Consider the following 57,671-nt stretch of genomic DNA (forward strand, 5'->3'; position numbering starts at 1 on the left):
TCAGGCGTGCGCGTCAGCCAGCGCCGCCGCTCCAGCTCCGCCACCGCGCGCGAAACCTTGGTCTTGTGCATCGCTGACTGCTCGCCGAGCTCGGTCGCGGTCATCGTGCCGCGCTGGCCGAGGCCTGAAAGCGTGCGCCATTCCGGTCGCGTCAGGCCGTGGCGGTCCCGGTAAATCCTGGAGAATTCGCGGCTGACGGCATCGGCGAGCCGGTAGAGGCGGTAGGGCAGGAAGCTTTCCAGCTCCAGAATGTCGGGTTCCATGACGCGCGCCGTGGCCATTGATAGTTACATTTTCGATGGTTACAAATGAAACCAATTTGGTCAATATCGCCGGCAGGCTAGCTTCGTGAAGCTTGTGGCCGGGGTCAGGGAGGATCGGATGGCCCATTCCTACATGCCGGGCTTCGGCAACGATTTTGAGACCGAAACCTTGCCCGGCTCGCTGCCGCAGGGCCGGAACTCGCCGCAGCGGCCGGCCTATGGCCTCTATGCCGAGCAGCTTTCGGGCTCGCCCTTCACCGCCCCGCGCGGCACCAATGAGCGCTCCTGGCTCTACCGCATCCGGCCAAGCGTGAAACACACCGGCCGCTTCAAGGCGGCCAGCTATCCCCTGTGGAAGACCGCGCCCAACGTCGGCGACCACGAACTGGCGCTTGGCCAGTATCGCTGGAACCCGGTGCCGATGCCGACGGAGCCAACCGACTTTATCCAGGGTATGCGAAGCATCACCACGGCCGGCGACGTGCTCGGGCAGACGGGTATGGCCGCACACGTCTATGTCGCCAACACATCGATGGTCGACGATCATTTCTTCAACGCCGACGGTGAGCTGCTGGTCGTGCCGCAGGTCGGCGCCCTGCGCCTGGTGACCGAGATGGGCGTCATCGAGCTTCGACCCGGCGAGATCGCCGTGCTGCCGCGCGGCCTCGTCTTCAAGGTCGAACTCGTCGATGCCGAAGTGCGTGGCTATGTCTGCGAAAACTACGGCGCCAAGCTGACCTTGCCCGATCGCGGCCCGATCGGCGCCAATTGCCTGGCCAATCCGCGCGACTTCAAGACGCCTTGCGCCTGGTTTGAGGAGAAGGAGACGCCGTGCCGGCTGATTGTGAAATGGTGCGGCAATTTCCACGTCACCGAGATTGGCCATTCACCGCTGGATGTTGTCGCATGGCATGGCAACTACGCGCCCTACAAATATGATCTGGCAACCTTTTCGCCGGTCGGCGCCATCCTGTTCGATCACCCCGATCCGTCGATCTTCACCGTGCTGACTGCCCCAAGCGGCGAGGAGGGCACCGCCAACATCGACTTCGTCATCTTCCCGCCGCGCTGGCTGGTGGCAGAAGATACGTTCCGGCCGCCCTGGTACCACCGCAACATTATGAGCGAGTTCATGGGGCTGATCCACGGCCAGTACGATGCCAAGGAAGAAGGGTTCGTGCCCGGCGGCATCAGCCTGCACAATCTGATGCTGGCCCATGGCCCGGATGCGCCTGGCTTCGAAAAGGCCTCGCGCGCTGATCTGAAACCGGTCAAGCTCGACAACACCATGGCCTTCATGTTCGAGACCCGTTTCCCGCAGATGCTGACCCGCTACGGCGCCGAACTGGAAACAAGGCAGGACAATTACATCGACTGCTGGGCCGACCTGAAGAAGCGTTTTAATGGTACGCCCGAGGGCGACTGGTCTTGAGCGGCAAGCCGATGCCGGATCGACTGGTGCTTCTCGGCTCGAAGGGTGGCCCGGCGCTGCGGCCAGGCGGGCCGTGGCCAAGTTCATCGCTGCTTGAGATCGGTGGGCGAACCATCGTCGTCGATTGCGGGCTCGGCGTGACGCGCGGCCTGGTCGATGCCGGCATCAGCCTCAAGGCGCTCGACCTGATCTTCATCACGCACCTGCATTCCGACCATGTGCTGGAACTGGGGCCGCTGATCCACACCGCCTGGACAGCGGGGCTGGCGACGCCGGCCAACGTGTTCGGGCCCGCCGGCATCGGTCACTACTGGCGGCGCTTCTGCCAGGCGATGGAATTCGACATCGAGATCCGCATCGTTGACGAGGGTCGGCCCGATATTCGCGAGTTGGTTTCGATCGACGAATTCGGCGAGGGGCAGGTGGTCGAGCAAGGCGGCCTGAAAGTGACGGCGCTTCGCGCCGATCATCCGCCGGTGACCGATTGCTTTGCTCTGCGCTTCGACCATGGCGGCCAAAGCGTGGTGTTTTCCGCCGACACGGCCTTCTTTCCACCGCTCGCCGATTTTGCCGAGGGTGCCGACATTCTTGTCCACGAAGCCATGCTGGAGGAAGGCATCGAGCGGCTGGTTGCCCGAACCGGCAACGGCGCTCGGCTTAAGGAACATCTGCTCGCCAGCCACAGCTTTGCCGAAGAAGCAGGGCGCATCGCCTGCAATGCCGGCGTGAAGAGACTGGTGCTCAACCACCTCATTCCCGCTGACGACCCCGACATCGGCGAGGCCGACTGGATCGCCGCTGCCAGGAAAACATGGGCCGGCGACTTGACGATCGCCCGCGACGGCCTTGTTGTGGAGTTTCGGGAGTGACGATGGCCGACGACGAGCCTTGGGACGAAGTGGATGAATCCGGGACGACGTCCTGGGCGCAGCTCTCTCCATTCCTCGATCAAGTGGAGGACTTGCCGTCCTTTGCCCGTTTCATCGATGCGCTGCGGAAGGACCGCGAGGACGCCGATCGCAAAGAGGCTGCGAGGCCGGGACCATCCGATCCCGGTTGGAATGGCTGGCGTAACGACTCGATCCGTGACTTTCTCGAATCGGCAGTCGCCTGGGCCGAAACCAAACCTGCGCATCTAGCTGACGAAAATCCCTGGAAAGCCGCGGCCAGAATTCTCTATGCCGGCAAATATTACGAATAATTATTGGGAGGACGCATGAAGCTTGCCACATTGAAGGACGGGACGCGTGACGGAAAACTCGTCGTCGTCTCGCGCGATCTGACGCAGTACACCGATGCCTCGTTCCTGGCGCGTACGCTGCAGGCGGCACTCGACGACTGGCAGCGAATTTCGCCGCATCTCGGCACAATCGCGGAATCGCTGGAGAACAATGCGGTGCCGTCGGCGCGCTTTCACGAGCACGACGCACTTTCGCCGCTGCCGCGCGCCTATCAATGGGCTGACGGGTCCGCCTATGTGAACCATGTCGAACTGGTCCGCAAAGCGCGCGGCGTCGAGATGCCGGCGAGTTTCTGGACCGACCCGCTGATCTATCAGGGCGGCTCGGACTCCTTCATTGCGCCGCGCGATCCGATCCGCATGGCCGACGAAGCCTTCGGCATCGATATGGAAACGGAAGTCGCGGTCATCGTCGACGATGTGCCGATGGGCGCAAGCCTCGATGATGCGCGCGCCGCCATCCGGCTGGTCATGCTGGTCAACGATGTGAGCGCTGCGCGCGCTCACCGGGCCGGAATTGGCCAAGGGTTTCGGCTTTTTCCAGTCGAAACCATCCTCGGCTTTTTCGCCGGTCGCGGTGACGCCGGATGAGCTCGGCGACGCCTGGGACGGCGGCAAGGTCAGCCTGCCGCTGCTTGCGGACCTCAACGGCAAGCCCTTCGGCCGCGCCAATGCCGGCGTCGACATGACCTTCGATTTTCCGGCGCTGATCGTCCATGCGGCCAGGACAAGGTCGCTGGCGGCAGGCACCATCATCGGCTCGGGCACGGTCTCCAACAAGCTCGACGGCGGCCCGGGCAAGCCGGTCTCGGCGGGCGGCGCCGGCTATTCCTGCATTGCCGAACTGCGCATGATCGAGACCATTGAGAGTGGCGAACCCAAGACCCCGTTCCTGCGCTTCGGTGACACGGTGCGCATCGAGATGAAGGACAAAACCGGGCATTCGATCTTCGGCGCCATAGAGCAGAAGGTCGAGAAATACGCGGGATAGGGGGACGAAATGACGGGCGAGGCTTTCTACCTGCTGGCCGGCGTCTGGGCGATCGCCATACTGGTCGTCTTCATCCTGGCGATCCGGCTGAGCTATCGCATCGAGGCGCGCTCACCGGACCTGACCAACCGCAGCGGCTACCCGCGCAAGGCGATGATGTTCCACACCATCACCAACATGAAAGTCGCGCGGGACGAGGAAACGCAGGCCATGCGCCAGCGCATGAACGGGTTGCTGCTGATCGTTCTTGCTGGATTCGCGATCATGGCGGCAGGCTTGCATCTGGTGCGGTCAGGAGGATGATCTCGTGACCTTGCTGGATCATCTGCGCCGCATGGCCGGAAACAATCTCTGGTCGAACGACCGGCTCTATCGTGCCGTGCTGGCGCTCAAGCCCGGAGAGTTCGAGGCTGAGCGCACCAGCTTCTTCCCGTCGATCAAGGCAACGCTCAACCACATTCTGGCGGTCGATCATCTCTATCTCGATTTTCTCGAAGAGGGCGGTGTCGGTGCGGCCGCCTACGATGACTTCGTGCCGTTCGATGCGCCACAGGCCCTGTTTGCCGCCCAGACCGCGGCGGATCGGCGTCTGATCGCTTTCTGCCATGGCCTGTCGGAGACCGATCTCGATCGCCGCGTGATTACCGACCGGCGCGAGGATGGCATGATCCCGGAAAAGATCGGCGACATCTGCACGACATCCATCACCGGGGCCAGGTACACGCGATGCTCTCTGGCAGTTCAGTCACGCCACCCCAACTCGACGAGTTCCTGCTCGACTATGATTTGAAGGTGAGGAAGGAAGAGGTCGAGCGGCTGGGGCTCTAGTTGTAGGTAATCGGCCCTTCCGAGACCGAGGCGGAGCCGATGCGTGGTTGAGGGCCAAGCTGAGCCGGCGGAGGCAAAAGACGCGCTACAGGCTTGCCGTGCCGGGTGATCACAATCTCTTCGCCGGCTTTCGCGCGCCTTACGAGTTCCGACAGTTTGGCTCTGGCTTCGGTTATGGAGACGTTCACGGCTCGACCTCTTGTGATCTGAGCTTAGATCAAAGCCGATCGAGCCGCAAACCAGTGTAGCTCAGGCCGCCTTGCCGTCCATCTTGATCACGCCACGCTTGATCTGGTCCTGCTCGATCGATTCGAACAGCGCGCGGAAATTGCCCTCGCCAAAGCCTTCGTCGCCCTTCCTCTGGATAAATTCGAAGAAGATCGGGCCGATCACGGTTTTGGAAAAAATCTGCAGCAGGATCTTGGTCATGCCGCCGTCGACCACGCCTTCGCCGTCGATCAGGATGCCGTGCTTCTTCATCCGCTCGATCGGCTCGTCATGGCCGTTCACACGGTCATAGGACATATCGTAATAGGTTTCCGGCGGGCCTGGCATGAACTTCAGCCCGTTGTCGGCAAGCTTGTCGGTGGCGGCATAGATTTCGTCGGTGCCGACAGCGATGTGCTGGATGCCTTCGCCATTGTACTTTTTCAAGTACTCGGCGATCTGGCTGGTCTCGTCCTTGGATTCGTTGAGCGGGATGCGGATCTTGCCGCAAGGCGAGGTGATGGCGCGGCTGACCAGGCCGGTGATCTTGCCGTCAATGTCGAAGAAATGGATCTGTTTGAAGCCGAACAACTCGCGGTAGAAATCCCACCATTTGTCCATCTGGCCGCGATAGACATTGTGGGTGAGGTGGTCGAGGAAATAGAAGCCGACGCCTTGCGGCCGCGGATCGCGCGCGCCGAGCCACTCGAATTGGGCGTCGTAGGCCGAGCCCTTCTTGCCGTAGGCGTCGATAAAATAGAGCAGCGAACCGCCGATGCCGACGATCGCCGGCACGTCGAGCGCCTTGTCGTCGTCTTCGTAGGGCGTCGCGCCCTTGGCAACGGCGTGGTCGAACGCATGCTTGGCATCGACAACGCGCCAGGCCATCGAGGCCGCGCACGGGCCGTGCTTGTCGGCGAACTTCATCGCATGCGAGCCCGGCTCGGCATTGACGACATAGTTGATGTCGCCCTGGCGCCAGACGGTGATGTCCTTGCTGCGGTGCTTGGCCACAGCCACATAGCCCATGCGAGTGAACAGTTCGGCCAACTTCTGCGGCTCCGGATGCGCGAACTCGACGAACTCGAAACCATCGGTGCCGGCAGGATTGTCTTTGCTGATCGTGGCGGGCGGGGCGTCGTGTGGGAAGGGACCCATGGTATTCCTCCAAAAGCTCGGGTGGCCTGAAAATGCCAGCTCACAGCATCATAGCGCGGAGCCGGCGCATGGTGCTTGCATTCAAACGCTTGAAATGATCATCTCATGCGTGAAACATGCACCGTGAGAGGCAAAACCATGGATGAGACGCGCATTGATCAGTTTGACCGCAAGATAATGGCGCTCCTGCAGGGCGATGCGCGGCTCACCAACAACGATCTCTCGGAGCGGGTGAACCTGTCGGCATCGCAGTGCTCGCGCCGCCGCCAGCGGCTCGAGGAAGACGGCTATATCAAGGGCTATCGGGCGGTGCTCGACCGCGACAAGCTCGGCTTCTCGCTGGTCAACGTCATCTCAGTGACCTTGGCCACCCACAACCGCGACAACGCAAGGCGCTTCGGCGAATTGGTGGCGCGGCTGCCCGAGGTGCAGGAGGCGCATGCGCTGACCGGCGAAATGGATTACATCCTGAAAGTGGTGACGCCCGATCTGAAGTCGCTGTCGGAGTTCGTCAACGGCGTGCTCCTGCCACACGAATCCGTGCAGCATGTGAAGACGGCGATCGTTCTCGAAACGCTGAAAGAAACCGGCGCGCTGCCGATTTAGCCCTTCGACTGCTGGATCAGCCCATAAAGATTCGTGCAGCGCGCACCCGAGCGGCAATAGGCAAACACCGGGCCTTCCAGGGCTTCCAGCGCCTCGGCCTGGTCCTCGACATTCTCGGCGGTGATCTGGCCGCTGATCACGGGGATGTAGCGGAAGGCGAGGCCGGCGGCTTCGACCGCCGAGCCGATGCTTTTGGCCGAAGGCTGGCCGGGTTGCTCATCGTCAGGCCGGTTGCAGATGACGCTCTTGAAGCCGGCTTCCTTGATGGCGGCGAGGTCTTCGGGCTGGATCTGGCCAGAGACCGAATAGTCGTCGCTGATTTCGCGGTATTCCATGGCAGCATCCTCGCAATCTGATTTGTCGGGGAGTCTTGCCATTCCCCGACGCGGCCGGCAATCCGCCGGCGGAAATCGTTCCGCAGAGATAGACGTTTCCGGTGAGGATTCCAACTCAGGCCGCCCAGGCGGGGAACGGATCGGGCAGGCCGCGCCACAGTTCGGGCTGAAAATCCTCGGCCAAAAAAGGCGGAGACTGGCTCCGCCTTTCCGGGCACGGCAGCTTCTCAGCTGCCGAGAATGGCGCCTTTGATCTGGCGGATGTTGTTGTGCATCATGTCGATATAGGTCGAGCCGGGGCCATCGGGCTGCGACAGCGCATCCGAATAGAGCGTGCCGCCCACCTTGATGCCGGTCTCGCTGGCGATCTGTTCGATCAGGCGCGGGTTGGTGATGTTCTCGACGAAGATCGCAGCCGCCTTGTCCTGCTTCACCTGCTCGACCAGCTTTGCGACATCGGCCGCCGACGGTTCGGAATCGGTCGAAATGCCTTGCGGGGCGAGGAAGGTCAGGCCGTATTCGTGCTCGAAATAGCCGAAGGCGTCATGCGAGGTGATGACGACGCGCTTCGCCTCGGGGATCGACTGGATCGCCGCCTTCACTTCGCCTTCCAGCGCGTCGAGCTTCTTGGTGTAGGCGGCGGCATTGGTCTGGTAGCTGACGCAGCCATCGCTGTCGGCCGCGCAGAAGGCTTCGGCGATGTTCTTCACATAGATTTTGGCATTGGCGATCGACTGGAAGGCGTGCGGATCGGTGACGGTCTTGCCGCCACCAGTGCCGGCACCTTCGGCCGCGTCGGCGTCGGCGAACTCAGGCTTGAAGTCGATCGGCGTCACGCCCTTGGTCAAGGTGACGATCGAGGCCTTGGTGGCGCTGGCGTCGACCAGCCGCTGCAGGAAACCTTCGAAATGCAGGCCGTTGACCAGAACGATATCGGCCTTGGCCATGGCGACCGCGTCGGCCGGGCTCGGCTCATAGACATGGGCGTCGCCATCCGGGCCGACGATGGTGGTGATGTCGACACGGTCGCCGCCGACATTTTTGGCGAAATCGGCAATGACCGTGAAGCTGGCGACGACTTTCAGCGGCGCCGCGAGAGCCGACGACGCGCCGAAGGCGGTTAATGTTATAACGCTCATCGCCAGGGCGGCACGGATGGATTTCAGCATAGACGAGGTCTCCTTTCGAGGGGCGGGGGATCAGGCCGTTCTGTGACGGTGATGGATGATGCGGGCGCGCAGAATGCCGCGCGTGCCGAACAGGATCGAGGCGAAATAGACGACGCCGGCCGACAGGATGATGGCCGGACCGGACGGCAGCGAGGCGTGATAGGACAAAAGCAGCCCGGCGATGCAGGAGGCAAAGCCGATCAACACGGCCAGCACGCACATCGGCTCGACGCGCACCGTCCAGAAGCGGGCGGCTGCCGCCGGCAGCATCATCAGCCCGACCGACAGAAGCGTGCCGAGCGCCTGGAAGCCGCCGACGAGGTTGAGCACGACCAGGCCGAGGAAGATGAAATGCACCGGGCTGCCCATCCGGCTAACTGAACGCAGGAACAGCGGATCGAGGCATTCGGCGACCAGCGCCCGCCAGAAGATGGCGAGGCTGACCAGCGTCACTGCGACGATGCCGCCGATCAGCGTCAGCGCCTCATTGTTGAGCGCCAGCACCGTGCCGAACAGCACATGCATGAGATCGACGCTGGAGCCGCGGATCGACACCATCAGCACGCCGATGGCGAGCGAAATCAGATAGAAGGCCGCCATCGAGGCATCCTCGCGCTGGATGGTGAAGCGCGAGACGGCGCCGGCGCCGAGCGCCACGATGATGCCGGCGATCAGGCCGCCAATGGTCATCGGCAGGATTTCCAGCCCGTAGAACAGGAAGCCGGCGGCCGCACCCGGCAGGATGGCATGCGCCATGGCGTCGCCCGACAGGCTCATGCGCCGCAGCATCAGGAAGACGCCGATCGGGCAGGCGCCGAGCGACAGCATCAGCGAGCCGAACAGCGCCCGCTGCATGAAACCGAAATCGGCGAAGGGTGCGATGAACAGACCGTAGAGCGCGTCCATCAGGCAGCCCTCGGGCCAGCGCCATGGTGATGGTCGTGATCGTGGCCGTGATGATCGTGATCGTGGCCATGGGCGTGCTCGTCCGGCTCGCACCAGGGCGCATTCTCTTCCCAAGCTTCGTGGAAGCGGCGGGCGCGCAACAGGTTCTCCGGCTTCAGCGTCTCGCGCGTTTCGCCCCAGGCGATCGGTTGGCGGGCGAGCAGTAAGGTCTCGGGGAAATTCTGCCGCACCAGATCGAGATCATGGACGACGACCATGATGGTGCGTTCCTCGCCGTGCCAGCGCTTGATCAAGGCGATGAGGTCGCCGACCGTCTTGGCATCGACGGCGTTGAACGGCTCGTCGAGCAGGATCAGGTCGGCGTCCTGCAGCAGCACCCGGGCAAACAGCGTGCGCTGCAGCTGACCGCCCGACAGTGTGTCGATCGGCCGCTTCTCGAAGCCGCCAAGGCCGACCGCCATCAGCGCCTGGCTGACGGAATCGCGATCTTCTTTGGTATAGCGGCCGAGCATGCCGCGCTTGGGCCACAGGCCGAGCGAGACCAGGTCGACCACGCGCGCCGGAAACGAGCGGTCGAGCTCCGATTGCTGCGGCAGATAGGCGGCGCGCACGCCTGGTGCGCGAACGACCTCGCCGGCCATCGGTTTCAGCACGCCGACAATGCCCTTCATCAGCGTCGATTTACCGGAACCATTGGCACCGACCACCGCCGTCAGGGAACCCTTGCGGATCGCGCCGTCGAGATGATGGATCGCCGGGTGGCTGTTATAGCCCAGCGTCAGGTCACGGAATGTCAGGCAGGTCTGGGTCATGTCGTTCCGTGGAGCAGCGAAACCCGGCTGCAGGCAGGGCTCGAGTGGATATGTGATGTTATTACATTAGTCAACAAGCCAATCGGGCGGAATTGCGACCGGCGGCTCAACTTGCCGTGAATCTCGCCACTCGCTGGTCCAAGGGGATTTGGCCCCGGCGGCCTTGCCCGAAGCCCAAGCCAACTCTAAACAGTCGCCACCCATAACAGGAAGGAACCTCCCATGAGCATTCGTCGCATCGATGTTGGTCCGCGCATGAGCCAAATCGTCATCCACGGCAACACCGTCTATCTGGCCGGCCAGGTCGGCGAGCCCGGCGGCAACGTCGCTTCGCAGACCCGCGATGTCTTGGCGGCCATCGACGAATTGCTGGCCAAGGCCGGCACCGACAAGACCAAGATCCTGCAGGCGATCATCTGGCTGGCCGACATGGGCACCTTCGCCGAGATGAATTCGGAATGGGACAAGTGGGTGCCGCAGGGCCACACCCCCGCCCGCGCCACCGGCGAAGCCAAGTTGGCTGGACCGGAATATCTGGTCGAGATTATTGTCACGGCGGCGATTTGAGCTTTTTACCCTCCCCCTTGTGGGGAGGGTCGCTGCAAAGCAGCGGGGTGGGGGTCGGCGCCGTCCCCCCACCCCGTCTCGCCAACCTTGCTTCGCAACGTCGGCTCGCCGACCCTCCCCACGAGGGGGAGGGTAAGAGGCGCTACCCCTGCGACGGAGTGAATCGCGCCACCAGCGTGTGGCTCTCGGCCGGATAGATAAACCGGACATGCGTCACGGGATGCTCGGCACTCCATGTCCGCCGCTCGACCACAAGGCAAGGCGCGCCGGGATCGATGTCGAGCGCATCGGCAACGGTCTCATCGGCGGCCATGGCGCGGATGCGGTGTTCGGCCTCGCTCCACGGCACGCGGCCGATCAGCCAGGGCCCGGCGGCGATTTCCCTGAACTCTTCGTCCCCGGCTTCCGGAACCGCCGAAAGATTGATCAGCCGCTGCTCCAGTGCGAATGGCCGTTCGCCGGCAAAATGCAAGCCTTCGATCCATAGCACCGACCCTGCGGCGGACAGCCCGAGCAGCGCTCTGTCCTCCGCGTTGCTGCGCCGCTTCAGGCGCTCCAGCCGCTCGTAACGATAGGGCAGGGCGAGCGCTTCGACCTCGATCCTGATGTCGTGAAGTTCCAGCACCGCGGCCTGCGACTGCGGTCGGCGCACGAAGCTGCCTGAACGGCGCCGCCGCTCGATCAACCCGGCCTTGGCCAGCTGCGACAAGGCCTTGTTCACCGTCATGCGGGAGCAATTGTACTCGGTCGTCAGCTCATGTTCGAACGGAATGCGATGGCCGGGCGCCCAGGCGCCGGACAGGATTTTTTCGCGGATGTCGGACAGGATGCGCTGATGCAGCGAGACCGTCTCGCCACCATCAATGTCATCTGTCTCGATCAGGCTCATCGGCTTCAGTTCTGCGACAGCGCGGTCATGACCTTGCGGAATCGCTCGGCGATAGCCGTGCCCTTCGCATGCCTGCCGCCACTGACCTGCTTCTTGCCATGCACCCAGACGCAGTCGACCTTGCTGCCATTGGCGAAGATCCAGGCGTCGAGGATCGCGTCGCCGGTCTTGCCGGCTAGTGAGGGGGTGTTGGCGTCGAGCGAGACGAGATCGGCGGCTGCGCCAACGGCGATCTGGGAAGCGCCGGCACCGAGCGCGACGCTGCCGCCGTCGAGTGCGGCGTCGAACAGCGCACGCCCGGTCGAGCCGCCGGCTACCGCCAGCACATTGCGGGCGCGGTGGGCGAGGCGTTGCGAATATTCCAGTTGGCGCAACTCGTCGGGCAGGCCAATCAGCACGTTGGAATCGGAGCCGACGCCAAAGCGGCCGCCATGCTCGGTGAACAGTGGTGCGGCAAACGTGCCGTCGCCGAGATTGGCCTCGGTGATCGGGCAAAGGCCGGCGATGGCGCCGCTCTTCGCCATACCGATGGTTTCGGTATCAGTCATATGGGTAGCATGGATCAGGCACCAGCGCTGGTCGACCTCGGCGTTGGCCAGCAGAAACTCCACCGGCCGCGCGCCGGACCAGGCAACGCAGTCCTCGACCTCCTTCACCTGCTCCGCGACGTGGATGTGGATCGGCCCATTCGGCGCCAAAGCAGCGACCTGGTTCAGTTCCTCTGGCGTCGCGGCGCGCAGACTGTGCGGCGCGACGCCGACGACGGCCTGATTCAACGCGCGAACCGATTCGCGGCTCTTCTCAACAAGCCGGGAGAACCGATTCACATCGTTGATAAATCGCCTTTGGCCCTCGTTCGGCGCGGCACCGCCGAAGGAGGAGTGCGCATAGAACACCGGCAGCAGTGTCAGCCCGATACCCGTTTCGCCCGCGGCGGCGGCGATGCGCTCGGCCATCTCGGCGAGATTGGCGTAGGGTTTCCCATCGCGGTCGTGGTGCAGATAGTGAAATTCGCCGACGCGCGAGAAACCGGCCTCAAGCATCTCGACATAGAGCTGTGCGGCAACCGCCTCGACCTGGTCGGGCGTCATCGACAGCGCGAAGCGGTACATCACCTCGCGCCAGCTCCAGAAACTGTCGGCGGAAGGGCCGCGAAGTTCGGCAAGCCCGGCCATGCCGCGCTGGAAGGCATGGCTGTGCAGATTGGGCATGCCGGGCACGAGAATGGCGTGGCGCTCGTCGCCGGCCTGCGGCGTTGCGTCTGCTTCGACGGTGGCGATGCGGCCACCATCGAGCGCGATCCTGACATTGCCTTGCCAGCCCTCGGGCAGCAGCGCCTGTTCCGCAAAGATCGCCGTCACGTCCGTCTCCAAATCTGCATGCCTGAGCGACGATACCACTTGCGTCGCGTTTCAATATGTATATACATAATCGCCATCCTTTCAAATGGAAAAGATGATGGGTGGAGCAAACAAGAAGAGCGGCCTTCGTGTCTGGCGCAATGCGCGCCTGGCGACCATGGCCGACGGTGTGGCTGGCCTCGGCATTGTCGAGAAAGGCGCGATCGCCGCGCGCGACGGTGTCATTGTATATGCCGGCGCAGAGGCCTCGATGCCGGCTTCGGCAGGGCAGGGCGCCGAGATCATCGATTGCGAGGGCCGATGGATCACGCCCGGCCTGATCGACTGCCACACGCATCTTGTCTATGCCGGCAACCGCGCCAACGAATTCGAGATGCGGCTGGCAGGTGCCACCTATGAAGAGGTCGCCAGGGCCGGCGGCGGCATCGTGTCCTCGGTCAAGTCACTGCGCGCCGCAAGCGAGGACGAGCTCGTCGCCCAGACGCTGCCGCGCCTCGATGCGCTGATGGCCGAAGGTGTCACATCAGTCGAAGTCAAATCGGGCTACGGCCTCGATCTCGACAATGAGAAGAAGTCGCTGCGTGCCGCCCGCCGGCTGGCCAATGAGCGCCCCGTCACCGTTCGCACGACGTGCCTCGCCGCACACGCCCTGCCGCCCGAAGCCAAGGGGGACAAGGACGCTTTTATCGATCTGGTCGCCAAGCAGATTGTTCCGGCGGTTGCCGCCGAAGGGCTGGCCGATGCGGTCGACGGTTTTTGCGAAGGCATAGCGTTCTCACCTGAGCAAATGGCGCGCATTTTCGATGCCGCCAAGGCCCTGGGCCTGCCGGTCAAACTTCACGCCGACCAGCTGTCCAACCTGCACGGCGCAGCACTTGCCGCCAGCTATGGCGCGCTGTCCGCCGACCATCTCGAATATACGGACGAGGCGGGCGCTGCCGCGATGGCGAAGGCCGGCACGGTGGCGACCATCCTGCCCGGCGCATACTACTTCATCCGCGAAACCAAGAAGCCGCCAATCGACCTGATCCGCCGCCATGGCGTGAAGATGGCGGTGGCGACGGACAGCAATCCCGGCACCTCGCCGCTCACCTCGCTGTTGCTCACCATGAATATGGCAGCGACGCTCTTTGGCTTGACCGTCGATGAGTGCCTCGCCGGCGTCACCCGCGAGGCCGCGCGCGCGCTTGGCCTTCTCGACAAAGCTGGCACGCTGGAGGCTGGCAAATCCGCCGACCTGGCGATCTGGGACATCGAGCGTCCCGCCGAACTCGTCTACCGCATGGGCTTCAATCCGCTCCATGCCCGCATCTGGAGAGGACAATGACCGAACTGACCTTGAAGCCCGGCAACGCGACGCTGGCCGACTGGCGCGCCATCTACCGTGGCGCCGTGCCGAAGCTGGACGATGCCTGCCGTCCGAAAATCAAGGCGAGCGCCGAGGCCGTCGCCAGGATCGTTGCCAAGGGCGAGCCGGTCTACGGCATCAATACCGGCTTCGGCAAACTGGCCAGCGTCCGCATCCCGGCCAGCGATCTCGAGACCTTGCAGCGCAACATCGTACTCTCGCACGCCGCCGGTGTCGGCGAGCCGATGCCGGTCGCAATTGCCCGCCTGATGATGGCCCTGAAGCTTGCCAGCCTGGCGCAGGGCGCCTCGGGTGTGCGCGCCGAAACCATCGAATTGCTGGAAGCGATGCTCGCCAACGACGTCATCCCGGTGGTGCCGGCGCAAGGCTCGGTCGGTGCTTCCGGCGATCTCGCGCCGCTGTCGCACATGACGGCCGTGATGATCGGCGTCGGCGAATGCTTTACCCCGCATGGCCGCTTCCCGGCCAAGGTCGCCTTCGTCTCGCACGGACTGGAGCCGGTGACATTGGGCGCCAAAGAAGGCCTGGCGCTGCTCAACGGCACGCAGTTCTCCACCGCCTATGCGCTGGCCGCTTTGTTCGAGGCTGAAGTGCTCTACCAGTCGGCGTTGGTTGCCGGCGCGCTGTCGACCGATGCCGCCAAGGGGTCCGACGCGCCGTTCGATCCGCGTATCCATGTGCTGAGGAAGCACCGTGGCCAGATCGAGACGGCGGAGGCGCTGCGCAATCTGATGGCCGGCAGCGCTATCAGGGAATCGCACCGTGTCGGCGACGAACGCGTCCAGGATCCCTATTGCCTGCGCTGCCAGCCGCAAGTGATGGGCGCGGCTTTAACAGTGCTGCGCCAGGCGGCCGACACGCTCGGCACTGAAGCCAATGGCGTCACTGACAATCCGCTGATCTTCGCCGAGGACGACACCGCGCTGTCCGGCGGCAACTTCCACGCCGAGCCGGTGGCCTTCGCCGCCGACATGATCGCGCTGGCCGTCTGCGAGATCGGCTCGCTCTCGGAACGCCGCATCGCCATGCTGGTCGATCCGGCGCTGTCCGGCATGCCAGCCTTCCTGACGCCCAAGCCCGGCCTCAACTCCGGCTTCATGATCCCGCAGGTGACGGCGGCGGCACTCGTTTCAGAAAACAAGCAGAAGGCCTATCCGGCCAGTGTCGATTCCATCCCGACCTCGGCCAACCAGGAAGACCACGTCTCGATGGCCGCGCACGGCGCGCGCCGGCTGATCGGCATGGTCGAGAACGCGACGGCGGTGATTGGCATCGAATTGCTGGCGGCCGCGCAAGGCTGCGATTTCCACCAGCCGCTGGCGTCGAGCAACGCGCTGGAAGCGGTACGCAAGCTGGTCCGGGCCGAAGTGCCGCATCTCGACAATGACCGGCATTTCCACCCCGACATGGAAAAGGCGATCGCCATGGTGCGCAGCGGTGCGACGATCAAGGCGGCCGGCGCGGTAACACTGCCTTCGATCTCGGGAGCCTGACATGACCGACTGGCTGACAGTGACGGAAGGCACGGCACCTCTGCTGGTGTCGATCCCGCATACCGGCACCGATCTCGCCGGAATCGACAACCGGCTGGTCTCGCCCTGGCTCGGCCGCCGCGATTGCGACTGGTGGATCGACAATCTCTACGATTTTGCCGCCGGCCTTGGCGCGACGGTGGTGCATACGTCGATCTCGCGCACGGTCATCGACGTCAACCGTGATCCTTCCGGCGCGTCGCTCTATCCGGGGCAGACGACGACGACGCTTTGCCCGACGGAGACTTTCGACGGCGATCCGCTTTACCTGCCCGGCGAAGAGCCGACGCCGGCGGAGATCGACCAGCGCCGTATATCCTATTTCGTGCCCTACCATGAAATGCTGGCGGCCCAGGCCGTCAGGCTGCGCGGCCTGCACGAAAAAATCGTCATCTACGATTGCCACTCGATCCGTTCGGTGCTGCCGCGCCTGTTCTACGGCACCCTGCCGGTGTTCAATCTCGGCACCAATGACGGCCAGACCGCCGACCCGACGCTGCAGGCATTGGTCGGCCAGATCATGGCTGAAAGCGGTGAAAGCTATGTGATCAACGGCCGCTTCAAGGGTGGCTGGATCACGCGCTACTTCGGCAATCCGCAAGGCGGCTACCATGCGTTGCAGATGGAACTCGCCGATCGCGGCTATCTGCGCGAGCCCGAGGCCAAGGGCGAGCCGGACAATTGGCCGGTTCCTTATGACGCCGAGTTTGCCGCGCCGATCCGCGCCACACTGACCAAAATCCTTCAAACCGCCATTGACTGGGCAGGGCGCTGACGCGCCGCCATCCGAAAGGGACAATGATGAACAATCCTCGCCACAACATTCGCGAAGTCCGTGCGCCGCGCGGCGACAAGCTCAACGCCCGCTATTGGACGACCGAAGCGCCGCTGCGCATGCTGATGAACAATCTCGACCCCGAGGTCGCGGAGAACCCCAACGAGCTGGTCGTCTATGGCGGCATCGGCCGGGCGGCGCGCACCTGGAACGATTTTGACAGCATCGTCGCCTCGCTGAAGACGCTTGGCGAGGACGAGACGCTGCTGGTGCAGTCGGGCAAGCCGGTCGGCGTGTTCCGCACCCACGCCGATGCGCCGCGCGTGCTGATCGCCAACTCCAATCTGGTGCCGCATTGGGCGACCTGGGATAAATTCAACGAGCTCGATAAAAAGGGCCTGATGATGTACGGCCAGATGACGGCCGGCTCGTGGATCTACATCGGCACGCAAGGCATCGTGCAGGGCACCTACGAGACCTTCGTCGAAGCCGGCCGCCAGCATTATGGCGGCAACCTCAAGGGCAAATGGATCCTGACCGGCGGCCTCGGCGGCATGGGCGGCGCCCAGCCGCTGGCGGCCGTCATGGCCGGCGCCTGCTGCCTCGCCATCGAATGCAATCCGGACTCGATCGATTTCCGCCTGCGCACCCGCTATGTCGACGAGAAGGCCGAGACGCTCGACGAAGCGATGGAGATGATCGAGCGCTGGACCAAGGCCGGAGAGGCGAAATCCGTCGGTCTGCTCGGCAACGCGGCCGAGATCGTGCCGGAAATGTTCAGGCGCGGCATCCGTCCCGACATGGTCACCGACCAGACCTCAGCCCACGATCCGATCAATGGTTATCTGCCGAAGGGCTGGACCATGGCCGAATGGCGCGAGAAGCGTGTCAGCGACCCGAAGGCTGTCGAGAAGGCGGCCCGTGCCTCCATGCGCGAACATGTCGAGGCGATGGTGGCGTTCTGGAACGCCGGCGTGCCGACGCTCGACTACGGCAACAACATCCGCCAGGTTGCCAAGGACGAAGGCTTTGAGAACGCTTTCGCTTTCCCCGGTTTCGTGCCGGCCTATATCCGCCCGCTGTTCTGCCGCGGCATCGGCCCATTCCGCTGGGCCGCGCTCTCCGGCGATCCGGAGGATATCTACAAGACCGACGCCAAGGTGCGCGAACTCACCCCCGGCAACACCCATCTGCACAACTGGCTCGACATGGCGCGCGAGCGCATTACCTTTCAGGGTCTGCCGGCCCGCATCTGCTGGGTCGGTCTCGGCGACCGCCACCGGCTGGGCCTTGCCTTTAACGAGATGGTGGCCAAGGGCGAACTCAAGGCGCCAGTCGTCATCGGCCGCGATCACCTCGATTCCGGCTCAGTCGCTTCGCCGAACCGCGAGACGGAAGCGATGAAGGACGGCTCGGACGCCGTGTCCGACTGGCCGCTGCTCAACGCGCTGCTCAACACCGCGTCGGGCGCCACCTGGGTGTCGCTGCATCATGGCGGCGGCGTCGGCATGGGTTTTTCCCAGCATGCAGGCATGGTCATCGTCGCCGACGGCACGCCGGACGCCGCCAGGCGCCTGGAGCGCGTGCTGTGGAACGACCCGGCGACCGGTGTCATGCGCCATGCCGATGCCGGCTACGACATCGCCATCGAGTGCGCAAAGGAGCACCAGCTCAATCTGCCCGGCATTCTCGGCTGACATCATGCGCATCCTTCGTGCCGCCGACTACCGCGTCATGCCGTGGAAGAACGGCGGCGGCACGACGACCGAGGTCGCCGTTTCGCCTGACAGCGCCGGTCTCGACGCGTTCGACTGGCGCGTCTCGATGGCGCGCGTCGAGGGCAGCGGGCCGTTCTCCAGCTTTACCGGCATCGACCGCACGCTGTCGGTGCTGGAAGGCGAGGGGATGGTGCTTGATGTCGCCGGCCAACCGGCGGCCCGGCTGACACCGGTTTCCCAGCCTTATGCCTTTCCAGCCGACCTGCCGACCAGTGCTGCGCTGATCGCCGGCCCGATCACCGACCTCAACGTCATGACGCGCCGTGGCCGCATGCTGCATTCGGTCGAGCGTCTGGCGGTTTCGCGGCCTGTGGACATCGCAACCCGCGCCGGTTCGACCCTCATCCTTTGTCACAAGGGCGAAGCTGTTTTCCCCGAAGCTCAGTCAATTCGCCTCGGCCCGCTCGACACGCTGCTGCTCGGGTCGGATGCTTCCGTCCTGCGGGTTGAGCCGGCTCGGGATACGACGCTGTTCGTGGTCCGGATAACCACCGCGGCCTGATGCTTTCGCGCCAACGGTTACCGCCTGTTTCCAAACATGATCGCAATGCCGGCGAAATATAGCGTAAGCTCTTGCCGGCATCACGAAAAAGCCCGAATCCTCCCCGTCGATCGATCCCGACGGGAGCGAGGGGCGCTCGTCTTTGAGTTTGGTCGAAAGATGACGCCCTGTCGTGGTGCGGAAACAAACTTTCGGCATAGGGGTTGATGCAACCAATTGCATTTGAACCGGTTTTAGGGCCATTGCCGTGGCGGTGACGCCGCTGAGTGCCCGCTTACGGAATTTTCAATGAATATTCAGACGAATCCTGCCCAGATCGAGAAGACAAGCGCGAGCTTTCCGGCCATCACGGAAGAGCCGATACGGTCGACATTCCTGCCCGAGGAGCGCCTGAGGCTGCTCGGCGAAAGCCTGGCAAAAGGCGATCTCACCGACCTGTTCGGCCTGATCCCGTTCGATTTCCAGGCCCGTATCCGCGACAGCGCCAAGAAGATCCTCGAAGTCTACCGGTCGACCAATGCGGCGCAGGCCAAGGGCGAAACCATCACCCCGGCCGCGCAATGGCTGCTCGACAACAACTATCTGGTCGAGGAGACCATTTTCCAGGTCAAGCGCGACCTGCCGCGCCGCTTCTATCGCCAGCTGCCGACGCTGAAATTGCCCGGTGGCGGCACCGTACCACGCGCTCTGGCGCTGGCCTGGACCTATGTAGCGCATTCGGACAGTTCCGTCTCGGCGACCATGTTCAAGTCCATCGTCCAGGGGTTTCAGTCGGTCGAGCCGCTGAAGATCGGTGAACTCTGGGCGCTGCCGTCGCTTCTGCGCTTCGTGCTGATCGAAAATCTCCGCCGGCTGGCCGTCAGGGTCAATCGCACCCGCCAGATGCGCCAGATATCCAACGATGTGGCTGACAAGGTTCTGGCGACCGACGACAGCGCCGACCGGCAGGCGATCCTGGCCAATTTCAGTGCGCATGCGCAGGACACCACCTTTGCCACGCAGCTTCTCTATCGCTTGCGCGATGGATCGCAGAATGCCGGCAAGGCCCTGGAATGGCTGGAAGGCGAGCTCGAAAAAGACCGGCTCCGATGCCGAGGAGATCATCATCTCCGAGCATCACACGCTGTCCAGCGGCAATGTGACGACCGGCAACATCATCCGCGGCCTGCGCCTCATCAACGACGTCGACTGGACCGTGTGGTTCGAAGGCGTCAGTCGCATCGATACCGTGCTGCGCGAGCGCACCGATTTCGCCGCGCTCGACTTCTTCTCGCGCGATCAATACCGCACCGCGATCGAGGAACTGGCGCGCCGCTCGAACCTGTCGGAATACCGCGTCGCCGAAAAGGCCATCGAACTGGCCGGCCAAGCCGCTAGTGAACACGCCGCCAGCGAACACGCATCGGCTGGTGATGGCGACGATTCCGCTCCGGCTCCGTCCGCGCATACCGATGTCGGCTTCTTCCTCGTCGGCCCGCGCCGGCTGGAACTGGAAAAAGCGATCGGCTATCGGCCCACCATCAGCCAGACGGTCAAGCGGACCTTCGCCAAGACCGGATGGCTGGGCATCGTCCTGCCGGTTTTCGCCCTGACGGCCCTGCTTCTTGTCCTCACTGGCAATGCGTTGGCCCATCTCGGCCTGTCGGTGACCTCGATCATCGTGATGCTGGCGCTGTTTGCCGTGCCGGCGAGCGAGGGCGCGCTGGCCTTCTTCAACACCGTGGTCTCGCTGTTCCTCAAACCGACACGCCTGATCGGCTATGACTATCGGCACGGCGTGCCACCCGAGGCGCGCACTCTGGTGGTTGTGCCGTCGCTGATCGGCTCGCGCGACGATGTCGAGGAAAACATCCGTAACCTCGAAGTGCACTACCTTGCCAATCTGGTGGACGAGATCCATTTCGCACTGCTGTCGGACTGGCCCGACAGCAAGATCGAGATCGATGCCGCGGACACCGAGATCCTCGAATATGCCCGCGCCGAGATCGCCCGTCTCAATGCCCGCTATCCCTCCGAAGGCGCGCCGCGCTTCTACATCCTGCACCGCCGCCGGCTCTTCAACGCGGCTCAAGGGGCCTGGATGGGCTGGGAGCGCAAGCGCGGCAAGCTGCATGAGCTTGACCTTTTGCTGCGTGGCGACAGCGACACCACTTTCCTGCCGCTCGAAGTGCCGCTGCCGGAAAAAGTCGTCCATGTGATGACGCTCGACGCCGACACGCGCACCACCCGCGACGCGGTGGCGAGCCTCGTCGGCAAGCTCTGCCATCCGCTCAACCGCCCGCATTTCGACGCCACCAAACGCGTTGTTACTGCCGGCTACACGATCCTGCAGCCGCGCATCACCGCGTCGCTGACATCAGGCGACGAGGCTTCGTTCTTCCAGCGTGTGTTCTCGGCCAATCGCGGTCTGGACCCCTACGTCTTCGCCGTCTCCGACCTTTATCAGGACGTCTTCAGCGATGGGTCTTTCACCGGCAAGGGCCTCTACCACGTCGATGCCTTCGAGGCCGCCCTGCAAGGCCGCATCGAGGAAAACACCGTCCTCAGCCACGATCTGCTCGAAGGCGCGCTGGCGCGCGCAGCACTTGTCACCGACGTCGAACTGGTCGAGGACTACCCGACCCGCTACTCGGTCGACGCCTCGCGCCACCACCGCTGGGCACGCGGCGACTGGCAGCTGCTGGGCTTCATCCTCGATCCGCGCTCCGGCGTTCCGGCCCTGTCGCGCTGGAAGATGGTCGATAATCTGCGCCGCTCGCTGACGCCGATCTTCTGGGTGATGGCGGCGATTGCCGGCTGGACCTTGCTGCCCTTCACGCAGGCCGCGCAATGGCAGGCATTGCTGATCCTCAGCCTGTTCATGGCGCCGACCTTCGACGTCGTCAACGCCATCCTGCCCAAGAGCGGCGACCAGACGCCGCGCGGCCATTTCTCGGCCCTTGCACGCGACGTCGCCTTCGGCACCGCCATGGTGGCGCTGAAGATCGTGCTGATGGCGCACAACGCCTGGATGATGGGCGACGCCATCGTGCGCACGCTCTACCGGCTGTTCGTCAGCCGCCAGAACCTCCTGGAATGGCGCACCGCCTCGCAGGCGCACAAGGCCGGCGACAATGATGTCGGCTCCTACTACGGCATGATGTACGGCGCCGTGATCATCGGCTTCGTCGGCCTCGCCATTCCGGTGCTGGCCGATTCCACCGGCGCCTTCGTCGCCTTCTTCTTCGCCCTGTTCTGGATCGGTTCGCCGGCGATCGCCAGCTGGATCAGCCGCTCGGCCGAAACCGAGGATCGCCTGCGCATATCGCAGGCCGACATCCATGCGCTGCGCACCGTGGCGCGGCGCACCTGGCACTATTTCGAGAGCTTCGTCACAGAAGAGCATCACAATCTGCCGCCGGACAATTTCCAGGAAAGCCCGGCACCCGTCGTGGCACCGCGCACGTCGCCGACCAATGTCGGCGTCTATCTTCTGTCGGTCGTTTCGGCGCGTGATTTCGGCTGGATCAGCCTGTCTGATGCCATCACCCGCATCGACGCCACCATGACGACCATCGAGAGCATGCCGCGCCACCGCGCCATCTCTTCAACTGGTACGACACCACGACGCTGAAGCCGCTCTACCCGCTCTATATTTCGGCCGTCGACAGCGGCAATCTCGCCGGCCACCTGGTGGCGGTGGCGGCTGCCTGTGCCGAGTGGGCGGAAGCGCCTTCCGTGCACCTCCAGGGCGATTTCGAAGGCATTCTCGACACGGTCACCATTCTGAGCGAAAGCCTCGATCAGTTGCCCGACGACCGCCGGCAGCTCCGACCGCTGCGCCAGCGTCTCGTCGACCGTCTGGACGGCATGCGGCGCGCCGTCGAAACGATCAAGGCGCAGCCGGAGATGGCCTCGATCCGCACCATCAACCTCGCCGTGCTGGCGGGCGAGATCCGCAAGCTGGCGACCGCTATCCACACCGAGGCGGCGTCGGCGCAGAGCGATGTCATCGTCGACTGGGCAGCGAGGCTCGAGGCTACCTGCGAGGCGCATGTTCACGACGCCCACAGCGACGACAACGCCGTCGAGGCGCTGCGCGCCAAGCTCCTGACCTTGCGCGAGCGTACGCGCCGTTTCGCCTTCGAGATGGAATTCGCCTTCCTGATGCGGCCGGAACGCAAGCTGCTGTCGATCGGCTACCGCGTCGAGGAGCACCAGCTCGACGAAAGCTGCTACGACCTTCTCGCCTCCGAGGCGCGGCTGACCAGCCTGTTCGCCATCGCCAAGGGCGACCTGCCGACCGAGCACTGGTTCCGGCTCGGCCGCCCGATCGTCGAGATCGGGTTCCAGGGCGCGCTGATGTCCTGGTCGGGCTCGATGTTCGAGTATCTGATGCCGCCGCTGGTGATGAAGGAGCCGCAAGGCTCGATCCTCAACCAGACCAGCAAGCTGATCATCAAGCGCCAGATGCAGTACGGCCGGCAGAAAAACGTGCCGTGGGGCATTTCGGAAGCCGCCTACAACGCCCGCGACCGGGAACTGACCTATCAGTACACCAATTTCGGCGTGCCCGGGCTTGGCCTGAAGCGCGGCCTTGGCCAGAACACGGTGATCGCGCCTTACGCCACAATACTGGCGGCGCAGTTCAACCCGCGTGAAGCCGTGCACAATCTTGAGCGTCTGCGCGAGATCGGTGCGCTTGGCCCGCATGGCTATTACGATGCTGTCGATTTCACGCCGCAGCGCGTGCCTGAAGGCACCAACCACGCGGTCGTTCTGAACTACTATGCGCACCATTCGGGCATGTCGATCGCGGCGGTCGCCGACGCGATCTTCGAGGGCCGCCTGCGCGACCGTTTCCACAGCGATCCAGTCATTGAATCGGCCGAACTCTTGCTGCAGGAGAGGGCGCCGCGCGACATCCCGACCGCGACCGTCAGGACCGAAGCGGACGAGCGCGCGAAAGACGAGACCGAGACCGAGAGCCCCGACACCCGCATTGTACTCGATCCCCTGCGGGCATTGCGTTCGACCAATGTGATGTCGAACGGCCGCTATTCGGTGATGGTGACCGCGACAGGCTCCGGCTACAGCCGCTGGGGCGATCTGTCAGTGACCCGCTGGCAGCCGGACCCGGTCGAGGACCGTCTGGGTTCCTATATCTTCCTGCGTGACGTCAGCACGGGTGACTGGTGGTCGGCGACGGCGGAGCCAAAGCGCGCGCCTGAGGAGAAGGCGCAGACCCTGTTCTCCGACGACAAGGCGAGCTTCGTCAAATCGGTCGGCACGTTGCGCTCCGAGGTTGAATGCATCGTCGTTTCCGAAGGCAATGGCGAAGGCCGTCGCATCACGCTCTACAATGAAAGCACATCCGACCGTCACATCGAGGTGACGTCCTTTGCCGAGCTGGTGCTGGGTTCGGAGGCTTCCGACAACGCGCATCCGGCCTTCTCGAAGATGTTCGTGGAGACCGAAATCGCCGCCAACAACGGCGCGATCTTCGCCACGCGCCGCAAGCGTGAAACCAGCGAGCCCGACATCACCCTGGCGCATTTCGTCACCGATCCGTCCGGACCGGCGCGCGATGCCGAGGCCGAGACCGACAGGCGCGCCTTCATCGGCCGTGGCCGCTCCATCGTCGATGCCGCCGCCTTCGATCCGGGCGCCAGGCTCGGCGGCCATTCCGGCTTCACGCTCGATCCTATCGCCTCGCTGCGTCGCCAGGTGCGTGTGCCCGCCAACAAGAAGATATCGCTGACCTTCTGGACCGTAGTCGGAGCCAACCGCCCCGAGCTGGAAGAGGCGATAAACCGCCTCGACCATCAGGAGAGCTTTGCCCGCCAGGCCATGCTTGCCTGGACGCGCAGCCAGGTACAGACCCGCCATATGGGCCTCAGCCTGACCGACGCCGCCAATGTGCAGAAACTGGCGCGTTATCTGATCTATCCCGACGCGTTCCTGCGCCTGCCGGCCGAATCCATCGCTTCGGGACTGGGCAAGCAGTCGAGCCTGTGGCCGACCAGCATTTCGGGCGATTTCCCGATCTTCCTGGTCAGGATCGGCGACGTCGCCGATCTGGAGATCGTTGCCCAGGCGCTGCGCTTCCAGGAATATATGCGCACCCGCGGCATGATGATCGACTTCGTCGTCGTCAACGAACAGGCTTCGTCCTACGTCCAGGACCTGCAGCGTGCGGTCGAGACGCTGTGCGAAAACAGCCGTCTGCGCGGCAAGGAACTTGGCCCCCGCCAGCACATTTTCGCGGTGCGCCGCGACCTGATGGAAGAGACCACCTACAAGACGCTGCTCGCCGTCGCCCGGGTGGTGCTGCATACACGCAACGGCACCATCTTCGATCAGATCGAGCGGGCCGAAGCGGCTGCTTTGCAGGCGCGCGACACTCTGCTGCCCACCGGATTGCCGACGCTGCGTGAAATTCCAGCGCCGGCGTACACGGTGCATGCATTCGCCTCGCAGGCCGTGGCGGATGTCAGTGCCGATGGCACCGGCCTCAGCCAATGGAACGGCTTTGGCGGTTTCGACGGCGACGGACGGCACTATGTGGTCCGTCTGGCCGGCCGGCGCACCACGCCGCAGCCCTGGATCAACGTCGTGTCCAACGCCTCGTTCGGCTTCCATACGTCCGCCGAGGGCGCCGCCTTCACCTGGAGCCGCAACAGCCGCGACTACCAGCTGACGCCGTGGTCGAACGATCCGGTCTCCAACCGGCCGGGCGAGGGCGTCTATATCTACGATCAGGCCAGTGGCAGGGCGTTCTCGCCGATCGCCGCGGTGGTGCGCGATCCCTCGATGACCTACGAAGCCTGGCATGGTCAGGGCTTCTCCACCTTCCGCTCGAAGCGTGGGCCTTTGTCGATGGACCTGACCCATGTGGTTGACCCCGTCGATCCGGTGAAGATCACGCGGCTGCGCATTCAGAATTCCGGCTCGGTGCCGGCGCGGCTGCGCGTCTATGCATATGCCGAATGGGTGCTTGGCGGGCATCGCTCGCGCACGGCGGCAACCATTGTCCCGTCGCGCGACGGGGTGACCGGCGCGCTGCTGGCGAAAAACCCCCTACGGGCTCGATTTCAGCGAGCGGGTGGCCTTCCTCGCCGCCGATGCCGCTGTTCATTCGGTGACGACGGATCGCTCCGAATTCCTCGGCCGGCATGGGTCCAGCGAACTGCCGCAGGCGGTGCTGACCGGCGCGGCGCTGTCGGGCCGTGTCGAGGCCGGGGACGATCCCTGCGCGGCGATCGCCCGCGATGTCGAGATCCCGGCCGGCGGCGACGTCACGCTGCTCTGGCTGCTCGGTGATGCCGACACCCCTGCGCAGGCGAGCGCACTGGTGCAGACGCACCGGGGCAAGGATTTCGACCAGCGCCTGGCCGACAACGAGCGCGAGTGGCGCGCGTTCCTCGATACCATTCAGGTCGAGACGCCGGATAAGACGCTCGATGCCATGGTCAATCACTGGCTGCCCTATCAGAGCCTTGCCTGCCGCATCCGCGCCCGCTCGGCCTTCTATCAGGCAAGCGGCGCCTTTGGCTTCCGCGACCAGTTGCAGGACACGCTGGCGCTGCTGGCGCATGATCCGACGTTGGCGCGCGACCAGATCCTCAACGCCGCGCGGCGGCAGTTCCCGGAGGGCGACGTGCAGCACTGGTGGCTGCCGCGCACCGGAGCCGGCGTGCGCACCATGATTTCCGACGACGTGGTCTGGCTGGCCCACGCCACGGCGCGCTATCTCAGTGTGACCGGCGACGCCGCCATCCTGAAGGAGCAGTTGCCCTTCATCGATGGACAGGCGCTGGGCGAGGGCGAGCATGATGCCTTCTTCACCCCGGAAATCTTGAAGAAGACGGTGTCGCTCTACGACCATTGCGCGCGTGCGCTCGACCTTGCCATCAAGCGCAGCAGCCCCGCCGGCCTGCCGCTGATCCTTGGCGGCGACTGGAACGACGGCATGAACCGTGTCGGCGAGCACGGCAAGGGCGAGAGCGTATGGCTGGGCTGGTTCCTGCTGAAGACGCTTGGCGACTTCGCCGCCGTCGCCAAGAGCGAAGGCGACAGCAAGCGCGCGCAGGCCTGGGCAAAGCATGCCGAGGCGCTGAAGCGGGCGCTTGAGAGCACGGCATGGGACGGCGAATGGTACAGGCGCGGCAGTTTTGACGACGGCACGGCTTTGGGGTCGCGTACATCCGAAGAGTGCAGGATCGACTCCATAGCCCAGTCCTGGAGCGTGCTTTCGGGCGAGGGCGACCCGGCGCGGTCGACGACGGCGATGCAGCAGGCGACCAGCCTGCTCGTCGACGACAAGCTCAAGATCGTCAAGCTGTTCACGCCACCCTTCTCGAAGACGCAGAAGGACCCCGGCTATATCAAGAGCTATCCGCCGGGCGTGCGGGAGAATGGCGGCCAGTACACCCATGCGGCGACGTGGTTCGTCATTGCGCTGGCCGAGATGGGGCAGACCGATGAAGCCTATCGCTGCTTCTCGATGCTCAATCCGGTCAACCACGCATCCGATGAGGCTTCGGCCGAGCAATACCGTGTCGAACCCTATGTGGTCGCCGCCGATATCTATGCCGGAGACGACAAGGGCGGGCGCGGCGGCTGGACCTGGTACACCGGCTCGGCGGGCTGGCTCTACCGTGCGGCGGTCGAAGGCATCCTTGGCATCGAACGGCGCGGCAAGCAGATCACGTTCCGGCCCAAACTGCCCAGCCACTGGGATGGCTACCACGCCACGCTCAAGATGCTGGGTGCAGAGATCAAGGTTCACGTCGTTCGCGACAAAAAGACCAAGACGATCTCGCTAGAAGTCGATGGTTCGAAAACAAAGTCCGCTTCATTCGAACCCAAAGCCGGCACAAAGACCGAGATCGTGGTCAAGATACCGGGGTAAAATCAACAGCTTGGGTTGCTTGTTCGCGCGTCCTTCGGGACGCGCGACCCTGCGTCTCGTTACTTGCGCGCGATCCGCCACTGCGCCGGCAAGATGCCTCCCGATTAAGCCTTGCAATACGGTCGTGATTAAAAATGTGGCAGTGCTCGGCTGCTGCCATGATTTTGCCGCAAGGCTGGCATTTCACCTTTTATCTCAAACCGTTAGGTGATCACGTCAGATTTCGCATCGTCGTCATGTTTTGTTCGCTAAATGGGAACGGAAGCGATAGACGGGCATTGTTTTGCGACGCATCAACCGTTACGTGTCAAGGAATGGTGCAGTGCACAATATTGGTATTGGGCACAATAGAGAGTTGGCGGAGTAGCTGAAGTGTCACTTCTGCAGATCTATTGGAGAGCGCTGGGGTATCTGGCCGCCGACAAGAAGCGCGTCGCGCTGATTTGCGGCGCCAATGTCGCGCTGGCCATGGTTGCCATCCTCGAGCCGATCATGTTCGGCCGGGTTATCGACGCTATCTCCGATCACGGTTCGGTGTTTTCGACGCTCGCCGTCTGGGCCGGCCTCGGCGCGTTCAATGTCTTGGCCGTCGTTCTGGTCTCGCGCGGCGCCGACCGTTTCGCGCATGCCTGCCGCAGCGAAGTGCTCTGCGAGTCCTTCGAGCGCGTGATCACAATGCCGCTCGCCTGGCACCACCAGCGCGGCACCTCCAACGCCCTGCACACGCTGTTGCGCGCGGTCGAGACGCTGTTCAGCCTGTGGCTCGAATTCATGCGCCAGCATCTGTCGACGGCGGTGGCGCTGGTTCTGCTGGTGCCGACGGCTCTCGCCATGGACGTGCGCATGTCGATGGTGCTGCTCGTGCTCGGTGTGCTCTATGTCTGCATCGGCCGGCTGGTGATGAAGCGAACCAAGGCAGGCCAGGCGGCCGTTGAGCGCCACTATCACAAGGTGTTCGCGCATGTGACGGACTCCGTCAGCAACGTTGCCGTTCTCCAGAGCTACAACCGCCTTGGTCATGAGGCCGAGACGCTGCGCCGGTACGTCAAGAATCTGCTGGATGCGCAAAACCCGGTGCTCGACTGGTGGGCTATCGCCAATGCGCTCAACCGTCTGTCGTCGACGATCTCGATGATGGTGGTGCTTCTGATCGGCGCTTATCTGGTGACCCATGGCCAGTTGCGCATCGGCGATGTCATCGCCTTCACCGGCTTTGCCACGCTGCTGATCTCGCGGCTCGACCAGATGTCGGCTTTCGCCAACCAGATTTCGGAAGCCCGCGCCAAGCTTGAGGAGTTCTACAAGCTCGAGGACTCGGCCGCCGATACCGCCGAGCCGGATGGCCTGCGCGATCTCACCAACGTCACCGGCCATGTCCGTTTCGAGGATGTCGGCTTCGAATTCGCCAATTCGGGGCAGGGCGTCAGCGACGTGTCCTTCGAGGTCCAGGCTGGTCAGACTGTCGCCATCGTCGGACCGACGGGTGCCGGCAAGACCACGCTGATCAACCTGCTGCAGCGCGTCTTCTCGCCGTCCAGCGGCCGTATCCTGATCGACGGCATCGACACCCGCACCGTGAGCCGCAAGTCGCTGCGCCATTCGATCGCCACCGTGTTCCAGGATGCCGGGCTTCTCAACCGCTCGATCGAGGACAACATCCGTGTCGGCCGCGCCGAAGCCAGCAATGACGAGATCCATGCCGCGGCAATCGCGGCTGCCGCGCAGGACTTCATTCTGGCCAAGAGCAATGGCTACGACACGGTGGTCGGCGAACGTGGCGGCCAGCTGTCGGGTGGCGAGCGTCAGCGCATCGCCATTGCCCGCGCCGTGCTCAAGGACGCCCCGATCCTGGTGCTCGACGAGGCGACCAGCGCGCTCGACGTCGAGACCGAGGACCGCGTCAAGGAAGCGATCGACGAACTGAGGCGCGACCGCACCACCTTCATCATCGCCCACCGCCTGACCACCGTTCGCGACGCCGATCTGGTCGTGTTCATGGACAAGGGCAGGGTGGTCGAAATGGGCGGCTTCGCCGAACTGTCGCTGCGCAACGGCCGCTTCGCCAGCCTGCTGCGCGCCGGCGGCCTGCTCAACGACGAAGAAGTCCGCCGTCTCAGCCGCTCCGTGCAGGGCGAGGCCGCGTAAGCATAGTCCTTTTACCTCCCCCTTGTGGGGAGGTCGGACCGAAGGTCCGGGTGGGGGGCAGCGCCGCACGCACCCTGCGACACCGCCGCTCGATTGCCCCGATGGCGCCGGCGGTCTATGTAAAGTCGCATGAGCGACACGACTTCACGCCTGACCGGCTGGATGGACCTTGCCAACCCGACACGCTTCGTCGCGCTGGCCGACAAGGTCGTGCCATGGCTGGCGGCGATCGCCGCTCTTGTCCTCGCCATCGGGCTCTATATGAGCTTCGCGGCGCCTGAGGATTTCCAGCAAGGCATCACCGTGCGCATCATGTACATCCACGTGCCTTTCGCCTGGCTCGCCATGATGTGCTACACGCTGATGGCGGTTTCAGCCCTTGGCACACTGGTCTGGCGCCATCCGCTGGCCGATGTCGCGCTGAAATCGGCGGCTCCCATCGGTGCGGTCTTCACCGCACTTGCGCTGATCACCGGTTCGATCTGGGGCAAGCCGATGTGGGGCACCTGGTGGGTGTGGGATGCGCGCCTGACTTCGGTCTTCGTGCTGTTTTTGATGTATCTCGGCATCATCGCGCTGACCCGTGCGCTCGACGATGCCAGCCGCGCCGCCTGGGCCGCCGCCATCATCACGCTGGTCGGCTTCATCAACATCCCGATCATCAAATTCTCGGTCGACTGGTGGAACACGCTGCACCAGCCGGCCTCGGTGTTCCGCCTCGGCGGCCCGACCATCGATCCTAGCCTGCTATGGCCGCTATTGGTCATGGCTGTCGGCTTCACGATGCTGTTCTTCGCCCTGCACCTGATGGCGATGCGCACCGAAATCCGCCGCCGCCGGGTCATCGCCATGCGGCGTGTGGCAGCGCGGCAGGCCGAGCGCGCGATTTGACGGCTCACTGATGTCGTTTACTGGCTGAACCGCGGCGGCAGGCGCGCGTGCCGGAAATTAATTAGCAAATGCTGCAATGTTGCAAGGCGGCAACAGGCGCCCTTGAAAATTCCACAAGAACATGCCTGTTTTATTGACATCTCAACCGCAGAAATTCACCGTCAACCGGTGATTGGGCGAGAGGGATTCCGTAATGAAGCTGCGTTTTCTGACGGGCGTCTCCGCAATTGCGCTGGCGCTTGGCTGGAGTTCCGCACACGCCGCCGACGCGGTCGTTGACATCCCGGCGGCGCAGGATCTTTGGTATATTACGCTCTTCGGCGGCGCCAGTTTCCCCAACAATGTGAAGAGTCACTACTATTCCTATGACGTTTCGGTCGATGCCAAGACCGGATTCGTGTTGGGCGGCGTTGTCGGTCGGCGCATCAACGACACGTTCCGAGTCGAGGGTGAAGTGTCCTATGCACGCTATAAGGCAGGTGGGTACAGCTACAGCAACGGCCTGAGGTCGGGCTCTGGTCCTGCTTCCGGCAATATCTCGGCCACCTATCTTCTCGCCAACGTCTGGGCCGATGTCGCGCATTATGGCGATGCCAAGCTCTATGTCGGCGGTGGTCTCGGTGCCGCTTATGTTACCGCTGACGCGCCTTTTGGGGACACGTTTGGATACGGGCATGGCGGTTGGGGGTTTGCCGGTCAGGTGGGTGCGGGTGTCACCTACGCTGTGACACAGAATATCGACCTCGATTTCGGCTATCGCTTCAAGGCCACTTCCGGCGTTGACCTTGACGACAGGGTAGGCGACTCCGACGTATTCAAGGACGCCAAGTTGTATTCCCACAACGTGCAGCTTGGCGTCACGTTCAAGTTCTGATTTGGTGAGTGTGTCGCAAGTCGCGACCGGAATTTGACGCATGCCACTCCTGCCGCGCCGGCAACCTCTGGGGCTGCCGGCACTGACCCCGATATCGCTTCCGTCCGCCGGTGAGCCGGCGGAGCGCACATTGCAGCGCGGCATCGATCAGCAGAGACGCAAGCTGTTTCGCGAAGCCGAGTACTGCTACCAGACGGTGCTTCGCTCGCAGCCCAAGAATGCCATGGCGCTCAATCTGATGGGCACTCTGGCCATTGAGGCCGGGCACAATGCAACTGCGCTCGACTATATGGAAAAGGCGGTCAAGCTGGAGCCCGACAACGCCATCTTCCGCAACAATCTCGGCAATGCCTACAACCTCGCCGGCAATGTCGAGCGTGCGCGCAAGCATCTGAGGAAAGCGATCGAGCTTGACGGCCGGCTTGTCGAGGCGATGTGCAATCTCGGCCGATCCTACCGCAATGAGCTCGAGGGCGACATCGCCGAGGGTTTCTATCGCCGGGCGCTTGCGGTCGACGGCCGGTCGTTGACAGCGCTTGTCGGTCTCGGCGATCTGCTCACCGATATGGGCCGGCAGGCCGAGGCGGTCGAATGCTTCAGCAGCGCTCTCGCCATCGACCAGGCGAATGTCGAGGCCTTGGCCGGGCTGGCGCTGGCGCGCCGGGCGGTCAAGGACGATCCAGCCCTGGCCTTGGTGCGGGCTCGCCTGGAATTGCCGATGACGACCGAGCGCGAGCGGGTAGTCCTACATCATGCCGCTGGCAAGATGCTCAACGACCAGCGCGAATACCGCTTGGCCATCCGTCATTTCGCTGACGCCAAGGCGATCTCGGGCAATGATTTCGACATTGCCCGGCACACACAGCTATACGACAGTTTCATCGATAATTTCGATGCCGGCTTCTTCGAAGCGCGGCTGAAATTTGGAAATCCATCGCGGCGCCCCGTCTTCATCGTCGGCATGCCGCGTTCGGGCACGACGCTGACAGAGCAGATATGCGCCAGTCATCGCGATATCCACGGTGTCGGTGAATTGCCTTACATTCGCGCCTTGGCCAGTGAACTCGGGTTCGACCGACTCGACCCGGCGATTTTCACCAAGGCCATGGCAACGCTCACGCCGGCCAAAGCGAGCCAGCTTGGCTCGAAATATCTGGACGATCTCAACAGGCGCGACCGCAAGGCGCGACTTGTCGTCGACAAAATGCCGCATAATTTCGAGCTCCTGGCCTTTGTCAGCCTGATTTTGCCAAATGCCCGCATCATCCATTGCCGCCGCGATCCGATGGACAATTGCACCTCCTGCTTCATGCATAATTTTTCCGAAGCGCATGGCTACAATGCCGATCTGACCAAGCTTGGGCAGTATTACCGGCAATATGAACGCTTGATGCGCCATTGGGCAAAGGTCATTCCGCTTGCTATCCATGACATGCCCTATGAAGAAACGGTGGCGGATTTCGAAAACCGCGCACGTGGGTTGATCCGATTCCTCGGGGTCGAGTGGGACGATGCCTGTCTGCGTTTCCACGAAACCGAGCGTACAGTGCGAACGCCGAGCCGCTGGCAGGTGCGCCAGCCAATCTATTCATCCTCGGTCGAGCGCTGGAAGCTGTACGGTGACGCCCTCGATCCGTTGAAGGTCGCGCTGGGGCCGGTGCTTCAGTCCTGATCCCAGCCGCGATTCGGCCTGAACAACATCATGCTCACCCCATCCGCCCACGCGCTGCCACTGGCAGTGTCTCCAGCACGTTGTCGCCGTCGATCAGGTTGACCTCATTGAACAAATTGGTGACGACGCAGCAATGGTCTGGCACCACGCGCACGCGCTCACCGATGCGCAACTGCGTGTCACCGGAAAGCGTGACGGTGCCATGTTCTTCGCTAAGCCCGGTGACCCTTGCGTCGGGAGCGCCGAGCAGCTCGCCAAAATCCTTTAGCCCGAGCGTGTCGGAGGACAGCGCCTTGCTGCCGGCATCGAGAATGGCGCGGCTCGCCGCCGGGTGGCTTACCACCGTCGACAGCACCGTCAGCGCGCAATCATCCAGAGTGCCGACGCCTTTGGCGACCTGATAGCGGTCGAGATAGATGTAGGTGCCGGGGCGATATTCGGTGACGACGGAGGCATCGGCGGAGCGCCACATGTCCGGCGTGCCGCCGCTGGAGATACGCTCGCAGGCGAGACCCGAAGCGGCCAGCGCCTGCTTGGCGCCGGCAAGCCAGGCCTCGGCCTCGACCGCGCGGCCGGCCGCCGGATAGGTCATCAGCCCGCCGAAGGTGAGACCACCAGCCCTGTCGATCAGCCTCGCCAACGCAAGAGCTTCATCAGCCGTCTGCACACCGCAGCGGCCCATGCCGGTGTCGCATTCGACCAGCACCGGCAGGGGGTGGCCGGCATCGGTGAAAATCGCTGCGAGTCCTTCCAGCGTCTCCGTGCTGTCCGCGGTCACCGACAGGGTGACGCGGCCGTGCAGCGCCTTCAGCCGTTCCAGTTTGGCGCGGCCAAGAATGTTGTAGGGAAGAAAAATGTCGGACAGCCCGGCATCGGCCATCACCTCGGCCTCGCCGATCTTCTGGCAGGTGATGCCGACGGCACCGGCCGCGACCTGCTTCTTCGCCCAGTAAGGCAGCTTGTGCGTCTTGATGTGCGGCCTGAGTTTTAGCCCGTTTCTGTCGGCATGGGCCTGCGCACGGGCAATATTGGCTTCGGCGCGCGCGGCGTCGATCAGGATCGACGGCGTATCGAGGTCGTGGACGGTGGGCATCTTCTATTCCTGTGAGAATTCGCAGGGTTTATGAGCTTGAAAGCGCGTGATGTCACGCAGCCAGCGGACCGGATCGGTGGGCCATCCGTGCGCTGCCAAGGGCGAGGCAGGCGGCAAGATGGATCGACACCGCAGCGGCGTTCGGCTATGCGATTTGTCGAAAAAGTCGACACGAAGGACTATCATCATGAAACGCTCCGCCATCAACGACATCATCCGCGAAGCCGACGCTTTCATCCGCTCGTTCGGCTACGTCATGCCGCCCTTCGCCTACTGGTCGCCGGAGGAAATGAAGGCGCGCCAGGTCGATTCTTCGGCGATCTTCACCTCGCGTCTCGGCTGGGACATCACCGATTACGGTCAGGAGAAGTTCAACGAACTCGGCCTGTTCCTGTTCACTGTGCGCAACGGCCGCTACGAGGACATGAAGAAGGGCATGGGCATGCTCTATGCCGAGAAGATCATGATCTCGCGCAAGGACCAGCTGTCGCCGATGCACCGCCACAACATCAAGGCCGAGGACATCATCAACCGTGGTGGCGGCAAGCTGGTGCTGGAACTGTTCATGCACGATCGCGACGGCGGCATCGACCCCAAGGCGGAGGTGTCGGTGCCGGTCGACGGAACCATCCACCGGCTGCCGGCGGGCGGTCTGCTGAAGCTCGACCCCGGCCAGAGCGTCACGCTGCTGCCCGGCGTCTGGCATGCCTTCTGGGCCGAGGGTAAGGACGTGCTGATCGGCGAGGTGTCGACCGTCAACGACGATCTCACCGACAATGTTTTCCGTGAGCCGATCGGCCGGTTCTCCAACATCGATGAGGATGTCGCCCCGGTGCACCTTTTGGTGGCCGACTATGAGAAGTGGCTGGGGTGAGGCAGGTCAAATTGGCCACGCGCTACCGCGCGTACTTGTCCGCCTTGCGGTTTCCAAGCAGCAGCTTGCGCTCGAGATGCGCCCTCAGCTCACCGTAATAGGCGGTCAGAAACGCCTTTGAATCGACCGGCTCGATCTTCGCGCCGATCTTGCCGCCGATGGTCTCGGCAACGGCCTTCATCGCGAAATAGTCGTCGCGGCGCAGCACTTCCTCCAGCTTGTGCAGCTCGGCGATGCCATAGGCGTCGAGCTGCGCCGGGCTGAAATGGAAGCGCTTGGCAATCGGGTCTTGGCGCTGCGAAAGGTCCTCGACCAGCTTGAATTTGGGCGTTTCTACCACCCAGGTGCCGGCTAGCAGGTCGCCGATGCGCAAGCGATCGCGGTTGAACAGCAGGAACAACGAAAACAGCAGCGCCCACACCAGGCCGAAAATCGTCGACAGCGTGTCGGCGACGCCAGCGCTGCCGCGTGCGGCGATGATCGACAGCGGCAGGAAAACCTCGATCTCGCGCATCAGGTTGCGCGCGATGACCTGATCGATGGTGAGACCCGCGCCGCTGCGCGAGGCGACCCGCACGCCGACGATCCGCTTGCCGGGCGTCGCGGCCCGCCGACCCGCCTCGAAGGCGATGAAATAGACGTTGCGCAGCAGGAAGATGAAGATCATCCAGACGATGAAGAGCGGCTCCGCCTCCTTCACGCCAAGGCCGCCGAGGCCAAAGATGACGACGAGGGTAACCACAACGGCGGCGGCGACGATGATCACCACATCGAGCAGGAAGGCCGCAGCCCGTGTGCCGGCGTCGGCCAGCTTGATCCTGAGATCGACACCCTCCGGCGTGACCAGGGGCCGTATCAGCGCGGCAGGGTTTCTAGCCGTTGCCATGCCGCACCATCCGGAACAGATAGAAATAGGCGATCCATAACGCCAGCATGCCGCCGCCTATGGCGTAGCGCGTCGCATCGCTGGTGATCGTCTGCCGGCCGATGCCTTCGAGCAGGCCGGCAAACAGAAGCATTATCATGACGCCGACCATGGCGGTCGCCGCCACCCGCCCGGCCTGGGCCGCGGCTGCCATCCGGGTCAGTTCCCCGGGGAAGGCGATGCGCGTGCCGATCCGCATGCCTGCCGCACCAGCCAGCGCGATGGCGAACAATTCCGTCGTGCCGTGGATCGACAGCCAGCCGCCGAGCTCGAAGCCCAACCCCTTGGCCGCGTAGACCTGGAACAGCGCGCCTAGCATGCATCCGTTCATCAGGATCAGCAGCACGCTGGGCACCGCGAAAGCGAAGCCCAGTGCAAAAGCCAGGATCGCCACCTGCGTGTTGTGGGTGAAGAGATAGGCGGCGAAGCCGGACAGGAAATGGTCGCCACCGCTGTCATAAAGCACACTGCGCAGCGTCTCGGCCGAAGAGTCCGGATTGCGCCCGCCGGCGAGGCTGGGTGCAATGATGGCGTCGTACCAGCGGCTGTCGGAGGCCACCAGCCAGTAGGCGGCAATCGCGCCGATCACCGTCAGCCCGACCGACACCGAGGTCTCGCGCCACAGATCGCGGATTGCCGCCGGCCAGTCGCGCAGGAAGAAATCGCCGACACGCTGCCTCAGGCCGCGCCGTGCGCCATAGAGATAGAAATAGCCGCGCAGGCTGAGCGCCTCGAGATAGGCGATCAGCGCGCTGTCGAGCGACGTCGCACGGGCCACCGAAAGCGAGGACAGCGCTGAGCGATAAAGCAGCGGCAGCGACAGCAGCTCGTCCTCCGAAAGTGTACGTGGCGCGCGTTTCTCGACGCGCGCAAGCAGCGCCTCGAACGCCTTCCAGTCGGCCTCGCGCTCCTGGCGGAAGCTTGCCAGCGACTGGCGTATCGCATCGGTGCCGGCGGGCAGCGTCATAAGAGGTTCTCCTCCTTGAGCTGGATATAGCGCTCGACCAACGCCGGGCCGAGCCGCTGATGGTCGGCCTCGATCACATGCGCGCCAAGCAGCCGCAGCCGCCCGATCACCACTTGCCGCTCCCGAAGCAGGCCGCCGGCGGTGACTGCGCGGGCCACATCCTCGGGCTTTGTAGGTTGCATGTCGGCCAGCGTCTCCAGTTCGACATCCTTCATCAGCATGAACAGAACCAGATGCCGCTCGCTCAGCCGGCCGACGGTGCGCAGCATCAGTTCCGCGCTGATCGGGTCGACGAAATCGGTGAAGACGATGACCAGCGAGCGCCTGTCGAGCTTGGCCGCCAATGTCGTGAGCGCCAGGGTGAAATTGGTCTCTTCGCTGGAATAGTCGATCTCGGCCGCACGCTTCTGGATCATCATGAAACTCGCCGAGCCACGCACCGCGCCGCTCGAGACGCGCGGCCTGGCATCGAAGGAGAACAGGCTGACGAGGTCGCCGCCCTTGAGCGCAATGAAGGCCGACAACAGCGCTGCCGTTACTGCCCGGTCGACTTTCGGCACACCGTCGACCGGCTCGCACATCAGTCGCCCGCTGTCGATCGCCAGCACGATGTTGTTGTTCTCCTCGACCCTGAACTCGCGCGCCAGAAGCTTGCCGTGGCGCGCGCTGCGCTTCCAGTCGATCATCCGCCGGCCCATGCCTGGCTGATAGTCCTTCAGCGCCTCGAACTCGCGGCCCTGGCCGGCCCGCCTTTGCGCGTGGCCGTCGGCGAGCGCGGAGCGCTGCAGCAAGGTGATCGCCTCATCGCGCGCGCTGCTGACGTCGGGCAGTATCGCCACCTTGCGGTCCATCGGCAGGGCGACCTGGTTCCAGATCAGCCCGAATGGGCCGCGCCAGCGCAGCCACAGCCGGTCGAAACTGGCAATGCCGCGCCTGCGTGCCGTGAATTCGAGGTCGAGCGTGCCGCCGTTCGCCGGCAACGCGCCGCCTGTGCGGGTGACTGGCTCCACACGCTGATCGTGCCCGACACGCGCTTGCAACATACGCGCCCGCTGGCCGAGGCTGGCCGCGACATGCACGGTAAAACGCCCGCCGACGCCGACCTGCGGCGGTGCCGAAAGACTGGCGCTGAGCGAGGCGCGTCCGCGCCCGGCCGCCGCGTCGACCGCTAGGAAGGCGAGCAGAATGCAGATCCACAACAGGCCGAGATACCAGAAGGAGGGCAGTGCAAGCGCGATCAGGAAGGCGGGGATGGCACCCGCCGCGGCTGCCCAAACTGCTTTGCCGCTTGGGTAGATCAACGGGGCGCTGCCGTTTGGTCGACAAGGTCCGAGACGATCTGCTCCACCAGCCGCCCATCGATCTGCGCCGCCGGCGACAGGATGACGCGATGGCGCAGTGCCGGCACCGCCAGCGCCTTGACGTCGTCGGGGATGACATAGGCACGGCCGTCGAGCGCTGCCCTGGCACGGGCGGCACGCGCCAGCATGGCACCGGCGCGAGGGCTGGCGCCAACCTCCAGATCCGGGCTTTCGCGCGTGCCGCGCACAAGGGCCGCGATGTAGCCAACGACATCGTCGACCAGCGTGACATCGCCGACGGTGGCAAGTGCGGCCTCCAGCGTCTTGCGGTCGGTCTGCGCTTTGATGCCGTATTGCTTGATATCGTGCGAGGCGGAACCGCCGCCGTGATGCACGATGATGGCACGTTCCTCCTGCGCATCGGGATAGCTTACCCGGTGCTTGAACAGGAAACGGTCGAGCTGGGCTTCGGGCAGGGGATAGACGCCCTGATGCTCGATTGGGTTCTGCGTCGCCACCACCATGAAGTTCTGGCTGAGCGCATGCGTGGTGCCGTCGAAGGTGACGGCATGTTCCTGCATGGCTTCCAAGAGCGCCGCCTGCGTCTTCGGCGGCGTGCGGTTGATTTCGTCGGCAAGCAAGAGATCGCAGAAGATCGGCCCGCGCGTCAGCGTGAACTGCCCGCTCTGGAAATTGTAGATATTGGAGCCGACGATATCGCCAGGCATCAGGTCGGGCGTGAACTGGATGCGGCCATAGGCAACGCCGAGTGCTTGTGCGAAGCATCGCGCGGTCATGGTCTTGGCGGTTCCCGGCGGGCCTTCCAGCAAAATGTGTCCGCCGGCGAACAATGCCGTCAGCATCAGATCGACCGTGTCGTGCTGCCCGGTGATCGCTTTCGCCACTTCTTCCCTGATCGCGGTCGCCAGGGCCTTCACATCATCGACGTTCACCGAGCCTCCTTGTCGTCCAGTCATGCAGCGCCTGCGCTGCTTCATGCATTTGAGCCAGGGTCCTGGCTTCGTTCGCGGTCTTGAAGCGGCGGCTGAAACCCTGAATTTCGCCGCGGTCGCGGGAATCGAGCCAGCGGTCGAGCGCTTCGCCAGGCAAGCCTTGCGGCGCGCCGAGCAATGCGCCGGCACGCGCACGCATCAGCGCCGCATAACGGTCGCCGAGCTCCTCGATCCGCCCGGCGCGCTTCAAGAGCATCGCTGTGGTATCGACCAGCGCCTGTTTGCCGAAGGCAATCGCCCGGGCCTCGGTGCGCGGCGGTCCGAACCGGCCGAGCCCATGCAGGAAGGCAAGCGCGGCGGCCGCCAGCACCGACAGCGTCAGCGCCAGGAAGGGCGGCTCGACCAGGAGTTTCGCCAGATCGTATTTCTGCCCGATGCCATGCAGTGTCAGGTCGAACATCACCGCGCCCTTGCCCGGCTCCAGCATGGCGATCATGTCGAGTGCCGCCGCCGCCTTTTGCGGATCGTTCAGCGCCGCATTGTTGATGAGATCCGGGTCGGTCAGGATGTAGAACGGCTCTTTGTCGAGCTCGGTGAGAACGGCTTTTCCCGTACCCGCAGCGATCAAGGGGTGATCGTCGGCCACCCACTGCAACTCGTCGGGCACGGCGACCGTGCGGCCTTCGACATCAAGTTGTTTTATGGTGCTGTTGCCTTCACCGAGCTTTGCCTTGGTGATGCGGCCGAGCCAGTCGTTGACGACCGTATCGGGCAACCGCGCGAGCTTCATTTCCCACCCTTCGTGCGCCTGCTGCGGCAAGGTGATCCATTTGGGCAACACGAACAACGTGGCCTTGCCCGAGCGAAGCTTGATGATTCTTGCCAACGCAGCCGGATCGCTGTTCGGCGCGATGGTAACGATCAGCAGGAAACGCGATGCCAAGCCGGAACTTAGAGCCTCCTCGCTGCGGGCCATGGGCGCCGACTGCCCATTGGCAAGTTTCAGCCATTCCACAAGGCCCGCATAACCGGTGCCGCCCTTGGAGAGCGGCGTGGCGCCGCCTTCCGGCTGGCGGAAGTCCGGCGCGTAGGTCGACAGCAGGAAAAAGCCCGCCGCCGCGAGCAGGCTGGCAAAAATGCCCCAGAACAGTGTCCTGCGGTTGAAGGGTTCCTGCGCTGCCTCCGCCGCCGGCGCGCTCATGCCCAGGCGTCCCGGAAGGCGAAGCGTTCATAGGCGCCGCGCGCCTGCTGCCAGCCCTCGGCGCCGACCGGCCGGCGGGCAAACAGGGCGGCCTCGACGATGCGTGCGATCTCGCTGAATGCCTGGCGCGCCCGCGACGGTAGCGATGGGGCCGTGGCGATGTCGCGGGACGTCAGCGACGGACGCAGGAAGTCGGGCAGCCGTCCCGCAATGTCGGCAACGCTGCGGCGAAGCAGAAGATGCACCGCCTCGTCATAGTCGCCGCGCGCGGCGAGCGCGTCGGCCTCGGACAGCAGGATCTGCGCCGCCGCGGCGTCCGGGCGCCACGCCTCTTCAGCCTCGGTTTCCTTGCGCGCGCGTCGCCACGGCAGCCGCCACGCCACCCCCTTCGCTTCGAGGGCGACGAGAAGCACGATGACCGCGATGCCGATGATCACCGCGCCCCAGAACAGATAGATCATGTAAGGGCCGATCTTCGCCAATGCGTCCAGGAAAGGCCTCAGCCATGCCGGCGGCATGGGCTGCACCAGCGTCGGCAGGCCAAACTGGATCGAATCGTCCGCAAGCAGCTGCTTGTGCACCTTGGCCAGCCATTCGGCGTCTACCGGCTGTGCAACTCTCACCCGCTCGCTCCCCTGCAACCTGCGGTTCGGCCTCGACACTGGCAATACGCCTGCACAATTGCAAGTCCACTGGACGAAGCCTTCTAATCTTGGCAGATTTACTTTCTATGGCGGCCGTTTGGATGCGGCGGTGACCGGGGGAAACACCATGACCACTGCGACACTGGGACAACCCAGCCGGTTCGAGATCGGCAGGGTGTTCAACAACACCTTTGCCGTCATCGGCCGCAACGTCGGGCTTTGCCTTGGCCTTGCCGCGCTGTTCGCGGGCGTGCCGACGCTGCTTGTCAGAATGTGGACCCAGCCGCAGATCGACGCGATGTTGCATGGCGATCCAGCCGCGATGGCGGATCCGCACGCGATGTTTCGCAATTCCTACCTCAGCCTTGTCGCCGGGCTGGTTTCCTTCGTTCTCACGCTGCTGCTTCAGTCATCGCTGGTCCGGGCGACCATCGAGGACTTGAACGGCAGGCGGCCGTCCTTCGGCGATTGCATTCAGATTGCGGTCCGCTTCCTGCTGCCGACGCTGGCGATTGGCTTCCTCGTCGCCCTTGGCGCCGGCCTTGCCATGCTGGCCCTGATCGTGCCCGGCATCATCTTGTGGCTCGGATGGTCGATGTCGGTGCCGGTCCTGATCCAGGAGCGGCGGGGCGTATTCGGTTCGATGTCGCGCAGCCGCGCCCTGACAAAGGGCAACCGCTGGTCGCTGTTTGGCCTGTTTCTCATACTGATGATCATCGCGATGGTCATCCAGTGGGGGATATTGCTGGTTTTCGTCCTGTTTGGCGGGATTCTGGCTCAGCTGGGCGCCGCCCTGGTGCAGACCGTGGTCTCCATGGTGCTGTCGATCGCCGCCGCGGTCAGCTATGTCGAACTGCGCCAGGTCAAGGAAGGCGCAAGCATCGACGAACTGGCGAAGATATTCTCGTAGCGGATGGCGCCATTCGCCCGAGAGGCGATAGCCCACGCTCTGCACAGGCATGACGAACTGGATCAGGGGCGACGAGGCTTGAGGGTTTGAGGATAGACCAAGTCCGACGCCAATTTGCGGCAGCTTCATCAAAATGGATGGCGACTCTCGTTCGCGCCTGTGGTGGCATCCAGCCCAGGTGGAGTGCGGCCCCCGGAGCAACAGGTGGTTCTATCCTTCCGGTGAGTGGCCCAACTCCCTCATTGAGCGGGCCTATTTATAGGCCGACCGAGGAGAGTCGATATGCAAGACCCCGCCGAGCGGAACAAAAGACCGCCTCGTGCCCAACCAGCCGAAGATGAGCGCCTGGCGCGGCTCGAGAAAACAGCCAGGCTCAAGCGGCTTCGGTGTTACGCATCCTGGCTTGCGCCTGACGCATGCGCCCAATTTCATGATGAGATCGACTGCTCTGCGTTAATTGAGGAAAGCCGTCCATTGAGCCTGGCATGATCGGCTGATGCCGTTTCCTTCGCCTGATCGAGAAATGCGTGCAGGCTGCGCACTTCAGCGATCAAGCGAGGACTGCCCACACTGCGGCCATAAAATCCTGACGGCTCGGGCATCCATCTCCTGAAGGTCGGGTTCGGATAGAAACATCCTCAGATCGGAATCTCAATGACAGCAGCCGCGCTGCACGCTCGTCCGGCACAGGCATGACGAACTGATCGCCACATCCGCCTTGGCCAGCGCTGTGGCGAGCTTGGCCTGCAGCACCGGCAGCTCTTCGCTCTCGCCGCGCCGCCTCAAACATTCCACCAGCCCGTGCAGCGCCCAGACATTGTCCGGATGCTGGGCGCAGCGCTGCACCTTGCCGCTGAGGCCGAGATCGTCGCGATAGACCTGCTCGGCTTCCTCGGCATGGCCCTGGTCGAGAAGCAGCGCGGCCAGCGCATGGCGGGGAGGGTGCATCCACGCCCATGGCTCGGTGTAGGAGAGGTTGTCGTCCAGTTCGACCGCTTGCCGCAAATGGGCGTAGGCCTCCTCATGCCGGCCCTGGTGGTAGGCAAGCTCGCCGTCGAGCAAGGCGGCACCGACGGCAAGCGAAGCGCGGGTCGGATTGCTGAGGAAACGCCTCTCGGCCGGAATGTTCGCCACATGCCGATGGAACCGCTCACGCGCGCGCTCGGCTTCAGCGAATTGCCGCAGCGTCGCATGCGCGACGCCTTTGGCGTAGTGCTGCATGGCTGCCGTCAGCACATAGAGGCCAGGCTCGTCGACCGCCGGTTCGTCGATGATCTCGTGCCAGCGGCCGAAGCGTACCTGCACATGCGATTTCATCGCATGATAGCCTTCCACTGTTTGCGTGAGCTTAGGCCGGTCCTGGATGGCGACCACGTCGCGCGTGACCAGGCTGCGCACCTTATCGGCGGCCCATAGCGCCGGCCGATACTGGCCAAGGAACATGCAGGTGAACATCATCAGATGCAGGTCGTGGCAGCAGCCGAGCAGGTAATAGGTCGGCTCATCGGCATAGGCGAGATAGAGGTCATTGGCGCGGACCGCCTTTTCGCTGGCGATCTTCGCCTTCTCATAGTCGCCACACAGCACGTGGATATGCCCCGGCATATGGTTCATGTGCCCGGCATCGGGGCACATTTCGCCAAGCCGATCGGCCGAGCGCAAGCCGCGTTCCGGCATGGTGGACATTTCCAGCAAATGGATGTGCAGATGCAGGATCGCTGGATGTTGTGCGGCACCGGCCTCGTCGGCGAGCCGGATCGACCGTTCGCAGACGTCCAGAGCTTCGAGCACGTCCGAATTCGGCGCCGGCGCGCCGGTCTTGAGGTTCCACAGTCGCCGCACCGTGCGCATCATTAGCGCCTCGACCAGCAGCGCCATCACATCATGGTCGTCGGGAAAATCCTGGTACACCTGCCGCATCGCGGCGGCATAGGCATCATCCCACTGCTCGAATTCCTGCGGGCTCACTCTGTGCGGTTTCTGGAAACGGTGGGCCAGCGCCTCGATCAATTGGCGTTCGACATCGCTGGCGCCAGCCGCATTGGCCCGTGCCAGCTGGACATGCTCGAAGCAGCGCTTGGTCGCGCTGTTGGCCTCGGCCTCGCCATGTTCCTTCCAGGTCAGGTTATAGAAAGGCCCGGCGGCATAGGCGATGCCCCAATGCACGAAAGCGCAGCCGGGATCCGTCTCCAGCGCCTTCTCGAAGCACTTGATGCCTTCCTCATGGTTGAAGCCGTAGCACCAGTTGAGCCCGATATCGAACCAGCGCTGGGTCTCAGTGGAGCGCGTGGAGATGGGGCGGCGATAGGTGCCGAGATTGAAGCGGTCCATGTCTTCCATTCAAAGTCTTGTCGGCCGCGAGCCAAGCCGTGGTCAGATTCCCTAGCCATGGAATGTGTGCCGAAATCTGGAGGCATGGCAAACGTCTTGAGTGGCACCGCCGGCGCACCAGCCGCCTTAGTTGGTCCCATCGTTTTGCCAGCCGGCTAGCTCTGGCAGGTCGTCAAGCCAACTTTTCTCGCTCATCAAAGCATCGCTGGCCTGCGGTGCAGCCTCCGTGGAGTTTTGAATGAGCCAGTCCATCCACTTCCGATAAGCAGCCGGATCCATCTGGGGCGGCAGTACCTTGGCCTTGAGCAGCATCCGCTTGCGGAAACTGGTCTGCCGGCGGAGTTTGGTCGTCGTGAACTTGATGACCTTGCCTTGGTAGTCAACCGTCCAGCGGTCGCCGCCAAGACTGACAAGGCCGTCGATGGCGAAACCGGCATCGACCGGTCTATCCCGCCAGGGAAGCTCGATGGCATTCCGCCTCAGATCGAGAGCCCATCGCCTGTAGTCGGCCCCGAGGCGCTGCGGCGGCAGCACACCGGCCTGTTCGAGCATCTTCCTGCGGAAGGTCGGCTGCTTCTTCAGCTGACCGCTTGTGAACTCGACGCGATGCCCACGAAACTCGACATGCCACCGGATCCTTCCGTTGCCGACATACTTCACCAGCCTGTCGATGACGAATTCGCCATCGGAGAGTGTCACGCAGCCTTGGCTGATGCTTTCGAGAATGAACTGGCTATCGGTGACCATTACGCGGCCTCGTACAGGAAACTTGTGCGGAGCTTAGCCAGTGGAGCGCACCAGTGGCCACGAATCTTTCTCGGCCGCGCAGTCGTCATCCCCTGTTCGAATTTCGACGGGCTCACCCGATACTGCTTCTGGAAGCGAGAGCCTAGTGCCTCGATCAACCGCCGTTCGATCTGGTCGGCGCCAGCCGCATTGGCGCGCACCAACTCGACCTGCTCGAAGCAACGCTCCTTCGTTCGTGTCCTGGAACGTGATGTAGTTCGGCGGTAGCAAGGTCGCTCGCGAGCGCTGTAGCGAGCGAGCAGCTGGATTTATCAACAAAATTGACTGCTTGTTATCTGTGAGCGACTCGACAAATCTCATATATCATCCATGGAGATAGGCTAAAACGGGCTGCGCTGCCAAGAAATTCTTGATCGTCAATTGCGGAACTGTAAGCTCTAGGCGCTCGTTAAAAGATGGTTTTACCGCGAATGAAATTCGGGTTCGAAGAGACGCAAGCAAAATTTAAAAGTGCATCACAACAAGCCAGAATTTGGACCGAGCAGTGGGCTTCACAATGGATTTATTGCCCTAACTGCGGAAACTCGAGCTTAGAAAAATTCCCCGCTAATTTGCCTGTTGCCGATTTTTTCTGTCGCACGTGCAATGATCAATTCGAACTGAAAAGCCAAAAGAAGCCATTTGGCGCGAAGGTTGCTGACGGAGCCTATTTTACCAAGATCGACAGATTGGCATCAGCTACCAATCCCAATTTGATATTGCTGAATTATGATTTGAGGCAACAAGCGGTAAGGCATGTTTGCGTTGTCCCAAAGCATTTCTTCGTACCAGACATCATCGAGAAGAGGAGCCCACTCGCGTCGACAGCGAGAAGAGCGGGTTGGGTCGGTTCCAATATTTTGCTGAACCGCATCCCGGATGCGGGCCGAATATTTGTGGTTAGGAACAGCATCCCGATCCCTAAAGACGACGTCGTCGCTAAATGGCAGCACACCCTTTTTTGCGTGAGGAAAGGGCAGATGCTCGTGGTTGGCTAATTGAAATAATGAGATGTGTCGATATGATCGGCTCGACTGATTTCGATATCGAGCAAATCTACGCGTTCGAAAGGAAGCTGAGCGCTCTGTATCCGAACAACAGAAATGTGAGACCGAAGATTCGTCAGCAATTGCAATTGCTTAGAGACAACGGATATCTCGAGTTTTTGGCCCGCGGGCGATATCGCGTGAGGAAAGAGAACTGTTGAAGGCCGAGCGGAGGGACATGCCTAAATGTCTTGGTACGCAAATCATTATGAATGCTATAGGTGCGGCGAACATTGGGTAGACGAATGGTCATGCATGTGCGATGACGACTGTCCGAATTGCGGCGCTCGTCATGCTGCGCCAGTTGAAAGTCAAGACCTCACGTGTCTCATTATACCGGATGCGGCAGCTTTTGTAGTCTTAAGATCTCCAGATAGTGCAGAAGACCGCCCCGATTACGAGGAAATCGGACGCTTCGCCAGCAACGCGCTAGCGACGCAATTTCTTGAGGCTGTATCGAATTAGGCGCCATTCGAGAATGACTGCGTCGGCGATGAGGTCGCCCGGTTGACGCCCATGAAGCGTTTCAGACTGCCCGAAATCCATCCCCGTTCGTTCAAAAATATTCTGAGGAAAGGGCGAAAAGCCTATGGGATCAACTGGCTGGGGAACCTGGATTCGAACCAGGACTAACGGAGTCAGAGTCCGTGGGTCTACCGTTAACCTATTCCCCAGCAGGCGCGATCATGGATCGCGCGGGCCGAACGGCTGAGCCGCTTGAGCGCTGCCTTGTAGCCGCCAGCGGAAAATAGTCAAGCCTGCTCTGCGGTTCAAAATGGCCAATCGGAAAAGTTTGCGTGGCCCCTGATCCGCCTGCCGGCGTTCGTCGTTCGAAAAGCCAAGCAGTTGGCTTTTCGTCCGCTGTGCGGACCACTCCTCGACTCCCCGTGAACGGGGAGAAGCCGCCGGGTGCGCCTCAGCTCTCCGTCCGGCTGAACTGCGAGCGTTCGAAGAACAGCACCACGCCCAGTCCGAGAATCAGCGGGATGATGAGATAAAACAGCCGGAACACCAGCAGCGCCGCCAGCACGCCGACCGGCTCCATGTCGGAAAGGCCGGCCAGGAACACCACCTCGAACACACCAAGCCCGCCCGGCGCATGCGAGAGCTGGGCGACCGAGAAGGAGACGAGGAAGACGCCGAGCACGACGAAATAGCCGGGATTGTGCAGTTCGGGCAGGGCAAAGAAGATGATCGCCGCGGCGGCAATCAATTCGATCGGGCCGATCAGCAATTGCCTGGCGACGATCGGCAGTGCCGGATAGTGCAGCTGAAAGCTGGCGATCTTCAGCGGGCGCAGATGCAGCGCGCTGCCGAAGATGTAGGCGCTGATGAGAATCAGCATGGCAAGGCCGGCGGCGATCGCCAGCCCGTGATGCGGGGCGCCTGAGAAGCGGTCGACGATTTGCGGCTCCAGCACCAGCACCAGACCGCCGGCCAGAAGACTAGACAGCACGAAGGTGATCCAGCAGATCGCCACCAGCACGCCGACATCCTGGCCAGTCAGGCCCCTGGTGCCATAGGCGCGGTAGCGGATGACGGCGCCGGAAAACACCGAGCCGCCAATATTGTGCGACAGCGCGTAGGTGGTGAAGGAGCAGAGCGTCACGAACAGCCACGACACACGCTTGCCGATATGCAGCAGCGCGATGTGGTCGTAGCCGGCGAGCGCGGCATAGGCGATGACGGAACTCAGCGCCGCCAGCACCCAGCCGCGGGTTGGAATGGCGGCAAGCCCGTCCCAGACATCGTCGAGCGAAATACCGCGCAGCTCGTGCCAGAGCAGCAGCAGCGAGAAGATCACTGCGGCGATGCCGACGACCGGCCAGAAATAGCGTCTCCAGTTCATTGCCTGACTGCCATGCGTTGCGTGTCCGCTTCCTTTTCGCTGGATGGTGGGAGGCCGGCTGCCCGGCGACTTCCGTTCATTTCAGAAATGCCTCATTGAAGCCGGCTATTCAACCGCGAACACTTGTCGCGCCGGCCGCCGGCAAGATCCGCCCGCAGCGAAAGCGCTGCAACGGCCAGAGTTGAGGCATCGACTTCGACGAGAGTTATCTTCGCCGGCATTGCGCTACCAATCCAGCCTTGCGGCTACATTGCGCGGCGGGGCGAAAAGGCGGTTCGCGCCCCAGCCGGCAAAATTCGGCATGCGGCTCTTGGTGATCGGGCACGGCACTGTTAGTCTGGCGGCAACTTGAAACATGCCAAAGCGCCTGCTGCGTCCTTCATCGGTTCGCGCGGCGCCGGAAGGAACGACAGTGGAAGACCGCGACACCGGCGCAGGCGCGTCGGAGGTGGGCGCGTCCAGCGCTTCCCCAGGGCCATCAGGCCCGGGGACAGCCGGTTGGCAGCAACGCCGCCCGACGGAGCCGCGCTCCGCCGATGGGCAGGCGGGCGACGCGACCCATCACCAGAAGGGCAAGCCTAAAAAACGGCGCAAGCGAAGGCGCGGGCGCAAGGTTTTTGCGCGCGACGAAGCGCACCCGCAGGGCAGTCGATCGCCGACCCCGAGCCAGGCCGCTGCCCCGGCTTTGGAACCGAAGCAGCCAACGGCGCTGGCAATCTCGCCCGCCGCTCCAACGCCACGCCCCGAACAGGGCGCGCGCCGGTCGCCGGTGCACGAGCTTCCGGTCTTTGCCGCACTCGACCTCGGCACCAACAATTGCCGGCTGCTGGTTGCGGTGCCGACGCGGCATGGCCAGTTCCGCGTCATCGACGCTTTCTCGCGCATCGTCAGGCTGGGCGAGGGGCTCACCGCCAATGGCCGGCTCGGCCAGCCGGCGATGGACCGCGCGGTCGAGGCGCTGAAGATCTGCGGCGACAAATTGCGCAGCCGCAAGATCAGGAAGGCCAGGCTGATCGCCACCGAAGCCTGCCGCTCGGCCGAGAACGGCGTCGAGTTCCTCGAACGCGTCGAGCGCGAGGCCGGCCTGAAGCTCGAGATCATCGACCGCCAGACCGAAGCACGGCTGGCGGTGTCCGGCTGCGGCTCACTGGTCGAGCGCGACACGCAAGGCGTCGTCCTGTTCGATATCGGCGGCGGCTCTTCGGAGATCGCGCTGATCGATCTCACCGGCCGCCGTTCGCCGCGGCTCGCCAACCACATCGTGTCGTGGACGTCGCTGCCGGTCGGCGTCGTCTCACTGGCTGAGCGTTTTGGCGGCCGCACCGTGACGCGCGACATCTTCACCGCAATGGTCGATGACGTCGCCGGCCGGCTGGCGGCTTTCGATGGCCGCGACCGGCTGAGCCACCTCAAGGCCAGCCCGAATTTTCATCTGCTCGGTACGTCCGGCACGGTGACGACGCTGGCCGGCGTCCACCTCGATCTCGAACGCTACGACCGGCGTCGGGTCGACGGGCTGTGGATGGACCGCGACAGCGTCGACCGCATGGTGGAGAGGCTGGTCGGCTGGGATTTCCAGCAGCGCTGCGCCAACCCTTGCATCGGTGCGGACCGCGCCGATCTGGTGCTGGCTGGCTGTGCTATCCTCGAAGCGATCCGCGCGGTCTGGCCCTCGGAGCGGCTGCGCGTCGCCGACCGGGGCCTGCGCGAAGGCATATTGAGCGAGCTGATGGCCGATGACGGCGTCTGGCGCAACGATGGGCGTGGCCGTTAATGACCAAGAAACCGGAAAAGCCAGGCTCGGCCAGCATTCGCGTCTTGAAGACGCGGATCAAGAAGAAGAGCGGCCTGAAGGAATCGTCGCGCCGCTGGCTGCAGCGCCACATCAACGATCCCTATGTCCAGCGGTCGAAGGCGGACGGTTACCGCTCGCGCGCCGCCTACAAGCTGATCGAGATCGACGACAAGCACCATCTGCTCAAACCCGGCATGAAGGTGATCGATTTAGGCGCTGCCCCCGGCGGCTGGTGCCAGGTCGCGGCCGCGCGCACGAAATCGACGGCGGACAATCCGCATGTCATCGGCATCGACTATCTGGAGATGGATGCGGTGCCTGGCGCGCCGGTGCTTTTGATGGATTTCCTGGACGCGGATGCGCCGCGCAAGCTGGCCGAAGCGCTGGGAGGGGATCCGGATATCGTGCTGTCCGACATGGCCGCACCCACCACCGGCCACAAGCGGACCGACCACATCCGCACCATGCATCTGTGCGAGGTGGCGGCCGATTTCGCGCTGTCCGTCCTGAAGCCCGGCGGGCATTTCCTAGCCAAGACTTTCCAGGGCGGCGCCGAAAACGAACTGCTCTCCATGCTCAAGAAGAATTTCCGCTCGGTGCATCACGTCAAACCGCCGGCTTCCCGGGACGAGTCGGTGGAGCTTTATCTGTTGGCCAAGGATTTTAAGGGGCGACAGTCCGGTCCGCCGTCAGGCGGATCGGAACGTCCAGTGGACGTTCCGAAGGACTCGATCGCCCGGAGCCATAGCGAAGGGCCGGGGGACGCCGAAGCCTAAGCAGGGCTGCCTCACTCCCCCGGCGATCTCGCCGGTTCCAGAGTCTTTGGCGTCGTCAGCCGGCCGTGGCCTGACACGGCGTTGCCGGCATCGGGCGCCAGCCGCATGAACGACAGCGATGCCGCCGCCGATACCGCCGCCACGATGAAGAAGGCGATGTGGAAGTCGCCCAGCGTCAGCGGTCCGCCATGGATCGAGGTCGAGACTTCCAGGATGCCGCCGGCAAGTGCCACGCCGAGCGCGATCGACAATTGCTGGAACACTGCCGTGATCGGCGTTGCCTTGCTGGTGTCTTCGGCCGACACCTCGGCATAGGAGAGCGCATTGACGCCGGTGAAGAACATTGAGCGGATGAAGCCGCCGACCAGCAATATGGCCAGCATCAGCACATAAGGCGTTTCGGGAGTGAAGAGGCCGTAGATGGCGATCGATGCGGCGGCGACCAGCGAGCCGACGATCAGCACGCGGCGGAAGCCGGCAACGCGAAAAATCAGCGCGGTGACGAATTTCATGCCGATGGCGCCGACCGCCGAGACGAAGGTGATCATACCGGACTGGAACGGCGTCAGGCCAAAGCCGATCTGGAACATCAGCGGCAGCAGGAACGGCACTGCACCGATGCCGATGCGAAACAGCGAGCCACCCAGTACGGAGGAGCGGAACACCTGATTGCGGAACAGTTCGAGCGCCAGCAGCGGATCTTTGGCGCGGCGCGCATGCATCAGGTAGAGCGCGCCTGACAGCAGCCCGACGGCCACCGTGATGAAGCCGGTCGTCGGCGGCAGATAGGGCAGGCTTACGACTGACAAGCCGAACACCACGCCGGATGCTGCCACCCCGCTCAGCACGAAGCCGGTGAAATCGAGTGGCGGCGTCGCCATCGATTCGGTTTCCGGCAGGAAGCGTGTGGCCAGCCAGATCCCGATCAGGCCGATCGGCACATTGATCAGAAAGATCCAGTGCCAGGTGAAGTAGGTGGTGATGAAGCCGCCGATCGGCGGTCCGACCAGCGGTCCGACCAGTGCGGGAACGGTCAGCCACGACATGGCGGCGACCAGGTCGCTCTTGGGCGTCGCCCGCACCAGCACCAGGCGGCCGACCGGCGTCATCATGGCGCCGCCAATGCCTTGCAGGAAGCGCGACACCACGAAGGCCGGCAGCGAACCGGAGAAGGCGCAGGCGACCGAGCCGACGATGAACACCGCGATCGCGGCGCGAAAAATGTTCTTGGCGCCGAAGCGGTCGGCCATCCAGCCGCTGATCGGAATGAAGATCGCCAGCGACACCAGATAGGCGGTCAGCGCCAGCTTGAGCGCGATCGGGCTGGTATGGATGTCGACGGCGATCGCCGGCAGCGATGTCGCGATGACGGTCGAATCCATGTTTTCCATGAAAAGGGCGACCGCCAGGATCAGCGGAATGGTGCGATTCACGAGCGTGACCGTTTCAAATTTTCTTTGCGGCCCAATTCTCGTTCAGAAAAGGGGAATGAGCCGATATGTGGGGGCGGTTATCACGGCTGGCCACCGATGTCGTGTTAATTTGCTGTCACTTTTGTGCGACCGCAACCACGGGTGGCACAATCAAATGATCGAAGACGCTGTTGTGCAATGCAACGATCGGCTTTTCATCCGCGTCGCGACGTGTTACCAGCCAGCGCCAATCCTGAAAGGGAAGAACGAGTCGGCGCTGTCCATCCTGGTCCAGCGCTTTTTCCGCATTCTAAAGGGCTGGCCATGGCAAAAATCATCGAAACGTCCACCGGCGCGCTGGCGCTGACCTTTGACGACGTGCTTTTGCAGCCGGGTCATTCCGAAGTCATGCCTGGCGAAACCGATGTCCGCACCCGCATTGCCGGCGACATCGATCTCAACGTGCCGATCCTCTCCGCCGCGATGGACACCGTCACCGAGGCGCGTCTTGCCATCGCCATGGCCCAAGCCGGCGGCATCGGCGTCATCCACCGCAATTTCACGCCGGCCGAGCAGGCCGAGCAGGTGCGGCAGGTGAAGAAATTCGAGTCCGGCATGGTGGTCAATCCGGTCACCATCGGTCCGGACGCGACGCTCGCCGACGCGCTGTCGCTGATGCGCACCTATTCCATCTCGGGCATTCCGGTGGTCGAAAATGGTGGCACGGGCGGCCACAAGACTGGCCGGCTCGTCGGCATCCTGACCAACCGCGACGTGCGCTTTGCCTCCGACCCGGCGCAGAAGGTCTACGAATTGATGACCCGTGAGAACCTGATCACGGTCAAGGAGAATGTCGACCAGGACGAGGCCAAGCGGCTTCTGCACCAGCACCGGATCGAGAAGCTTGTCGTCGTCGACAAGCAGGGCAATTGCGTCGGGCTGATCACCGTCAAAGACATCGAGAAGTCGCAGCTCAACCCGCACGCCACCAAGGATGCGCAGGGACGCCTGCGTGCGGCGGCGGCCACCAGCGTCGGCGACGACGGCTTCGAGCGCGCCGAGCGTCTGATCGAGGCCGGCGTCGACCTTCTGGTGATCGACACAGCGCATGGCCATTCGCAGCGCGTACTGGACGCGGTCACCCGCGCCAAGAAGCTTTCCAATTCGGTTCGCATCCTGGCCGGCAACGTCGCCACCGCCGAAGGCACGCAGGCGCTGATCGACGCCGGCGCCGACGCCGTCAAGGTCGGCATCGGCCCGGGCTCCATCTGCACCACCCGCATCGTTGCCGGTGTCGGCGTGCCGCAGCTTTCGGCCATCATGTCGGCGGTCGAGACGGCGCACAAATCGGGTGTGTCGGTGATTGCCGATGGCGGCATCAAATATTCCGGCGATCTCGCCAAGGCTCTGGCTGCCGGGGCAAGCGCCGCGATGATCGGCTCGCTGCTGGCCGGTACCGACGAAAGCCCGGGCGAGGTCTATCTGCACCAGGGCCGCTCCTTCAAGGCCTATCGCGGCATGGGTTCGGTCGGCGCCATGGCGCGGGGCTCGGCCGATCGCTACTTCCAGGCCGAGGTGCGCGACACCCTCAAACTGGTGCCGGAAGGCATTGAAGGCCAGGTCCCGTACAAAGGACCTGTGTCTGGCGTGCTGCACCAGCTTGCGGGCGGGCTAAAAGCCGCTATGGGTTATGTCGGTGGCCGCGATCTTGCCGATTTCCGCGACCGCGCCACTTTTGTGCGCATATCCAACGCCGGACTTCGTGAAAGCCACGCCCATGACGTCACGATTACCCGCGAAAGCCCGAACTATCCCGGCGGAGCCTGAACAATACGGGCTCGGGCGGAGCCTGATCGCGACGATCCTGCGGCTGCCCCGTCACGCGGCCGCACTGTGTTTCATGTCGGCGGCTGTCTTCATCGCCATGACGGTGCTGGAATTCCTCTATTTCCGTCAGTTGAGCGGCGGCCTGCCGTCGCTCGACATGCGCTATTTCGGTTTCACCCCCGACGAAGGCATGGCCTGGCTGACGGCGCTCGGCCGGCGCGGCGGCGAGATCATTCTGGTCTGGCACTATCTGACCTTCGATCTCCTGTTTCCGGCGCTGCTGTCGCTGACCCTGGTCAGCCTGATCCTGGCCACCGGCCGGCGCCTGAAGACTTTCCGCACGCTGCCGGGGCAGGTGCAGTCGATCGTCGCGCTTGTTCTGGTGCTGCCCTACACGCTTGCCGATTATGCCCAGAACATCGCCGTGGCGCGGCTTCTGTCCGATTTCCTGTCGGCCAACCCGGATTCGCTGTCTTTGGCTTCGGTGCTGATCGTCACCAAATTCGCGCTTCTCGCCATCCCGCTGGTCGTCATCGCGATTCTTGCCCTGGTGGGCCAGAAGCCGCGCCAGGGGTGATCAAGGTTTAGCAGGACAGGGGCACACCATGAACCAGACCGCGATCTTCTGGCCTGTTCTGGCGCAAGTTCTGCTGGTCTATATCGTTTACGTCGTGATGGGCCGGCGCCGGTTCGTCGCGGTGAAGTCGGGCGAGGCCAAGGTCGGCCAGTTCAAAACGCGTTCGACCGAGCCTGCATCCAGCGTCACCGTTGCCGCCAATCTCTGCAACCAGTTCGAACTGCCGGTGCTTTTCTATGTGCTGTGCCTGACGCTCCACGTCACCAACGGCGTCAACTATCTGACCTTGGCGCTGATGTGGATTTTCGTCGCCTCGCGCTATTTCCACGCCTGGGTGCACCTGACCAGCAACAATCTGCGATTGCGCAGCCGCACTTTCTTCGCAGGCGCGGCCGTGCTGGCGCTGGCCTGGATTTGGTTCGCGCTGCACCTGCTGGGAGCGGTCTGAGCAGAGCAGTTCTTCCTTCTCCCACGAGGGGAGAAGGAAGAAGCTACAAATCGAACACCGCTATTTTTCGCTTGTCGAATTTTATCCCGATCTCGCCGCGCACCAGCTTCAGTGCCGCCTCGCCGAAGACGGCGCGCCGCCATCCCTGCAGCGCCGGCACATCGGCATCCTCGCCCCCGGCCGCGATGCGGTCGATGTCGTCGCTGGAAGCCAGCACCTTCGAGGCTACGCCTTGCTTTTCGGCGACGATCCGCAGCAGCACTTTCAACAGTTCCGCCGCGGCACTTGAGCCTTCCGGTGGCTGGAAATTCTTCGGCAGTTTCGGCATCTGCTCCTTGGGCAGGGCAAGTGCGGCATTGACCGCTCCAAGCAGGGCCGTCGCCGTCGAGGAGCGCTCCCAGCCTTTCGGCGTGGTGCGCAGCTTGCCAAGGGCGGCCGCATCGCGCGGTGCCTGCTGCGCCACCTCGTAGATCGCATCGTCCTTGAGTACGCGGCCGCGCGGCACGTCGCGTTCCCTGGCCTCGCGCTCGCGCCATGCCGCAACGGCCTGCACGATCGCCAGTTCCTGCGGCTTGCGCAGCCGCATCTTCAGCCGCTTCCAGGCGTCCTCCGGGTGCGGATCGTAGGTCTCGCGCGAGGTCAGGACGTCCATCTCTTCGTTCAGCCAGTGGGCGCGGTTTTCCCGCTCCAGTTCGGCGCTGAGGTGCTGATAGACCTCGATCAGATGGGTAACGTCGGCCAGCGCATAGTCGAGCTGCTTGTCGGACAGCGGCCGGTGGCGCCAGTCGGTGAAGCGCGAAGACTTGTCGAGCCGCGCCCCGGTGATGCGCTGCACGAGCTGGTCGTAGGAAACGCTGTCGCCGAAGCCGCAAACCATTGCCGCGACCTGCGTATCGAACACCGGATGCGGAACGAGATCGCCGAGATGGACGATGATTTCGATGTCCTGCCGGGCGGCATGGAAGACTTTCACCACCGCCTCATTGGCCATCAGCCTGAAGAAGGGCGCCAGGTTGATGTCGGGCGACAGCGGATCGATCAGCGCGGTGACGCCAGGCGCCGCCATCTGGATCAGGCACAGGATTGGCCAGAAGGTCGTTTCGCGGATGAACTCGGTGTCGACGGTGACGAAATCCGACTTTTCGAAAGCGGCGAGAACGGTCTCGAGTTCTTTCTGGGTGGTGATGACGTGCATCAAATCGCTTTTGGCAGGAGTAAGGTCTTCCTAGATTTCAGCCGGGAAGGCTTTCGTCAAGCTTTGGCGCCTCCATCATCAGCTTCCCGGGTCATCGGAATCGCCATTCCGCCTGGCCAGCCGCGCGAAAATGGTCGAAGTGCGCAACAGTGCGGTGAAGCGGCTGCGCTTGCCCACGGGCACGCCGGACCGCGCCTGCATGCGGTAGAGGATGACGGCGATGAAGATCGCGTAGACGGTGGCACTGAACACGAACAGCGAGCTCGGCCCGAAATGCTGCATCGCGGTGGAGGCGGCGAAAGGGCCACCGATGGCGCCGAAAGAGTAGAACAGCATCAGCGCCGCATTGATCAGCACGAACTCGCCCGTGTCGGCGCGGTCGTTGGAATGCGCCGCCGACAGTGAATAGAGCGGCATGGCGAAACAGCCGAAGATGAAGATGATGATGAAGTTGAGCAGCGGATTGCTGCCGGCGATGAACACCAGCGCCAAGGCTGAAAGCATCGCGCAGCAGGTCGTCATCAACAGCACCCGGCGCCGGTCCCAGCGGTCGGAGAGGTAGCCGAGCGGATACTGGATAATGGCGCCGCCAAAGATGCCGACGCTGACGAAGGTGACGACATCGGCGACCGACATGCCGATCTGTTCGGCATAGACCGGCGACAGCGTGCGAAAGGCGCTGTTGGTGACGCCGACGGCAATGCAGCCGAAGCAGCCGAGCGGGGAAATGCGCCAGACGCGTGCCAGGTCGAGCTTGACCTCCTCCGGCGGTGTCGGGTTGGAGCGGTCGCCGAGCGAAACCGGCACCAGCGACAGCGTGATCATGATCGACATGATGGCGAAGATGGTGAAGCCGCCGGCGCCGAAGACAGGGATCAGGAACTGGGCTGATGTCACCGAGCCGGTATCGACCATCCGGTAGATCGCCAGCACGCGGGCGCGATCCTTGTTGGTGACACCGGAATTCAGCCAGCTTTCGACGATGGTGAACAGCCCGGCGAAACAGAAGCCGCCGGCAAAGCGCACCGCGCACCACATCACCGGATCGAGCACCAGAACCAAAAGCAGAGTGCCGACCGAGGCGATCGCGGCAAGTGCCGAAAACGCCCTGATATGGCCGACCGCCTTCATGATGCGGGTGATGGCCAGGCAGCCGAGCAGGAAGCCGGCGAAATAGAACGTGCCCATCAGGCCGATGTCGGAAGCGGGAAACCCCTCCTGCGCGCCGCGCAGCGCGATCAGCGTGCCCTGCAGCCCATTACCGCCGAGCAGGATGCCTGCGGCGAGAAGGAGCGGGATCAGCGGGCGGATGGACGACATGAAGAAGCAATCACGGATCGGTGATCCCTTCTTGAACCATCGCTTTGGTCAATGCCAGCGCAATTCCCCGTGCCAACAGGGATGATCGGTGTATCCGCCTGAATTTGGATCAGGAAAGCCGGCGCCAGAGCCTCTGATGTCTTGAGCCGAACCCCGCTCCTGATGCGATCGCTATTCCGGCGAGGACCGCGATGAGCCCGATAATCAGCTTCGCGCTCACCTGCTCGCCCAGGAAGACGACACCGA

47 protein-coding genes, 1 tRNA gene and 3 pseudogenes (2 of these 51 only partly in view) are annotated in these 57,671 nt (G+C 63.4%); 27 read left to right on the top strand and 24 right to left on the bottom strand.

All coding sequences use genetic code 11. The annotated features are described in order from the left end of the window. A protein-coding gene (locus HB778_RS26560) for a MarR family winged helix-turn-helix transcriptional regulator (protein ID WP_183458249.1) crosses the window boundary here: on the bottom strand, positions 1–263 show its 5' portion. 181 nt of this gene lie to the left of the window's left edge; the window shows 263 of its 444 coding nt (coding positions 1–263); it begins with the start codon at positions 261–263; its stop codon lies beyond the left edge, outside the window. Positions 264–381: 118 nt separating this feature from the next. Between HB778_RS26560 and hmgA the strand changes: the two genes are divergently transcribed. The 6 genes and pseudogenes from hmgA to HB778_RS26590 all read left to right on the top strand — a co-directional run bounded on the left by hmgA (position 382) and on the right by HB778_RS26590 (position 4,754). Beyond that, positions 382–1,695 carry a homogentisate 1,2-dioxygenase gene (hmgA, locus tag HB778_RS26565; RefSeq protein WP_183458251.1) on the top strand — a complete coding sequence of 438 codons (1,314 nt, stop codon included), beginning with the start codon at positions 382–384 and terminating at the stop codon, positions 1,693–1,695. Positions 1,696–1,706: 11 nt separating this feature from the next. Next, positions 1,707–2,564, top strand: coding sequence for an MBL fold metallo-hydrolase (locus HB778_RS26570; protein WP_183465233.1), 858 nt, complete (start codon positions 1,707–1,709; stop codon positions 2,562–2,564). A gap of 2 nt (positions 2,565–2,566) precedes the next feature. After that, positions 2,567–2,896 carry a DUF7660 family protein gene (locus HB778_RS26575; protein WP_210308045.1) on the top strand — a complete coding sequence of 110 codons (330 nt, stop codon included), beginning with the start codon at positions 2,567–2,569 and terminating at the stop codon, positions 2,894–2,896. Positions 2,897–2,911: 15 nt separating this feature from the next. Then, positions 2,912–3,926 (top strand): annotated as a pseudogene (locus tag HB778_RS26580) (fumarylacetoacetate hydrolase family protein). A gap of 9 nt (positions 3,927–3,935) precedes the next feature. Then, complete coding sequence (locus tag HB778_RS26585) at positions 3,936–4,229, top strand: hypothetical protein (protein ID WP_183458253.1); 294 nt, start codon at positions 3,936–3,938, stop codon at positions 4,227–4,229. A gap of 4 nt (positions 4,230–4,233) precedes the next feature. Then, a pseudogene (locus HB778_RS26590) lies at positions 4,234–4,754 on the top strand (DinB family protein). Here HB778_RS26590 and HB778_RS26595 read toward each other — a convergent pair. Next, positions 4,751–4,942 carry a type II toxin-antitoxin system Phd/YefM family antitoxin gene (locus HB778_RS26595; protein WP_183458255.1) on the bottom strand — a complete coding sequence of 64 codons (192 nt, stop codon included), beginning with the start codon at positions 4,940–4,942 and terminating at the stop codon, positions 4,751–4,753. The pseudogene HB778_RS26590 and the gene HB778_RS26595 overlap by 4 nt on opposite strands. Positions 4,943–5,003: 61 nt before the next feature. Then, positions 5,004–6,119 carry a 4-hydroxyphenylpyruvate dioxygenase gene (gene hppD, locus HB778_RS26600; RefSeq protein ID WP_183458257.1) on the bottom strand — a complete coding sequence of 372 codons (1,116 nt, stop codon included), beginning with the start codon at positions 6,117–6,119 and terminating at the stop codon, positions 5,004–5,006. A 138-nt stretch (positions 6,120–6,257) separates the two neighbouring features. On the opposite strand from hppD, the gene HB778_RS26605 reads away from it, so the two are divergent. Next, positions 6,258–6,725: an Lrp/AsnC family transcriptional regulator gene (locus tag HB778_RS26605; protein WP_032933331.1), complete on the top strand. Its 468-nt coding sequence runs from the start codon at positions 6,258–6,260 to the stop codon at positions 6,723–6,725. Here the strand turns inward: HB778_RS26605 and HB778_RS26610 are convergent. The 4 genes from HB778_RS26610 to aztA form a co-directional block, all read right to left on the bottom strand. Next, positions 6,722–7,060, bottom strand: coding sequence for a TIGR01244 family sulfur transferase (locus tag HB778_RS26610; RefSeq protein WP_183458259.1), 339 nt, complete (start codon positions 7,058–7,060; stop codon positions 6,722–6,724). The genes HB778_RS26605 and HB778_RS26610 overlap by 4 nt on opposite strands. 227 nt (positions 7,061–7,287) lie before the next feature. Beyond that, positions 7,288–8,229, bottom strand: a complete 942-nt coding sequence (aztC, locus tag HB778_RS26615; RefSeq protein WP_183458261.1) for a zinc ABC transporter substrate-binding protein AztC — start codon at positions 8,227–8,229, stop codon at positions 7,288–7,290. 30 nt (positions 8,230–8,259) lie between these two features. Continuing rightward, positions 8,260–9,135 (bottom strand): zinc ABC transporter permease AztB, encoded by an 876-nt coding sequence (gene aztB, locus HB778_RS26620; protein WP_019857527.1) that lies wholly within the window; start codon positions 9,133–9,135, stop codon positions 8,260–8,262. After that, complete coding sequence (gene aztA / locus HB778_RS26625; protein WP_183458263.1) at positions 9,135–9,947, bottom strand: zinc ABC transporter ATP-binding protein AztA; 813 nt, start codon at positions 9,945–9,947, stop codon at positions 9,135–9,137. The genes aztB and aztA overlap by 1 nt, the downstream gene beginning before the upstream one ends. Before the next feature lie 222 nt (positions 9,948–10,169). Between aztA and HB778_RS26630 the strand changes: the two genes are divergently transcribed. Continuing rightward, on the top strand, positions 10,170–10,514 hold the full coding sequence (locus tag HB778_RS26630; protein ID WP_183458265.1) for a RidA family protein: 345 nt from the start codon (positions 10,170–10,172) through the stop codon (positions 10,512–10,514). A 142-nt stretch (positions 10,515–10,656) separates the two neighbouring features. On the opposite strand, the gene hutC is transcribed toward HB778_RS26630, so the two are convergent. Then, positions 10,657–11,403: a histidine utilization repressor gene (hutC, locus tag HB778_RS26635; RefSeq protein ID WP_183458267.1), complete on the bottom strand. Its 747-nt coding sequence runs from the start codon at positions 11,401–11,403 to the stop codon at positions 10,657–10,659. 5 nt (positions 11,404–11,408) lie between these two features. After that, the gene (locus HB778_RS26640; RefSeq protein ID WP_183458269.1) at positions 11,409–12,764 is read right to left on the bottom strand and encodes a formimidoylglutamate deiminase; all 1,356 of its coding nucleotides are present in this window, start codon (positions 12,762–12,764) and stop codon (positions 11,409–11,411) included. 97 nt (positions 12,765–12,861) lie between these two features. Between HB778_RS26640 and hutI the strand changes: the two genes are divergently transcribed. The 10 genes and pseudogenes from hutI (at position 12,862) to HB778_RS26690 (ending at position 33,195) form a co-directional block, all read left to right on the top strand. After that, positions 12,862–14,091, top strand: a complete 1,230-nt coding sequence (gene hutI / locus HB778_RS26645) for an imidazolonepropionase (RefSeq protein ID WP_183458271.1) — start codon at positions 12,862–12,864, stop codon at positions 14,089–14,091. Beyond that, entirely contained in the window at positions 14,088–15,626 is a 1,539-nt protein-coding gene (hutH, locus tag HB778_RS26650) for a histidine ammonia-lyase (RefSeq protein WP_183458273.1), read from the top strand. The genes hutI and hutH overlap by 4 nt, the downstream gene beginning before the upstream one ends. A 1-nt stretch (position 15,627) precedes the next feature. Beyond that, the gene (gene hutG, locus HB778_RS26655) at positions 15,628–16,440 is read left to right on the top strand and encodes an N-formylglutamate deformylase (protein ID WP_183458275.1); all 813 of its coding nucleotides are present in this window, start codon (positions 15,628–15,630) and stop codon (positions 16,438–16,440) included. A 23-nt stretch (positions 16,441–16,463) separates the two neighbouring features. Beyond that, complete coding sequence (gene hutU, locus HB778_RS26660; RefSeq protein WP_183458277.1) at positions 16,464–18,137, top strand: urocanate hydratase; 1,674 nt, start codon at positions 16,464–16,466, stop codon at positions 18,135–18,137. Between the two features lie 4 nt (positions 18,138–18,141). After that, entirely contained in the window at positions 18,142–18,720 is a 579-nt protein-coding gene (locus HB778_RS26665) for a HutD/Ves family protein (protein ID WP_095201675.1), read from the top strand. 288 nt (positions 18,721–19,008) lie between these two features. Continuing rightward, a pseudogene (locus tag HB778_RS26670) lies at positions 19,009–27,613 on the top strand (GH36-type glycosyl hydrolase domain-containing protein). Positions 27,614–27,985: 372 nt separating this feature from the next. Then, positions 27,986–29,758: a glucan ABC transporter ATP-binding protein/ permease gene (locus HB778_RS26675; RefSeq protein WP_183458279.1), complete on the top strand. Its 1,773-nt coding sequence runs from the start codon at positions 27,986–27,988 to the stop codon at positions 29,756–29,758. Between the two features lie 129 nt (positions 29,759–29,887). Then, entirely contained in the window at positions 29,888–30,649 is a 762-nt protein-coding gene (locus tag HB778_RS26680) for a heme ABC transporter permease (protein WP_183458281.1), read from the top strand. Between the two features lie 193 nt (positions 30,650–30,842). Then, positions 30,843–31,523 carry an outer membrane protein gene (locus HB778_RS26685; protein ID WP_183458282.1) on the top strand — a complete coding sequence of 227 codons (681 nt, stop codon included), beginning with the start codon at positions 30,843–30,845 and terminating at the stop codon, positions 31,521–31,523. Between the two features lie 40 nt (positions 31,524–31,563). Further along, entirely contained in the window at positions 31,564–33,195 is a 1,632-nt protein-coding gene (locus HB778_RS26690) for a tetratricopeptide repeat-containing sulfotransferase family protein (protein WP_183458284.1), read from the top strand. A gap of 34 nt (positions 33,196–33,229) precedes the next feature. Here the strand turns inward: HB778_RS26690 and HB778_RS26695 are convergent, their stop codons facing one another. Then, on the bottom strand, positions 33,230–34,288 hold the full coding sequence (locus HB778_RS26695; protein WP_183458286.1) for a D-TA family PLP-dependent enzyme: 1,059 nt from the start codon (positions 34,286–34,288) through the stop codon (positions 33,230–33,232). 187 nt (positions 34,289–34,475) lie between these two features. Here HB778_RS26695 and HB778_RS26700 point away from each other — a divergent pair, with 187 nt between their 5' ends. After that, a complete protein-coding gene (locus HB778_RS26700) occupies positions 34,476–35,162 on the top strand; it encodes a D-lyxose/D-mannose family sugar isomerase (RefSeq protein WP_183458288.1) in 687 nt (228 codons plus the stop codon). 22 nt (positions 35,163–35,184) lie between these two features. Here the strand turns inward: HB778_RS26700 and HB778_RS26705 are convergent, their stop codons facing one another. The 6 genes from HB778_RS26705 to HB778_RS26730 are packed head-to-tail and all read right to left on the bottom strand — an operon-like array spanning position 35,185 to position 41,132. Further along, complete coding sequence (locus HB778_RS26705; RefSeq protein ID WP_183458290.1) at positions 35,185–36,048, bottom strand: RDD family protein; 864 nt, start codon at positions 36,046–36,048, stop codon at positions 35,185–35,187. Next, complete coding sequence (locus tag HB778_RS26710; protein WP_183458292.1) at positions 36,035–37,054, bottom strand: stage II sporulation protein M; 1,020 nt, start codon at positions 37,052–37,054, stop codon at positions 36,035–36,037. The genes HB778_RS26705 and HB778_RS26710 overlap by 14 nt, the downstream gene beginning before the upstream one ends. Next, entirely contained in the window at positions 37,051–38,355 is a 1,305-nt protein-coding gene (locus tag HB778_RS26715; protein ID WP_183458294.1) for a DUF58 domain-containing protein, read from the bottom strand. Before HB778_RS26715 ends, HB778_RS26710 begins: the two co-directional genes overlap by 4 nt. Beyond that, complete coding sequence (locus tag HB778_RS26720) at positions 38,352–39,308, bottom strand: AAA family ATPase (RefSeq protein ID WP_183458296.1); 957 nt, start codon at positions 39,306–39,308, stop codon at positions 38,352–38,354. The genes HB778_RS26715 and HB778_RS26720 overlap by 4 nt, the downstream gene beginning before the upstream one ends. Next, on the bottom strand, positions 39,295–40,509 hold the full coding sequence (locus HB778_RS26725) for a DUF4350 domain-containing protein (RefSeq protein ID WP_183458298.1): 1,215 nt from the start codon (positions 40,507–40,509) through the stop codon (positions 39,295–39,297). The genes HB778_RS26720 and HB778_RS26725 overlap by 14 nt, the downstream gene beginning before the upstream one ends. Continuing rightward, on the bottom strand, positions 40,506–41,132 hold the full coding sequence (locus tag HB778_RS26730) for a DUF4129 domain-containing protein (RefSeq protein WP_183458300.1): 627 nt from the start codon (positions 41,130–41,132) through the stop codon (positions 40,506–40,508). The genes HB778_RS26725 and HB778_RS26730 overlap by 4 nt, the downstream gene beginning before the upstream one ends. Before the next feature lie 148 nt (positions 41,133–41,280). Between HB778_RS26730 and HB778_RS26735 the strand changes: the two genes are divergently transcribed. Beyond that, a complete protein-coding gene (locus HB778_RS26735; protein ID WP_183458302.1) occupies positions 41,281–42,063 on the top strand; it encodes a hypothetical protein in 783 nt (260 codons plus the stop codon). Between the two features lie 651 nt (positions 42,064–42,714). Here HB778_RS26735 and HB778_RS26740 read toward each other — a convergent pair. Together HB778_RS26740 and HB778_RS26745 are read right to left on the bottom strand one after the other, a co-directional pair. Beyond that, complete coding sequence (locus HB778_RS26740; RefSeq protein ID WP_183465235.1) at positions 42,715–44,394, bottom strand: tetratricopeptide repeat protein; 1,680 nt, start codon at positions 44,392–44,394, stop codon at positions 42,715–42,717. A 126-nt stretch (positions 44,395–44,520) separates the two neighbouring features. Beyond that, positions 44,521–45,141 (bottom strand): hypothetical protein, encoded by a 621-nt coding sequence (locus HB778_RS26745; protein WP_183458304.1) that lies wholly within the window; start codon positions 45,139–45,141, stop codon positions 44,521–44,523. A gap of 470 nt (positions 45,142–45,611) precedes the next feature. Between HB778_RS26745 and HB778_RS26750 the strand changes: the two genes are divergently transcribed. Both HB778_RS26750 and HB778_RS41715 read left to right on the top strand, forming a co-directional pair. Beyond that, positions 45,612–46,178, top strand: a complete 567-nt coding sequence (locus tag HB778_RS26750) for a DpnI domain-containing protein (RefSeq protein WP_244661632.1) — start codon at positions 45,612–45,614, stop codon at positions 46,176–46,178. A gap of 23 nt (positions 46,179–46,201) precedes the next feature. Next, the gene (locus HB778_RS41715) at positions 46,202–46,387 is read left to right on the top strand and encodes a hypothetical protein (RefSeq protein ID WP_244661633.1); all 186 of its coding nucleotides are present in this window, start codon (positions 46,202–46,204) and stop codon (positions 46,385–46,387) included. 439 nt (positions 46,388–46,826) lie between these two features. Here HB778_RS41715 and HB778_RS26755 read toward each other — a convergent pair. Beyond that, positions 46,827–46,900, bottom strand: a tRNA-Gln gene (locus HB778_RS26755). A 242-nt stretch (positions 46,901–47,142) separates the two neighbouring features. Further along, positions 47,143–48,075, bottom strand: coding sequence for a lysylphosphatidylglycerol synthase domain-containing protein (locus HB778_RS26760; protein WP_183458306.1), 933 nt, complete (start codon positions 48,073–48,075; stop codon positions 47,143–47,145). Between the two features lie 355 nt (positions 48,076–48,430). Here HB778_RS26760 and HB778_RS26765 point away from each other — a divergent pair, with 355 nt between their 5' ends. Both HB778_RS26765 and HB778_RS26770 read left to right on the top strand, forming a co-directional pair. Continuing rightward, positions 48,431–49,849, top strand: a complete 1,419-nt coding sequence (locus HB778_RS26765) for a Ppx/GppA family phosphatase (RefSeq protein WP_432421209.1) — start codon at positions 48,431–48,433, stop codon at positions 49,847–49,849. Next, positions 49,849–50,646 carry an RlmE family RNA methyltransferase gene (locus HB778_RS26770; protein WP_183458308.1) on the top strand — a complete coding sequence of 266 codons (798 nt, stop codon included), beginning with the start codon at positions 49,849–49,851 and terminating at the stop codon, positions 50,644–50,646. The genes HB778_RS26765 and HB778_RS26770 overlap by 1 nt, the downstream gene beginning before the upstream one ends. A gap of 11 nt (positions 50,647–50,657) precedes the next feature. Here HB778_RS26770 and HB778_RS26775 read toward each other — a convergent pair whose 3' ends face one another. Continuing rightward, positions 50,658–52,079 (bottom strand): MFS transporter, encoded by a 1,422-nt coding sequence (locus HB778_RS26775; RefSeq protein WP_183458310.1) that lies wholly within the window; start codon positions 52,077–52,079, stop codon positions 50,658–50,660. A 303-nt stretch (positions 52,080–52,382) separates the two neighbouring features. Between HB778_RS26775 and guaB the strand changes: the two genes are divergently transcribed. From guaB to HB778_RS26790, 3 genes are read left to right on the top strand one after another with little or no spacing between them, the layout of a single operon-like run. After that, on the top strand, positions 52,383–53,885 hold the full coding sequence (gene guaB, locus HB778_RS26780; RefSeq protein ID WP_183458312.1) for an IMP dehydrogenase: 1,503 nt from the start codon (positions 52,383–52,385) through the stop codon (positions 53,883–53,885). Beyond that, positions 53,836–54,462 carry a hypothetical protein gene (locus tag HB778_RS26785; RefSeq protein ID WP_244661634.1) on the top strand — a complete coding sequence of 209 codons (627 nt, stop codon included), beginning with the start codon at positions 53,836–53,838 and terminating at the stop codon, positions 54,460–54,462. Before guaB ends, HB778_RS26785 begins: the two co-directional genes overlap by 50 nt. Before the next feature lie 28 nt (positions 54,463–54,490). Further along, entirely contained in the window at positions 54,491–54,910 is a 420-nt protein-coding gene (locus tag HB778_RS26790; protein WP_183458316.1) for an MAPEG family protein, read from the top strand. A gap of 43 nt (positions 54,911–54,953) precedes the next feature. On the opposite strand, the gene rnd is transcribed toward HB778_RS26790, so the two are convergent. From rnd to HB778_RS26805, 3 genes are all read right to left on the bottom strand, one after another. Next, a complete protein-coding gene (gene rnd / locus HB778_RS26795; protein WP_183458317.1) occupies positions 54,954–56,105 on the bottom strand; it encodes a ribonuclease D in 1,152 nt (383 codons plus the stop codon). Positions 56,106–56,183: 78 nt separating this feature from the next. Further along, positions 56,184–57,425 (bottom strand): MFS transporter, encoded by a 1,242-nt coding sequence (locus HB778_RS26800; RefSeq protein WP_183458319.1) that lies wholly within the window; start codon positions 57,423–57,425, stop codon positions 56,184–56,186. Positions 57,426–57,534: 109 nt separating this feature from the next. Next, positions 57,535–57,671: the final stretch of a DMT family transporter gene (locus tag HB778_RS26805; RefSeq protein WP_244661635.1), read on the bottom strand. The gene runs 406 nt beyond the window's last position; only the last 137 of its 543 coding nucleotides appear in the window; its start codon lies off the right edge, out of view; the stop codon is at positions 57,535–57,537.

It is taken from the genome of Mesorhizobium huakuii (genome assembly GCF_014189455.1).
Classification (GTDB): Bacteria; Pseudomonadota; Alphaproteobacteria; order Rhizobiales; family Rhizobiaceae; genus Mesorhizobium; species Mesorhizobium huakuii_A.

Excerpts from the sequence above, each read along its gene's own strand:
- HB778_RS26610 (WP_183458259.1), bottom strand. The coding sequence starts at position 7,060 with ATGGAATACCGCGAAATCAGCGACGACTATTCGGTCTCTGGCCAGATC.
- aztC (WP_183458261.1), bottom strand. The coding sequence starts at position 8,229 with ATGCTGAAATCCATCCGTGCCGCCCTGGCGATGAGCGTTATAACATTA.
- HB778_RS26740 (WP_183465235.1), bottom strand. The coding sequence starts at position 44,394 with ATGGACCGCTTCAATCTCGGCACCTATCGCCGCCCCATCTCCACGCGC.
- HB778_RS26785 (WP_244661634.1), top strand. The coding sequence starts at position 53,836 with ATGACGTCACGATTACCCGCGAAAGCCCGAACTATCCCGGCGGAGCCT.
- HB778_RS26760 (WP_183458306.1), bottom strand. The coding sequence starts at position 48,075 with ATGAACTGGAGACGCTATTTCTGGCCGGTCGTCGGCATCGCCGCAGTG.
- HB778_RS26735 (WP_183458302.1), top strand. The coding sequence starts at position 41,281 with ATGACCACTGCGACACTGGGACAACCCAGCCGGTTCGAGATCGGCAGG.
- HB778_RS26570 (WP_183465233.1), top strand. The coding sequence starts at position 1,707 with ATGCCGGATCGACTGGTGCTTCTCGGCTCGAAGGGTGGCCCGGCGCTG.
- aztA (WP_183458263.1), bottom strand. The coding sequence starts at position 9,947 with ATGACCCAGACCTGCCTGACATTCCGTGACCTGACGCTGGGCTATAAC.
- HB778_RS26790 (WP_183458316.1), top strand. The coding sequence starts at position 54,491 with ATGAACCAGACCGCGATCTTCTGGCCTGTTCTGGCGCAAGTTCTGCTG.
- HB778_RS26705 (WP_183458290.1), bottom strand. The coding sequence starts at position 36,048 with ATGGCAACGGCTAGAAACCCTGCCGCGCTGATACGGCCCCTGGTCACG.
- rnd (WP_183458317.1), bottom strand. The coding sequence starts at position 56,105 with ATGCACGTCATCACCACCCAGAAAGAACTCGAGACCGTTCTCGCCGCT.
- hmgA (WP_183458251.1), top strand. The coding sequence starts at position 382 with ATGGCCCATTCCTACATGCCGGGCTTCGGCAACGATTTTGAGACCGAA.
- HB778_RS26800 (WP_183458319.1), bottom strand. The coding sequence starts at position 57,425 with ATGTCGTCCATCCGCCCGCTGATCCCGCTCCTTCTCGCCGCAGGCATC.
- HB778_RS26695 (WP_183458286.1), bottom strand. The coding sequence starts at position 34,288 with ATGCCCACCGTCCACGACCTCGATACGCCGTCGATCCTGATCGACGCC.
- HB778_RS26770 (WP_183458308.1), top strand. The coding sequence starts at position 49,849 with ATGACCAAGAAACCGGAAAAGCCAGGCTCGGCCAGCATTCGCGTCTTG.
- HB778_RS26665 (WP_095201675.1), top strand. The coding sequence starts at position 18,142 with ATGCGCATCCTTCGTGCCGCCGACTACCGCGTCATGCCGTGGAAGAAC.
- HB778_RS26745 (WP_183458304.1), bottom strand. The coding sequence starts at position 45,141 with ATGGTCACCGATAGCCAGTTCATTCTCGAAAGCATCAGCCAAGGCTGC.
- HB778_RS26710 (WP_183458292.1), bottom strand. The coding sequence starts at position 37,054 with ATGACGCTGCCCGCCGGCACCGATGCGATACGCCAGTCGCTGGCAAGC.
- HB778_RS26630 (WP_183458265.1), top strand. The coding sequence starts at position 10,170 with ATGAGCATTCGTCGCATCGATGTTGGTCCGCGCATGAGCCAAATCGTC.
- hutI (WP_183458271.1), top strand. The coding sequence starts at position 12,862 with ATGGGTGGAGCAAACAAGAAGAGCGGCCTTCGTGTCTGGCGCAATGCG.
- HB778_RS26585 (WP_183458253.1), top strand. The coding sequence starts at position 3,936 with ATGACGGGCGAGGCTTTCTACCTGCTGGCCGGCGTCTGGGCGATCGCC.
- HB778_RS26700 (WP_183458288.1), top strand. The coding sequence starts at position 34,476 with ATGAAACGCTCCGCCATCAACGACATCATCCGCGAAGCCGACGCTTTC.
- guaB (WP_183458312.1), top strand. The coding sequence starts at position 52,383 with ATGGCAAAAATCATCGAAACGTCCACCGGCGCGCTGGCGCTGACCTTT.
- HB778_RS26690 (WP_183458284.1), top strand. The coding sequence starts at position 31,564 with ATGCCACTCCTGCCGCGCCGGCAACCTCTGGGGCTGCCGGCACTGACC.
- HB778_RS26725 (WP_183458298.1), bottom strand. The coding sequence starts at position 40,509 with ATGAGCGCGCCGGCGGCGGAGGCAGCGCAGGAACCCTTCAACCGCAGG.
- aztB (WP_019857527.1), bottom strand. The coding sequence starts at position 9,135 with ATGGACGCGCTCTACGGTCTGTTCATCGCACCCTTCGCCGATTTCGGT.
- HB778_RS26765 (WP_432421209.1), top strand. The coding sequence starts at position 48,431 with ATGCCAAAGCGCCTGCTGCGTCCTTCATCGGTTCGCGCGGCGCCGGAA.
- HB778_RS26750 (WP_244661632.1), top strand. The coding sequence starts at position 45,612 with ATGAAATTCGGGTTCGAAGAGACGCAAGCAAAATTTAAAAGTGCATCA.
- hutC (WP_183458267.1), bottom strand. The coding sequence starts at position 11,403 with ATGAGCCTGATCGAGACAGATGACATTGATGGTGGCGAGACGGTCTCG.
- hutU (WP_183458277.1), top strand. The coding sequence starts at position 16,464 with ATGATGAACAATCCTCGCCACAACATTCGCGAAGTCCGTGCGCCGCGC.
- HB778_RS26680 (WP_183458281.1), top strand. The coding sequence starts at position 29,888 with ATGAGCGACACGACTTCACGCCTGACCGGCTGGATGGACCTTGCCAAC.
- HB778_RS26685 (WP_183458282.1), top strand. The coding sequence starts at position 30,843 with ATGAAGCTGCGTTTTCTGACGGGCGTCTCCGCAATTGCGCTGGCGCTT.
- hppD (WP_183458257.1), bottom strand. The coding sequence starts at position 6,119 with ATGGGTCCCTTCCCACACGACGCCCCGCCCGCCACGATCAGCAAAGAC.
- hutG (WP_183458275.1), top strand. The coding sequence starts at position 15,628 with ATGACCGACTGGCTGACAGTGACGGAAGGCACGGCACCTCTGCTGGTG.
- hutH (WP_183458273.1), top strand. The coding sequence starts at position 14,088 with ATGACCGAACTGACCTTGAAGCCCGGCAACGCGACGCTGGCCGACTGG.
- HB778_RS26575 (WP_210308045.1), top strand. The coding sequence starts at position 2,567 with ATGGCCGACGACGAGCCTTGGGACGAAGTGGATGAATCCGGGACGACG.
- HB778_RS26605 (WP_032933331.1), top strand. The coding sequence starts at position 6,258 with ATGGATGAGACGCGCATTGATCAGTTTGACCGCAAGATAATGGCGCTC.
- HB778_RS41715 (WP_244661633.1), top strand. The coding sequence starts at position 46,202 with ATGATCGGCTCGACTGATTTCGATATCGAGCAAATCTACGCGTTCGAA.